The organism is Aeromonas australiensis (assembly GCF_000819725.1).
Classification (GTDB): domain Bacteria; phylum Pseudomonadota; class Gammaproteobacteria; order Enterobacterales; family Aeromonadaceae; genus Aeromonas; species Aeromonas australiensis.
In genome coordinates this window covers 1-57,076 of the sequence record NZ_CDDH01000050.1, presented here as the reverse complement: position 1 = coordinate 57,076, position 57,076 = coordinate 1, and the positions used below count along the sequence as shown (strand labels likewise).

Sequence of the window (57,076 nt, the reverse complement as noted above, 5' to 3'; positions counted from 1 at the left end):
GCAGTCGAGTACCGCACTGGCAAGCTGACTACCCAACTCAACTATCGCTATATCAAGGATGGCAACCTGGACTACCGCAATCCGGCCAACACGGCATTGGCAGAGGATTTGAGCCAGGCTGGTCTGGTGGTAATGGCACCAATTGCCGATCAGTGGCAGATGTATGGCGGTTACTACCGTGACATCCAGCAGGATGTGAACATTGACCGCAAGATCGGTGTCAAATACGACTCCTGCTGCTGGAGCATCAATATGAGTCTGGAGTGGCACAACCAACCAGACAACATCACTCTGAAGCCCACCTCCGAGAAATCGATCGGTCTGCAGTTTGAAATGAAGGGACTTGGCAGCGTGGGGACCGGTGGCCGCAGCGTCACCCTGGATACCGAGCTGTTACCCTATGTTCGCCCGTTTAATCTGAAAGACCAGCAATGATGCTGGTCCAGCCTTGAGAGATGGATATGAAAAAGACCCTTATTGCCCTGCTGACCGCGGGAATGTTTGGTGCCATGAGCCAGGTCGCACTGGCTGCGCCCGAGCTGATGGACAAGGTGCTGGCCGTGGTCAACAAGGATGTGGTGCTCTCCAGCCAACAGGAGGCACTGGTCAACAAGGTCAAACTCTCCGCTCAGGAGAGCGGCCAGTCCCTGCCTGACGATGCCACCCTGCGCAAACAGGCGCTCGACCGTCTGATCCAGGAGAGCCTGCAACTGCAACTGGCGGATCGCCAGGGGCTGAAGATCAGCGATACCCAGCTGGAACAGGCTATTGCGGGCATCGCCGCCGACAACAAGATGACCCTGGATCAGCTGCGCGCCCAGCTCGCCCGTGAAGGGATGAGCTATGCCCAGTATCGGGAAGAGGTCCGCCGCGAGATCCTGATGAACGAGGTGCGCCGCAACCAGGTGCGTCGTCGTATCAACATCTCAGATCAAGAGGTGAAGCAGGTGGTGGAGATCCTGAAGAAACAGGGTCAACAGCAGAACGAGTACCATGTAGGCCACATTCAGATTGCGCTGCCAGATAACCCCACCGCCGCCCAACTGGATGCAGCCAAGAGCAAGATCGAGCGCATCCTGGCTGCCCTCAAGCAGGGAGCCGACTTCCGCAAGCTGGCCATTGCCGAGAGTAACGGCCCCAAGGCGCTGGAAGGGGGAGACTGGGGCTGGATGAGCCCGCAAGAGATGCCGACCCTGATGGCGGAAGCAGTACAGGGCGCCACCAAGGGCGACATCGTCGGCCCGCTGCGCTCCGGCGCCGGCCTGCACATCGTCAAGGTGTTCGACACCAAGGGTCAGCAGCAAGTGATGCAGACCGAGGTAAAAGCTCGCCACATCCTGATCAAGCCCTCCATCATCCTGAGTGAAGAGAAAGCCAAAGGGATGCTTGACGGCATTCTGCACGATCTCAAGAGCGGCAAGGCCAACTTCGCCAGCATGGCGGAGAAGTACTCCGAAGATCCGGGCTCTGCGGTACAGGGTGGCGAACTGGGCTGGTCTGATCCCAACGTCTATGTGCCGGAGTTCCGCGACATGGTCAACCGTCTGCAACCGGGCCAGATCAGCGCGCCGTTTCGCACCAGCCACGGCTGGCACATCGTCCAGCTGGAAGATCGCCGCAGCCAGGATGCTACCGACAAGGCACAAGAGCAGCGCGCCTATCAGCTGATCTACAACCGCCGCTTCGTGGAGGAGTCCCAGGCGTGGCTGGATGAGCTGCGTGATGAGGCTTACATCCGCATCGAAGGATCTGCGAGCTGATGAGCTGCCGTCGCCTTGCCATTACCCCGGGCGAGCCGGCCGGGATCGGCCCGGATCTGGTGCTGCAGATTGCCCGGCAGGATTGGCCCCATCAGCTGGTGGTGATCGCCGATCCGGCGCTGCTGCGCGAGCGAGCGGCCCAACTAGGACTCTCTGTCGAGCTTGAGCCCTATGATGCTGCCGCCCCTGCTCATCCGCAGCGGGCGGGCACCCTGACTGTCTGTCCAGTCACCCTCGGCGCCTCCGTGGTGGCGGGCGAGCTGAACGAAGGCAATGGCGCCTATGTGCTGGCGACCCTGCAGCGAGCCTGCGATGGCAACATGAGTGGCGAATTTGCCGCCGTAGTGACCGGGCCGGTGCACAAGGGGATCATCAATGAGGGCGGTGTCTCGTTCAGTGGTCACACCGAGTTCTTCGCTCAGCAATCCAATACCGCCGATGTGGTGATGATGCTGGCAACCGAGGGGCTGCGGGTCGCACTGGCGACCACCCATATTCCGCTGGCCTATGTCGCGATGGCCATCACCGAGGATCGCCTCGGCAAGGTGATCCGCATTCTCGACGCGGATCTCAAAAGCAAATTCGGCATCGCCAAGCCCCGTATTTACGTCTGCGGCCTCAATCCCCATGCTGGGGAAGGTGGCCATCTCGGACGTGAAGAGATTGACGTGATCGAACCTGCTCTGGCCACCCTGCGCCAGGAAGGAATCGATCTGGTCGGCCCCTTGCCGGCCGACACCCTGTTCCAGGAGAAATACCTCAAGGATGCGGATGCGGTACTCGCCATGTACCACGACCAGGGGCTGCCAGTGCTCAAATACAAGGGCTTTGGCAGTTCGGTCAATATCACCCTAGGGCTTCCTTTCATCCGCACTTCGGTGGATCACGGCACCGCGCTGGATCTGGCAGGCAAGGGCCTGGCGGATCCGGGCAGCCTTGTCACCGCGATTAACCACGCCATCAAGATGGTAGAGAAAAAAAGATATGAGCAGTAAGGTGCACATGGGCCACACGGCCCGTAAGCGTTTCGGTCAGAACTTCTTGCACGACCGGTATGTGATCGATCAGATCGTCGCCGCCATCAACCCGCAGCCGGGCCAAAACCTGGTGGAGATCGGCCCGGGTCTGGCCGCGCTGACCGAGCCGGTCGCCTCTCAGATGGACAAAATGACCGTGGTCGAACTGGACCGGGACCTGGCAGCTCGCCTGCGCGAGCACCCGACCCTCAAGGAGAAGCTGACCGTGATTGAGGCCGATGCCATGCGCTTCGACTTCAGCACCCTGATGGGAGAAGGCAAGGGGCCGCTGCGCATCTTCGGCAACCTGCCCTACAATATCTCCACCCCGCTCATCTTCCACCTGTGCGAGTTCGCCGACCGGGTTGAAGACATGCACTTCATGCTGCAAAAGGAAGTGGTGTTGCGGCTGGCCGCAGGCCCCGGCAGCAAGGCGTATGGCCGTCTGAGTGTGATGACCCAGTACTACTGCCAGGTGGTGCCAGTGCTGGAAGTGGGCCCGGGCGCCTTCAAACCGGCGCCGAAAGTGGACTCTGCCGTAGTTCGCCTGATCCCGCACAAGAACCCGACCATAGTCGCCAAAGACATTCGTTGTTTGAATCGCGTCTGTACCGAGGGCTTTGGCCAGCGTCGCAAGACCATCCGCAACAGCTTCTCCAACTTCATCACCGACGCCCAGCTGACCGAGCTTGGTATCGATGGCAACCTGCGCCCGGAGAATCTCTCCCTCGAGCAGTTTGTCATGATCGCCAACTGGCTGGCGGATCAGCCAAAGGCCTGACCCTGTGACTCTCCCGCACATCGTGATCCGCCCATACCCCGTGTATGTGGCGGATAGCAAAGACCCTTACCAGTTTCACTATCTGATCGAGATTGAGAATCTGGGGCCCGGCACGGTGCAGCTGTTGCATCGGCGCTGGCTCATCACCGATGCCAATGGCAAGATGCTGGAAGTGGCAGGCCCGGGCGTGGTCGGGGAACAACCCGTCATTGCCGAAGGTGAGACCTACCGCTACCAGAGCGGCGTGCCGCTGGCGACCCCGCTTGGGGTGATGGAAGGGAGCTATACCCTGCAAGATGGCTCTGGTCAGCAGTTTGAGGCGCCCGTCGCCCCCTTCACGCTGGCCATCCCCAACATTATCAACTGAGGTTTCATGGCGAACTGTTTTGTTGGCGATATCCAGGGTTGTTACGATGATTTGCGCCGTCTGCTGGATCTTGCCGCGTTCGATCCCGACCAAGACGTGCTCTGGCTCTGCGGCGATCTGGTCGCCCGCGGCCCGGATTCCCTCAATACCCTGCGTTTTGTCAAAGGGCTGGGCAACCGCGCCGTTACCGTGCTCGGTAACCACGACCTGCACCTGCTGGCCGTCGCCGATGGCGTTGCACCGCTCAAGAAGAAAGACAAGCTGCAGAGCCTGATGGATGCCCCGGATCGGGATGAACTGCTGGAGTGGCTGCGCCACCGCCCGCTGTTGGCCGAACATCCGGACCTGCCCATCATGATGGTGCATGCCGGCATCTCCCCCGCATGGGATGTCCGCACCGCCCGCAACTGCGCCCGCGAGGTAGAGAGCCTGCTGCGCGGTGATCAGTACAGCTGGCTGCTGCACAATATGTACGGCGACCAGCCCGATGGCTGGCAAGATGAGCTGATCGGGATCGACCGCTACCGCTACATCATCAACACCTTCACCCGGATGCGCTTCTGTTATCTCGACGGTCGTCTCGACTTCAAATGCAAGAAGGGGCCCCAGGAGTCTACCCTGGGGCTGCGTCCCTGGTTCGAACAGCGCGAACACCGTGTGGATGACCCCATCCTGGTGTTCGGCCACTGGGCAGCCCTGATGGGCAACACCGGAAAGAGCGATATCAAGGCACTCGATACCGGCTGTGTCTGGGGCAACAGCCTGACCCTGTGGCGCTACGAGGATGATGCCCTGATCACCACCCCCTGCCCGGTTCACGCCAGCTAGGGGGTGGGCAGCGATCTGGCGGTCCGCTGCCGTACGGATTGCCACAACCTGTTCCAATAACAAAGCCCGGCAACCTGCCGGGCTGGCTGTTTTAGGCTCCCTGCTTTCCGGCGAATGAAGTTACAACTTGCGCCCCAGCCGCTTCTCGATCTGGCTTCGCTCCCACTCAGGGCCAAATAGTTTGAAGGGTTGGTACACACTGATACCATGGGATGCCAATCCTAACCCCCACCCCAGCGCTGACCACCAAGCCCAAATGTACTCCGGATAGCTCAGGTAGTTGATCACAAATAGCCCGCACATCACCAAAAAATAACTAACAGCATGGTAATAGAAGCCCTTGAGCTCCTCCACATAACGCATGGCTGCCTGCTCTTCCATCGATACCTGTAACACGCTTCCATCTGTCATTTCATTCCCTCTCATCTCGCGCTCCTGTTGCTCTGCCCCATCCAGTTGAGCCACATCGAGTTCAAAGACGGAGGCCAGGGCCTTGAGAGATTCCAGTCCGGGTTGCTGCCCCTGCTCGATCCGCTGGATAGTGCGGACACTCAAACCAGTCAACGCTGCCAACTGATCCTGAGACCAACCCCGTTGCAATCTCAACTTCCTGACGATCATCTCGAACTCCTTGTGGTAATTGACAGGGCCAGCATAGGGCTTACGCCGCGAAAGGTGACACGACAGATGGCCGACATACATCTGACAGTCCTTTAAAATCAGATGGTTAAGATTATAATCTTGTCAGTCAGCCGCTCGTTCCCCTAGATATTGCACAAACCGTAACAGATAACCATCGGGATCCTGCAGCAAAAATTCGCGCTGCCCGGCCAGCATCTCGCCCACTGGATACCAGACCTCAGTGGGCTGCCGGAAAAGTGCAATCTCGGCGGTCTGCAATCGGTCGAGTAGCGGCTGGATCTCGGTCAGCTCCATCTGCAGATTGATCCCCCGACCGAACGGTGGCTCCAGCGCCCCGACCTGCCAACCCGCCGGATGTACCTGCTCCAGCATCAGCTGGACCTGTTGCTGTTCAAGATAAGCAAAAGGAGGGGCATCGCGCCGATAGCGGACCGAGAAGCCCAACAAACCGGTATAGAAAACCAGAGATCGAGCCAAATCGGTAACCAACAGCTCCGGCACCATGGGATTCCAATACGGCCCATCCACCGCGACAGTAGGGTTTGTCATGGCTTACAGGCTCTGCATCAGCTCGGCGGCAATCTCGAAAGAGCGCAGCCGGGCCTGATGATCGACGATAGGGCCGTTAAACATCAGCTCATCGGCGCGGGTTTCCGCCAGCAGCGCCTTGAGGCCATGACGAACCTGCTCCGGGTTGCCCACCAGAGAGCGGGCAAGGGTCTGCTCCATCGCCATCAGCTCCCGGGGTGCCCACTCGTCGCCAAGCTGGACGACCGGCGCGGGCAACTTGCCCGCATCACCGCGATGGAGGCGCAAGAACTGCTGCTGCACGGTAGTGAACTGGAAGCGAGCCTCCCGCTCGCTGTCGGCGGCGATCATATTGATACAGACCACCGCATAAGGCTTGGGCCAACGGGCAGAGGGGCGATACTGGCTGCGGTAGATCTCCAGCGCCTGCAGCAACATGGCGGGCGCGAAATGGGAGGCAAAACCGAACGGCAAGCCCATCGCCGCCGCCAGTTGCGCGCTGTAAAGGCTGGAGCCCAGCAGCCAGATGGGCAGATGCAGCCCTTGGCCGGGCACCGCCTGCACGGCGCCAATCTCGTCGCCAAAGTAGCTCATCAACTCGCGCACATCGGCCGGAAAATCATCCACCTCACCGCTGCGCATACGCCGCAGCGCCCGCATGGTGCGCTGATCGGTCCCGGGGGCGCGGCCAAGGCCAAGGTCGATGCGGTCGGGGTAAAGAGAGCTTAGCGTGCCAAACTGTTCGGCAATCACCAGCGGCGAGTGGTTCGGCAGCATGATGCCACCCGCGCCGATCCGCAGAGTGGCGGTGGCTTCGGCCAGATGGCCGATCAGCACCGAAGTGGCGGCACTGGCAATGCCCGGCATGTTGTGATGTTCGGCCAGCCAGTAGCGCTGGTAACCCCACCCCTCGGCATGGCGGGCAAGATCCCGCGAACGGCGAAATGACTCGGCAGGCTCGGAACCTTCGGCAACCGGCACCAGATCGAGCACGGAATAGGGGATGGCAGACATGGGTCACTCCATTGATTTACAGGCCAGTAACAAGTGGGGCAATGTAGCACGGGATACCTGAATGAATCACTATCTCCTGCTGGCCGCGCAAGCACGGGGGGTCATATTTTCTTACATTTGCGGGCAGACCTGAGCGCCCCGGGTTGGTTATAACGGTGCCCCGATAGCGAAGGGGGAGCAACAGACTCCCCCTCACTCTTTTATCACACCACACTGTTCAGGTTATCTATGTCAAAACATCTCGTTCTGCTGGGCGCGCTGACGCTCTCCGGCTGCGCCCTGTTGTCTCCCCCCGCCCCTACCGTCACCCCGATGCTCCTTGCTGATGCCAGCCAGCGCGGTTTTTACATTGAGTGCAGCAGCATGAATGCCTGCTTCCAACAGGCCAACCAGACCTGCCCGCAAGGTTACAAGGAGACCGACCGCCGCCAGCAGACGCTCTACAGCACCCAGTATCTGGGGGGAAGCTATGACAAGGAGAAGAAAATCTACCAAGCTGCCAAGCCCTATCGCATCGCCAACACAGTCCACTCGTTGACCATCCAGTGCCCCGTCACTACAGACTGAGCCAGCCGAAAGGGCACTCTCTCCCGTTACTGCGAAAAAGAAAACGGTCAACCGAGGTTGACCGTTTTTCACTGCGCTGCGCCATTAGAACAGCAGGTGTGCCACCCCGGCGATAACCGGCAAGGTAACCAGTGTGCGCAGCAGGAAGATAACGAACAGCTCCCACAGCTTGACCGGGATCTTGCTGCCCAGCAGCAGGGCGCCCACTTCCGACATATAGATCAGCTGGGTCACCGACATGGCGGCAATCACGAAGCGGGTCATCTCGCTCTCTATGGTCGAGGCCAGCACCGCCGGAATGAACATGTCGGCAAAACCGACCATGATGGTCTTGGAAGCCGCTTCCGCCTCCGGCAGTTGCAGCAGCTCCAGCAAGGGGACGAACGGCGCGCCAAGCCAGTTGAAGATAGGGGTATGTTCGGCCAGCATCAGGGCACAGGTACCGATCGCCATCACCACCGGCAACACGCCAAACACCATATCCAACGCATTCTTCACCCCTTCGCGCGCAACGGCACCAAGATCGCTGACCCGCTCCGCCTTGGCGAGCGCACGCTCGTAACCGTAGCTCAGTACACTGTGCTGATGGGGTATCGACTCCTGCTTGCGGCACAGGGGAGTACCATCAGCATAAATATCCTTCTTCCAGCAGAGCGGTGGCAGGCGCGGCACCACGATGGCGGCAACCACCCCTGCCAGACAGACGGTCAGGTAGAAGGGGACGAACATGTGCTCCAGTTTCACTTGGGAGATAACCACCAGACAGAAGGTGATGGAAACCGCGGAGAAGGTGGTGCCAATCACCGCTGCTTCACGCTGGGTATAGAACTTCCCTTCGTACTGCTTGCTGGTCAGCAAGATGCCAACACTGCCATCCCCCAGCCAGGAGGCAAAACAGTCCACTGCGGAGCGCCCCGGCAAGCGGAATACCGGGCGCATGATCCGGGTCATCATGGTGCCGACAAACTCCAGCAACCCAAAATCGAGCAGCAACGGCAACAGCAGGCCGGCAAAGATGAAGACCGAGAAGAGTACCGGCAGCAGATCGTTGAGCACCAGGCCACCGGTTGCGCCAGAGTAAAGCGCCTCTGGCCCCACCTGGAAGAAAGTCAGCAGCACAAAGATACCACCCAATACCCGCACGCAGGCCCAGAAAGGGGAGACATTGAACAGGCTGTTAAGGAAGGGGCGGCGCACCAGGATCGCCGGCTTGAACAACCAGGTGACGATAGTCATCAACATGGTCGTGCTAATGACCGCACTGACCATGGCCACCAGATAATCGGCAAAAACGCGCTGAACCAGCTTGGCCAGCACAGCAACAGGGATGGTGACGTTACCGTCATAGACGACCGGCGTCATGAACAGCAAGATCCCGATCAGTGACGGTATTAGAAACATCAACATGTTACGGCGGGTATTAACCGCAGATGCTTCGAGACTCTTTTCCAGCATGATAAGACTGCCCTAATGTTACTTTTATCTAGCCCGGCCAACCTGCGTATTCATGCATTAACCAGAAAAACGGTCGCAAGAATACTCCAAAAAAATGCACAAACAAGCCTTTAAGACAGAAATGCGCGCATAAATATTTCCACAGGTAAACCTTCCATCAAAACAACCGGACACAGTGACGCATATCGATTCAATCGACATCGCCAGACGATTGTTTCATTACTGTTAATTTTGATGGGCAGTATAAACAGTTATCAACGGCAGGCAATAAGTGACATCACAAATATACATAATAAGCCACCATTCGATAGACATAAAAAAACCGGAGCCTGTTCAGGCTCCGGTTTTCAATAAGATTGACAGATACGGGGATCAATCACGGACGTAGATGACTTCCACACCGTCATCATCTTCATCATCCCAGTCATCGTCATCCAGGCTCTCGTCAAAGGCCTTGGACGCAGCCAGCGCATCCGCCTCAGCCTGAGCCAGCTGGTTCTTGTGGTAGTCATCCCACTTGAACTCGACCTTTTCGATCGCCTCTTTGGCATCCTGCGCCAGTTGACGGGGCATGGTCTCCAGCAGATCCAGAATGTCGTAGCAGACCTTCTTGGTACCTTCCTTGCTAATGGCAGTGATGGCATAGACTGGACCTTCGTGGTTCAGGGCCGCCTTGACGCGATCCATCACCTCCTGGGCTTCTTCTTCAAGGATCAGGTCCATCTTGTTGAACACCAGCCAACGTGGCTTGCCTGCCAGTTCCGGGCTGTACTTCTCCAGCTCCTTGACGATGGTCACGGCATTTTCAGCCGGGTCGGAGCCATCAATGGGGCAGATATCCACCAGATGGAGCAGCACACGGCAACGCTCGAGGTGCTTGAGGAAGCGGATACCCAAGCCAGCGCCTTCTGCAGCACCTTCGATCAGACCAGGAATATCGGCAATGACGAAGGAGCGGGAGTTCTCACCACGCACCACGCCGAGGTTCGGCACCAGGGTGGTAAAGGGATAATCAGCGACTTTCGGGCGGGCGGCAGAAACAGCGCGAATAAAGGTAGATTTGCCGGCGTTGGGCAAACCCAGCATACCTACGTCAGCCAGCAGCAGCAGCTCCAGCTTCAGGGTACGCACTTCACCCGGGGTACCATTGCTCTTCTGGCGCGGCGCCCGGTTGACCGAACTCTTGAAGCGGGTATTGCCAAGACCGTGGAAACCACCTTTAGCGACCAGCAGCTTCTGCTCGTGGTGGGTCAGATCCCCCAATAACTCACCGGTATCTTCGTCGGTGGCCCGGGTACCGACCGGCACACGCAGGATCTTGTCCTTGCCACGGCGACCGGTGCAGTTGGCGCTCTGACCATTCTCACCACGCTCGGCAGCATGGAAACGTTCGAAGCGATAATCGATCAGGGTGTTGAGGTTCTCATCGGCAACCAGATAGACATCACCGCCATCACCACCATCACCGCCATCCGGACCACCGTTCGGAATATACTTTTCGCGGCGAAAGCTTACGCAACCGTTACCACCGTCACCGGCATCGACTCGAATCTGGACTTCATCAACAAACTTCATAGGTAACCGTCACCTTAATTCGAAAAACCGATACGCAATTATAGTGGTACAGACCCCTGCGGGCGATACGCATCTTGCCAATCATGCTCCGGCAAACCAGAGTCATCTGCGTTCCGTTTTTTCGTCAAAAACATCAAAAAGAAGTCAGAAAAACAAAAGCCCCGCCTGTTGGCGGGGCTTCGGATCCTTGCGGTCCGTAATTACTCAGCAACGATGCTAACGTACTTACGATTCAGCGGACCTTTAACTTCGAACTGCACCTTGCCATTCGCGGTAGCGAACAGGGTGTGGTCCTTGCCCAGACCAACGTTCTCACCAGCGTGGAACTTGGTGCCGCGCTGACGAACGATGATGCTGCCAGCCAGAACTGTTTCGCCGCCGAAGCGCTTAACGCCCAGGCGTTTAGCTTCAGAATCGCGACCGTTGCGGGATGAACCGCCAGCTTTTTTGTGTGCCATTTATCGGACTCCTCTAATTAAGCGCTGATGCCAGTGATTTTGACTTCAGTGAACCACTGACGGTGGCCCGCTTGCTTACGATGGTGCTTACGACGACGGAACTTGACGATAGTCACTTTCTCGCCACGGCCGTGAGCCACAACTTCAGCTACAACCTTGCCACCTTCAACGAAAGGAGCACCTACTTTAAAAGTGTCGCCTGCAGCAACCATCAGAACTTCGTTGAAGTCGATAGTAGCGCCAGTCTCAACGTTCAGCTTTTCCAGACGAACGATTTGACCTTCGGCCACACGGTGTTGTTTTCCGCCGCTTTGGAATACCGCGTACATTTGATTAACTCCGTAAAGGCATGTCTTTTGCTCAAGGCTAGACATGCGCAAAAACCTATAACAATGGGCGGGCATTCTACGCAAATCGATCTGCTCAGGCAAGGCCAATTTAGCAAAAAGTTTATTTTGTGCGCATATCTGCCGCCGTGGATAAACGCCTAACTGTAACCCATTGTGAAATCGTGTAGAATCCCCGCCATTACTAAAAATCGCAGTTATTGCTGCTGTCACGTTACGAGACTTATGGACCAACAGACTATCCGTGCGCTCTGTGCCGCCGACATGACGGCGGTCAATGAACTGATCCTGGCCCGACTCCAGTCCGACGTTAGTCTGATTAATCAGCTGGGTTTCTATATTGTCAGCGCTGGCGGCAAGCGCATGCGCCCCATGCTGACCGTGATGGCCGCCCGCGCATTGGGCTATGAAGGTGACGACCACCTGAAACTGGCCGCCATCATCGAATTCATTCACACCTCGACCCTACTCCACGACGACGTGGTCGACGAGTCTGACCTGCGCCGTGGCCGGGAGACCGCCAATGCCCTGTTTGGCAATGCCGCCAGTGTGTTGGTGGGGGACTACCTCTACAGCCGCTCCTTCCAGATGATGGCCGAGCTCTCCAACCTGCGGGTGATGGAAATCCTCTCCGATGCCACCAACACCATCGCCGAAGGGGAAGTGTTGCAGCTGATGAACTGCAACGACCCGGATACCACCGAAGAGAGCTACATGACGGTCATCTACTGCAAGACCGCCAAGCTGTTCGAGGCCGCCACTCGCCTTGCCGCCGTGCTGACCCATCAGCCCGAGCCCGTCGAGCAGGCCATGACCGATTACGGCAAGTATCTGGGCACTGCGTTCCAGATCATTGATGACGTGATGGACTACTGCTCCCAGAGCGAAGAGATGGGCAAGAATGTCGGCGACGATCTGGCCGAAGGCAAACCAACCCTGCCGCTGCTGCGTGCCATGGAAGTGGGCACGCCGGAAGAGCGCCAGCTGGTGCGCGATGCCATCGAGCACCGCAACGGCATGGAGCATCTTGAGCAGATCCTCGGCATTCTCGATCGTACCGGCGCGCTGGAGTACTCCCGCATGCGTGCCAGGGAAGAGGCCGGCAAGGCCATTGCCGCTCTCGCCATTCTGCCTGACTCCCAGCACAAGCACGCGCTGGAAACACTGGCCCACATGGCCGTGCAGCGCAGTGCCTGAGTAAACGACATGGATGAAAAAAGAGGCCTTCGGCCTCTTTTTTATTGTCTGCTATCTGCTGGACAGTGCATTGCGCCAGACTCAGCGACTCAGCATCCAGAGGATCACGCTACCCGCAACCACTAGCGAGCCGCCGATACGGCGCAACTGTTCCGGTGGCTGATCGCTCAGCAGCCGCAACATCTGCTGCCATGCCCTTGGCATCAACAGCGGGCCAAGTCCCTCGAACAACAGCAGCAATCCCAACCCCATCAGCATGGATGTCAGCATCAGATCTCCTTCCATTCAACCAGGTCGATTGCTGGCGTTGGTTGGCACCAAAAACAAAAGGGTCTGACAGTGCAGACCCTTTAAACGTACCCTCGTGGGCGCTTACTGCTTGGAGCCGTGAGGAGACTTGAGGTAATGGAAAAACTCACTGTCAGGTTTGAGCACCATCAGATCGTTACCACCGGCAAAGCTCTTGCGATAGGCCTCCATGCTACGCACGAAACTGAAAAACTCAGGGTCTTTCTTGTAGCTTTCGGCATAAATCTTGGCGGCTTCCGCATCCCCTTCACCACGTAACTGACGAGCGTTACTCTCGGCATCAGCGATCATGACGGTCACCTTGCGATCGATATCGGCACGCAGAATCTCGGCCTGCTCACGCCCCTGCGAGCGATGCTCACGCGCGACCGCATTACGCTCCGCACGCATCCGCTGATAGATAGAGTTGGAAACTTCTACCGGCAGGTTGATCTGCTTGATCCGCACGTCGACAACTCGGATACCAAGCTCTGAGGAGCGAGCCATCTTCATCAAGGCATCCTCCATCACGGTACTGCGCTCTCCAGAGACAATATCCTTGATGGTGCGATTACCGATCTCGGAACGCAGACCGTTGTTGATCTTGCGTTTGAGCAGATCTTCAGCCTGCAGTTTGTTGCCACCACCGGTTGCCAGGTAGTACTTGGAAAAGTCCTCGATCTTCCACTTCACGTAGGAGTCGATGATCAGGTCTTTCTTCTCGGAGGTAACAAAACGGTCGGCCTGACTGTCAATGGTCTGGATGCGAGCATCCATCTTGCGAACCTGGTCGATGAGCGGCACCTTGAAGTGCAAGCCGGGCTCATAGAGACGCGCTTCACCGGAGTCAGCCCGTTTCACCTTGCCAAACTGCACCACAATCCCCTTCTGCCCTTCATCAACGATAAAGACAGAGGAGAAACAGACCATGGCAACCGCAGCGATGACACCAATAGCTAGCTTTTTCATCTATCAGTTTCTCCCTGAGCTAAAGCGATCGCCGCTACGAAGCGGAGTCGGAGTAGAGTTGGTGCCATCGCTGGTTACCGTTGGTGCATTGACGGGAGCCACAGCACCGGGAGCGCGTGCCGGAGCAACGGTATTAGCGTGACCAGACAATTTATCAAGCGGCAGATAGATCATGCTGTTGTTGCCAGCCGGCATGTCGACTACCACCTTGTTAGCCTGCTGATAGATCTCTTCCATCGTTTCCAGATAGATACGCTCACGAGTCAGGTCTTGGGCTGCCAGATACTGGGGCAACAGCTCGTTGAAGCGAGCCACTTCACCTTTTGCTTTCAACACAATCTGGGACTTGTAAGCTTCGGCTTCCTGCTCCAGACGCTTGACCGTACCACGTGCTTTTGGCTCGACTTCACGGGCATAGGCTTCTGCTTCGCGGATAAACCGCTGCTCATCTTCCTGTGCTGCAATAGCGTCATCGAAGGCATCTTTCACCTCTTCTGGCGGACGAGCTGGCAAGAAGTTGACGTCAACGATCTGCAAGCCCATCTGGTAAGGCGCAACGATTTTTTCGATACCATCCCATGTTTCGCGACGAACCTGTTCCCGACCGGTGGTCAAGATATCATCCATCTTGGTGTGACCGATGACATAGCGTAATGCGCTATCAGTAGCCTGACCCAGACTCTCTTCGGCGTTGGTTACGCTGAACAGATAACGCTCTGGATTGACTACCCGGTACTGCACGTCCATCTCGACCCGCACTACGTTTTCATCCTGAGTCAACATGAAACCGGAGGCTGGCAGCGAGCGCACAGACTCTACATCAACCGGGATCACCCGATCGATAAAAGTAGGTTTCCAGCGCAGACCTGGATCCACATTGTGAGAATACTCCCCAAAACGTAGCACTACGCCCCGCTCAGCTTCACGAATGGTATAGAAGCCGCTGACAACCCATACCACCACGGCGACAACCAGCGCGATGGAGATGCCAAAGCGACCAATATCGCCACCCGATTTACCGCCACCCAATAAACCACCGAAACGGTGACTCACTTTACGCAGCATTTCATCCAGATCAGGGGGTCCCTGATTCTTGCCGTTATTCCCCCAAGGGTCACGGTCTTTGCCGTTGTTACCAGGCTCATTCCAAGCCATCAGCGTCTCCATTAATACATGCGGATGGATATCATCTCTACCGGGCCATCATACGCTGAGAAGCCTCTAAGGGTTCATCTTCATCAACGAATCAATGCCTGATAAAGCGTTGTAAACTCTCACCTTCCTGTTTTACGAGGCGGTTCCAGTCGGCCACTTGCAAGCGGACTTCCAGGACGAAATCACCCTCCTCGCTAAAACCTTCCTGCTCAATCCCTTTCAGCTGATAAAGCGCACTGCGCAATCGCGCTGCAGAAGGTGGTAATTGCAGGGTGTGGTGCACCATGGAGCCAGCCAGCAATTCGGTCAGCGCCGTAAACAGATGCTCACACCCTTCACCTGTCTGGGCCGATAACCAGACGCGCAACGGGCGCCCCTCGTCATCTCGTTCCAGACCCGATGGACGTTCCGCCAGCTTGTCGATCTTGTTGCAGATCATCAACTGGGGCCTGTCGTCGGCTTCAATCTCGGCCAGCACCTGCTGCACGGAGTCGATGTTCTCCTGCATCTGCTCATCGGCACAGTCAACAACATGAAGCAGCAGGTCCGCTTCGCGAGTCTCCTGCAACGTTGCCTTGAATGCCGCGACCAGATCATGGGGCAAGTGTCGAATAAATCCAACTGTATCGGCCAAAATCACATCGCCCACATCACGGATCACCAGTTTACGCAGGGTAGGATCGAGTGTTGCGAACAACTGATCGGCAGCATACACGCTGGCAGCTGTAAGTTGGTTGAACAAAGTAGACTTTCCAGCGTTGGTATAACCAACCAGCGACACCGTCGGTACTTCATTGCGATTTCTGGCCCGACGGCCCTGCTCCCGCTGCTTGGCCACCTTGTCGAGTCTGCGTAAAATCGCCTTGATGCGTTCCCGCAGCAGACGTCGGTCGGTTTCAAGCTGGGTTTCCCCCGGACCACGTAGACCTATCCCGCCTTTTTGCCGTTCAAGGTGGGTCCAGCCTCGCACCAGACGAGTGGAAAGATGGCGTAACTGAGCCAGTTCGACCTGCAGTTTACCTTCATGGGTACGAGCCCGCTGGGCAAAGATATCGAGGATAAGACCGGTTCGATCTACCACCCTGCACTGGAACAGGCGCTCAAGATTACGCTCCTGAGCGGGGGTCAAGGCATGGTTAAAAATAACCACGTCAGCATCAAGCATCTGGACCTGATATGCGATCTCTTCAGCCTTACCGCTGCCGACAAAGAATTTGGCGCTGGGTGCACTGCGACTGGTGGTGATCACTGCCAGCGCATTGACTCCGGCAGAGCTCACCAACATTTTGAGCTCTTCCAGATCCTCTCTCTCACCCTCATCACTGAAGTTGACGTGCACCAGTACGGCCTGTTCGCCAGCTTCATAACGGTCAAACAAGCGCTTGCTCCTTAACAGGAATCATGATGAATATGAATTGGAGCCTTGACTCTCCTCGGATCATCACGCCTCGGCATCGCCCTGTTCATCAGCGGCACCACCCGGTGCTGGTTGGTGATGGTTGACCGCGCGGGCCGGCACCACTGTCGAGATGGCATGTTTGTAAACCATCTGGCTCACGGTGTTTTTCAGCAGGATCACAAACTGGTCAAAAGATTCGATCTGACCTTGCAGCTTGATGCCGTTCACCAAATAGATAGAAACAGGAATCCGCTCACGGCGCAGCGCATTCAAAAACGGGTCTTGGAGAGATTGCCCCTTAGCCATTTTTCTTTTCCTTATAGTTTGTTGTTTTTAAATATCGAATCTCAATATAACAACCTGATTATACAGGGAGTGTCAAGCTGCACCAGTGCGAGCAAGCACGCGCTCGAGATTGCCAGACTCACCAGATTCCAGCCAGGTCACCTCGGGCCAGCCGCGTAACCAGGTCATCTGTCGTTTTGCCAATTGACGTGTGGCAACAATGCCACGATAACGCATCTCATCATACTCAATCTCGCCGTTCAGGTGGTCCCACATCTGGCGGTAGCCCACGCAGCGAATGGAGGGGAGATCCGGGGTCAGATCGCCGCGCGCCATCAGCGCACGAACCTCCTGTTCAAAGCCACCTTGCAGCATCTTGTCAAAGCGCTGCTCGATCCGCTGATGCAGCACGGCGCGATCGCTCGGGGCGATGGCAAACTGCTGCACCCGATAGGGCAAGCCCTCCCCCTGCACCTGCGTCAGCTCGGTAAGTGTCTTGCCGCTGATGCGGTAGACCTCCAGCGCCCGGGAGAGTCGCTGCGGGTCATTGGGGTGGATCCGCGCCCCGGCCACCGGGTCGATACGCACCAGCTCGTCGTGCAGCGCCTGCCAGCCAAGACGGGCAGCCTCCTCTTCTATTCCGGCCCGAATGACGGGGTCGGCAGAAGGGAGCGGGGAGAGCCCTTCCAGCAACGCCTTGAAATAGAGCATGGTACCGCCCACCAGCAGCGGAATGCGGCCACGGTCGGCAATCTCTTTCATCTCCCGCAGGGCATCCTTGCAAAAATCGGCTGCCGAATAACTCATGGCCGGGTCGAGAATGTCGATCAGCCGGTGCGGGGCCCGCGCCAGTTCATCAGCGGTCGGCTTGGCCGTCCCTATATCCATACCGCGATAGATCAGCGCCGAATCAACGCTGATGATGTCGCAAGGCAGCGCCTGGCACAGTTCAATGGCGAGATCCGTCTTGCCGGAGGCCGTCGGCCCCATCAGAAAAATTGCGGTCGGCAAGTCACTCGCCATGTTCAAACTCCTCCAGCACGGTCGCCAGCGAAAGCGGGCGCACCATGCGAATATCTGTCAGTTGGTCAGCATGTTCGGCCACAAGTTCCGTCAGCAGACGACTGGCAGTTGAAAAATCGTATATCTTATCGCGGCTTATCCCCTGCTCTACCAGCCATTGGCATAATACTTCAGCCTGCTGACCAGCATCACTGTCAGATCCGCTCTCGATAATTTGCAGCAATTCGGGTAACAGCCGTACCAGATCGGTCTGGCGCAGCAGGGCTGGCACCCGCGTCAGGATCATGGTGTCGCGCCCCCCACTTTTCAACTCCAGCCCCATCCGTTTGAGCAGCCTTTCCTGCTCGCTCACCAGCGCAATCAGGTTCTTCGACAATGTGAAAGAGACCGGTAACAACAGCGGCTGGGCCGCCAGCCCCTGTCCCCAGGCATCCAGCAGCCAGTGGCGCAGCAGCACCCGCTCGGCGCGTACCAGCGAGAGCAGTGCCAGCTGATTATCCCGCTCGATCAACAGGTAGGCCTGCTCCACCAGTGTCAGGGCGCGACATCCCCCCTGCTTGGGTGACGGCACGGGATCAGTGGGCTGCGCAGGAGCAGCCTCAGTTGCGATAGGCAGCGTAGTGAGCAGAGCGCCCATGCCGCGCATCGCCTCCCGACTTGGGGGCTCGGGCGGTTGATAATTGCTGGCTCGGCCAGCCCCACCGTTCCCTTCCCGCACCTGTGCAGGTGCTCGGTAGCTGTGCTCGGCACCGTACCATTCGGGACGTGGCGCCTGACCGGGATATTCAATCTGCGGGCTGACCGGCAACTCGACCAGAGTTTCGGCCAGCGGCGCGTCCTGATGAGCGGCGCTGACGCCTTCGCGGCGCAGCGCGGTAAACAGCGCCTGAAAGATAAAGTCGTGGATCAGTCGCGCCTGATGGAAGCGCACCTCATGCTTGGCCGGGTGGACGTTGACATCTACCTGACGGGGATCCAGCTCGATATAGAGCACATAAGCGGCGAAGCGGTCGGGAGGCAACAGCTCGTCATAAGCCTGACGGATGGCGTGGTTGATGAGCTTGTCGCGCATCATCCGGCCGTTTACGTAGGTGTATTGCAGGTCGTTCTGCGGTCTTGCCCCTTCCGGGGTCGCCAGCCAGCCCCACAGCCGCACATCGCTGTGCTCGCTCTCCACCGCCAGCGCATGGTGCATAAACGGAGAACCGCATACCGCAGCAAGACGACGCTCCTGCTCCGGCACGGTATTGGCGGCCTTGTACTGGCGCACCACCTTGCCATTGTGGCGCAGGATCAGGGTGGCATCGAAGCGTGAGAGCGCGATGCGGCGCACCAGCTCGTCGATATGGGCAAACTCGGTCTTTTCGCTGCGCATGAACTTGCGCCGCGCCGGGGTATTGAAGAAAAGATCCACCACCTCCACCGTGGTGCCCACCGGATGGGCCGCCGGCTTGATGGTGACGCTCATTTCGCGCCCTTCCGCCTGGGCTTGCCAGGCTTCGGACTGCTCGGCGGTGCGGGAGGTAAAGGTGAGACGGGAGACCGAGCTGATGGAGGCAAGCGCCTCGCCACGAAAGCCCAGGCTGTTGATCCCTTCCAGATCGTCCAGGGTGGCCACCTTGGAGGTGGCGTGGCGTGACAGCGCCAGCACCAGCTCATCCTTGCTGACACCGCAGCCATTGTCACGGATACGGATCAGCTTGGCGCCCCCCTTATCGATGTCGATCTCGACCCGGTCGGCCCCTGCATCCAGACTGTTTTCCACCAGCTCTTTCACCACAGAAGAGGGCCGCTCCACCACCTCTCCGGCTGCAATCTGGTTGGCCAGAATGGGTGGCAAAATACGGATCGGCATCACTTACTCCTGAGTTTCAATCTTGCGGATAGAGAGCCGCTCCACCACTTCTCCACCAACCGGAATCTGGTTGGCCAGGATAGGGGGCAATATACGGATCGGCATCACTTACTCCTGAATTTCAATCTTGCGGATAGAGAGCCGTTCCACCACCTCTCCACCAACCGGAATCTGGTTGGCCAGAATCGGGGGCAATATACGGATCGGCATCGCTTGCTCCTGAATTTCAATCTTGCTGATGGTATTCGCTAACAGCGGGAGCGGCATAACCCGCTCCCGCGCGTCAGTTTTGCGGAATGTAGAGCACCTGCCCTACCTGAATATTCCGCGACTTGAGCTTGTTGATCTCCACCAGCCGTGCCTGACTCACCCCATGCTGCTCGGCAAGGCGGGAGAGACTCTCCCCCCGCTTGACCACATGGCGGATCATCTGTGACTTGTCATCACTGCGAACAGGGGCGGCAGTGCGGCTCTGCCCTTGCTGGGGAATATAGATGGTCTGACCAATCTGAATATCCCGGCTGCGCAGCTGGTTGATCTCAACCAGTGTCGCCTGGCTCACCCCATGTTTTTCGGCAAGGCGGGAGAGGCTCTCGCCCCGTTTGACCACATGGCGGAGCATCCGCGATTTGTCATAGTCTCCCACACTGCTGACCGGTGCCCCGCTCTCCTGCACCGCCGCCGAGTAAGGCTTGATCACCCCGGCGCCAGAGCCGGTTGCCGTGCCGCTATCGCGGGCAGTAGCGGGCATCTTGTTGGTCACTACCGGCTGCGACTGTGCCTGCCTGGGCTGGCTCACCGTCGGCTGAGCTACCGGCGCAGGACGAGTGGTAACGGCAGGCTTGCTGCCCTGCCCCTTGCCAGCCAGCATGGCCCCCTTGGTCGGGTGGGCACGGTAGTAGTTGCGGATCCCCTCGAAGATGGCACGGGCCAGCTGGTCCTGATAGCTGGCGGTGGCCAGCAGCTTCTCTTCCGCATGGTTGGAGATAAAGCCGGTTTCGACCAGCACGGATGGAATATCCGGCGCTTTCAACACTGCCAGACTGGCATGTTCAGGGGCATTTTTGTGCAACCGGGCGACCTTACCCATTGAGCGTAAAATCTGCCGGCTTACGTCGTAACCTTCGGCACGGGATTTGTCCATGGAGAGGTCGAGGAAGGTTTGCGCAAGATAGGGGTTGGGGTCAGATTCCGCCAATACCTTGCCGACCCCGCCCAGCAGCTCACCCTGCTTCTCCTGCTTCTCCAGCCAGCTGCCCATCTCGCGGTTGGCACGGTTGGTCGACAAGACCCAGACCGAGGCACCACGCGGGGTAGAGTTATGAAAACTATCAGCATGGATAGAGACCAGCAGATCCGCCTTGGCCTTGCGAGCAATCTCGGAGCGTTTGTTAAGATCAACAAAGTAGTCGCCACGGCGGGTCAGAACAGCCTGCATCCCCGGCTCACGGTCAATGAGCGCCGCCAGTTTCTGGGAAACCGCCAAGGTCACCCGTTTTTCATAGGTACGACTGGGGCCTATTGAGCCCGGATCTTCGCCACCGTGCCCAGGGTCGATGGCAATCACCACCCCTTTGCCCTGTCCGCCAACAGGGGTCGCACGAACAGCAGCAGCGGACCGCTTCTCCTCATAGGGCAGGTCAATCACCAGGCGGTGGCCATAAGGGCCTGCCGGTGCCAACGGAAACACCACCGGCTTGATGCTGGAGCTCAAGTCGAGCACCAGTCTCAGCCCCCCCTTTTCCAGCGGGGTGCTCTCACGCACTTTGCGAACCAACTCGCTCTTGTTTTCAATGCGGGCAAGATTGGTGGCGTTGCTCGCCCCTTTCAGGTCGATCACCAATCGGTCAGGGCCAGTCAGAGTGAAATAGTTGAAATTGGGAGCGCTGCTCATATCGAGCACCACCCGGGTATTATCCGGTGACGGCCAGATTCGTACGCTCTTGAGCTGATTCGCCCAAGAGGGTAAGGCCATCAAGGAGAGAGCAATAACAAGGATCAAGCGCACGTAGATGACAACCGTTCCAGAATGGCTTCGCCAATAGCAGTACGGGCCTCTATCAGAACCTCGCGCTGCTCGCCTACATAAGTGAGAGTAATTTCAAGGTCGGGAGCTGGCAACCAGCCCTCTCCCTTCTCGGGCCACTCCACCAGACAGAGCGTGTTGGCAGCAAAATAGTCCCGAATACCCATGAATTCCAGCTCTTCGGGATCAGCGAGGCGATAGAGATCGAAATGGTAGACCTGCCAGCCATCGAGCTCGTAGGGCTCAACCAGGGTATAAGTCGGGCTTTTTACCTTGCCCTGATGGCCAAGGCCCTGCACCCAGCCACGGGTCAAGGTGGTTTTACCGGCGCCAAGCGTGCCATGCAAAAACACGGTTGTCGCTTGCTGGCAAGCCTGTGCCAGACGGCCACCCAGTACTACGGTTGCTGCCTCGTCCGGCAGTGTCATCATCAACTGTTTTGCCATGTTCTTCTTTTTAACTTGTTGTGGTGTCGGGATTAACCAGTCTGCGGATCAGCGGCAGCAGATCTGACGCCAGCATGCCCCGCTCGCCGTCGGCGGCAGCCTGATCTGCGGCCTCGCCATGGATCACGGCGCCCAGCCAACTTGCCATGGTGGCAGACCGGCCCTGGGCCAAAAGGGCGGCGATTATACCAGATAACAGATCGCCCATGCCGCCACTTGCCATGCCGGGATTGCCTTCACAACAGAGAGCGACCCGCTCGCCGTCATAAATAAGTGTCCCCGCTCCTTTTAGCAGCACCACACCGCCATAGCGCCGCTGCAGCGCCTGCACGGCGGCAAAACGGTCGGTTTCAATGTCGGCAATGGTGCATCCCAGCAGGCGCGCTGCTTCGCCGGGATGGGGCGTGAGCACCCAATTATCCTGATGGCGGGGAGATTGCGCCAGCCAATTCAATCCATCGGCATCTAAAACCAGTGGGAGCCGATCGGTGAGATAACGGGCGATTTGCTCCCTTCCCCACTCATCCTGACCAAGACCCGGGCCAATAACCCGCACCGATGCCCACCCCTCGTCATCAACGGTGGTGAGGCTCATCAGTTCAGGTTGATAGAGGCTGACCGGCGGATGTTCCGGATACTGACACACCCTCACCAGCCCGGCCCCTGCCCGCAGGCAGGCGCGAGCCGCCAGCACGATGGCCCCCTGCATACCGCGATTGCCCCCCACCAGCAGTACCTTGCCATAAGAGCCCTTGTGGGAAGCGCGTTGGCGCGGGGTCAGCTGCGTGCTCAGCAGTGGATAATCGATGCGCCAGGCGGCGGGCAGCATTGTGTCATCAGGCGTTACGCCAAGGGGATCCCAGTCGAGCACGCCGACACAATCCCCCCCGTCGCCGGTGAGCATCCCCTGCTTGATACCGATAAAGGTAAGGGTGCGAGTGGCCTGCACCACGGCTCCCATAGCACGGCCAGTATCACCGTTGAGGCCAGAGGGAAGATCCACTGCCAGCACAGGCACAGCCAAGTCATTGATTGTTGCGACGATCTTTGTCAGTAGCGGCGAGAGGGACCTGTTGACGCCGGTGCCAAGCAGGGCATCAACCACCAGATCCGGGGCGGAGTGTTGGGTATCATCAAACCGCTCGGCCAGCCAGACCCGGCCACCGGCCGCCAGCCACTCATCGGCGGCACGTCTGGCATCCCCCTTCAGCTGGTCGGGTGCCCTGGCGGCAATCACCACCACCTCGATGCCAATCTGGCGGGCAAGACGGGCCAGCACATAGCCATCACCGCCGTTATTACCGGGGCCGACGAAAATCCACCAGCAGCGACTGTCGGGCCAATGCAGAGTGGCATAGGTGCGCAGCGCGGCACCGGCTCGCTCCATCAGGGCATAGAGAGGCTGCCCCTCACGCGCGGCCCAGTTGAGCTCCAGTGCGCGGATCTGTTCAGTCTGCCACAGCCCCTGTGGTAAACTGCCCCCCTCTTTTGTGCCCAACGCGCCCCTGATGATCTCTACCATGACGGCTCCCGCCTCTTATCAATCGACCCACGCCCGCAAACGCCAGCCAGGCCAAGCCGCATGAGCGCTCCTGACTTCCACCAGCTGGCCCACGATATCAAGCTCTGGGCACGGGAGCTAGGATTTGACCAGGCGGGCATCACCGACACCGACCTGCGTATCGAAGAGCCGAGATTGCAGGCCTGGCTGGATGCGGGCTATCACGGCAGCATGGATTACATGGCGCGCCACGGCATGATGCGGGCGCGCCCCCACGAGCTGCTGCCGGGCACGGTGCGGGTGTTGTCGGTGCGGATGAACTACCTGCCGTTCGAGGCGGGCTTTGCTGCCACCCTGCGCGATCCGACCCTCGGCTATATCAGCCGCTATGCCCTCGGCCGTGACTACCACAAGGTGCTGCGCAACCGGCTCAAACAGCTGGGTGATCGCATTGAAGCGCGCTGCGCCGAGCTGTTTCAAGGCACTGAAGAGACCTTGGGTGAGTGGCGCCCCTTCGTCGACTCCGCCCCCATCCTCGAGCGGCCACTGGCAGCCAAGGCGGGCCTAGGCTGGGTTGGCAAACACTCACTGCTGCTCAACGAATCGGCTGGCTCCTTCTTCTTTCTCGGTGAGCTGTTGCTCAACCTGCCGCTGCCGCTCGACCAGCAAGTGGAGAAGGAGCTGTGCGGCAAGTGCGTCGCCTGCATCAACATCTGCCCGACCGGCGCTATTGTCGCCCCCTATGTGGTGGATGGCCGCCGCTGCATCTCCTATCTCACCATCGAGAACGACGGTCCTATTCCGGAAGAGTTCAGGCCCCTGATGGGCAACCGCATCTACGGCTGCGACGACTGCCAGCTTATTTGCCCCTGGAATCGCTACGCCGATGCCAGCCCGGAACCCGACTTCAGCCCTCGCCCAAGCCTGCACCGCCCGCCCCTGCTGGCGCTGTGGTGCTGGAGCGAGAACGATTTCCTCAAACAGACCGAGGGAAGCCCGATCCGCCGCATCGGCTATCAACGCTGGCGCCGCAATCTGGCAGTCGCCCTTGGCAATGGTCCAGCGACCCCCGAGGTGATCGCGGCCCTGCAACTGGGGCTGACCACCGCCGATCCCATGGTGGCCGAACATATCGAATGGGCGCTGGCAACTCTTGCCCGGCGTCAGGATGAAGAGAACAAGAAGACCCGTTTGCTGATCCGCTGCATCGAAAAAGGTCTGTCGGATCACGCATAAGTGATCTGCCCCTTGCCGGATTGCAGCACTTTTTTCATGCTCTGCCGACCTGCAGTGCCCATAACAGCGTGGTCACTGCAAACTGCTCGGCACACAACAAGGACAACACAGATGCATATGTTGGGAGTGGATATTGGAGGCTCAGGGATCAAGGGCTGTCTGGTCGATACCAAAACCGGCGAATTGATTGGCGAGCGCCATCGCATTGCCACACCGCAACCGGCCACCCCGGCCGCCATCGCCCATACCCTCAAGGCGCTGGTCGAACACTTCGACTGGAAAGGACCGGTGGGCTGCGGCTTTCCCGCCACTATCCACAACGGGGTTGCCAAGAGTGCCGCCAACATCGACAAGAGCTGGATCGAAACCGATGCCGAGCATCTGTTTGCCGATGTCACCGGCAAGCCCTGCTATGTGCTGAACGATGCCGATGCCGCCGGTCTGGCAGAGATGCGCTTTGGCGCCGGCAAGGATCGCAAGGGGGTCATCATTCTCATCACGGTCGGTACCGGCATCGGCACAGCCATCTTCGTCAACGGCCATCTGCTACCCAACACCGAGCTGGGTCATTTGATGCTGGAAGGGATGGTCGCCGAGCACTACTGCTCCGATGCGGCGCGCAAACGGGAGGATCTCTCCTGGAACCGCTGGGGCAAGCGCTTCAACAGGTATCTGGCGCGTCTCGAGTTTCTGTTCTCCCCCGACCTCTTCATTCTGGGGGGCGGCAGCGCCGCCAAGCTGGAGAAGTTTGTCGATCGCATCACCACTCGAGCGCCGCTCATTCCGGCGGCCAGCCTCAATCAGGCAGGTATTATCGGGGCCGCTCTCTGCGCTGCCGAACGGCATCAGAGCTGATCGACTATCTGCTCCCCCTTGGTAACAGGAGGGCTCGGCAGCCAGGTTAGGCCCTCCTGCTTATCTGTGCATCAATCCTTGCCGCGTCCTACATATCATCAAGCCGATGAACGCCATGCACCAGACGGTGCATGCGTGTCCGTTCCAACGCCGCCAGGTTATCGAGCATGGCAGCCGTTGCCGGTGTCGGGCACTCTCGGGCCAGATGGCTCAGCTCACCGACCAGTTGCTCTTCCCAGCGGCATACCTGAGTAACGATATCCTGGGTCTGAGCCGAAGCTGGTAGCGCGAATCGGGTGATGGCAGGCAGCATATCCTCGCTGAAACTCTGCTCCAGCCAGGTCTCTCTGACCGCCTCTCCCAACTGGGTGGTATACTCGTGCAGATGGGCACTGGCCGCATCCTCACGCCCTTGCAGATAGACCAGCAACATCCGGCTGCGTTCGCTATCCACCTGACTGGTCAAGCGCCCGTAACAGAGTCCGAGCTGGTGATGAACCTGCTCAAGATAGTGCAGCAACTCTTTGATCTGTTGAAATCTCATCGCTCTGCCCTCCATGCTTGTCGACATTGTCAGTATAAAAAACCGGCGCCACCGACCCAATCCCTATCAGCGCTCCCCTTGCGTTGCATCAAGGTTGACGCCGACAAAGTGGCGGTCAGGTGATCCACAAGTGAATAGGGAACGATTTGTGCAGGAATTTGTGCAACCATGGAGGAGCGGCAGGCTCGATAGCCGATATGGACAGAAACGGGCTGACACACTAATAAAACCAGCATATACCCGATATAAACCATCTTTAATTCGGCCATATATCACGCATACGAAACAGGATCTGGACAAGTAACCATTTCCTCCTGCTCGTTATCCGCCAGACAGAAATCCTTATCACTTTTTAGACGTCTAGACGTAAAAACATGCGTTGACACAGCCATCCAGACATCTTAGCATCATCCTCCATGATGACAGAGCAACCCAGTGAAACCTCTGCCCAATTCACCCGCCTGTAGCGCCCTGTGCTTTAAGGCTGTTAGCACGGAAGAATCCATGATTAAGTTGATCGGTCTCAACAAAGTCTACGGTAAAGGCAGTGATGCCGTGCACGCCCTGCGTGATGTCAGCCTGCATGTACCCCAAGGCAAAATAGTCGGGGTGATCGGCGCCTCTGGTGCCGGCAAGAGTACCCTCATTCGTTGTGTCAACCTGCTGGAGCGCCCGACAGAAGGCCAGGTGATTGTCGATGGTCAGGATCTGGTCGCCCTGAGCGAACGGGATCTGACCCTGGCTCGCCGCCAGATCGGGATGATTTTCCAGCACTTTAACCTGCTCTCTTCGCGCACCGTCTCCGCCAACATCGCCTTTCCACTGGAACTGGCGGGCTGGAGCAAAGAGAAGATCCAGCAGCGGGTTGCAGAGTTGCTGGCGTTGGTCGGACTGGAGGCGCGCGCCCATGCCTATCCATCCGAGCTTTCCGGTGGTCAGAAACAGCGCGTCGCCATCGCCCGGGCACTGGCCCCCTCCCCCAAGGTACTCTTGTGTGACGAGGCCACCTCGGCTCTCGACCCGCATACCACCCGCTCGATCCTGACCCTGCTCAAGGAGATCAACGTCAAGCTGGGGCTCACCATCCTGCTCATCACCCACGAGATGGATGTGGTGAAAGGGATCTGTGACGAAGTGGCCATCATCAGCGACGGCCGCCTGATCGAGCAGGGGGAAGTGGCCTGGTTCTTCAGCAACGCCAAGACCCAGCTGGCCCGTGACTTTATCCACTCCACCATCCATCTGGAGGTACCACAGGAGTATCAGGATCGGATGAGTGCGGAGCGGGTGCTTGGCAGCTACCCGCTGGTGAAGCTCGGCTTTACCGGCAGCACGGTTGATACGCCGCTGATCTCCGAGGCGAGCCGCCGTTTCAATATCGACATCAGCATTCTGAGCGCAGATATCGAGTACGCCGGTGGTGTCAAATTCGGTTTCCTGCTGGCCGAGCTGTTCGGGGATGAAGCCCAATGCGAAGCAACCCAACAATTCTTTATCGACAACCATATTCAGCTGGAGGTAATGGGTTATGTCCGAAGCCATGATTAATCTGCTCATCAATGCGCTTGGCGACACCCTGATCATGGTGTTTGCCTCCGCCCTGTTCGGTTGCCTGCTCGGCCTGCCGCTCGGCGTGGCGCTGCATGTGACCAAGGCGGGCCAGATCCTGGCCAACCCCTTGCTCAACAGCACCCTGGGCATGGTGGTCAACGTGGGTCGCTCGGTGCCCTTTATCATCCTGCTGGTCGCCATCATTCCGCTGACCCGGCTGATTGTAGGCACCAGTATCGGCACCATCGCCGCCATCGTGCCGCTGACTGTCGGTTGCATCCCCTTCATCGCCCGTCTGGTGGAAGGGGCCCTGATGGAGGTGCCGGACGGCCTGCTGGAGGCGGCCAAGGCGATGGGCGCCAAGCCGCTGCAAATTATCACCAAGGTGCTGCTGCCCGAGGCCCTGCCCGGCATCCTCAACAGCGTCACCATGACCCTCGTCACGCTGGTGAACTACTCGGCCATGGCCGGGGCCATCGGTGGCGGCGGTCTGGGAGATGTGGGTATTCGTTATGGTTATCAGCGCTTTGACCCGACTGTCATGCTGGTGACCGTGGTTATCCTGGTAGTACTGGTTCAACTTATCCAGAGCGCGGGTGAGCGCCTGGTCAACAAATGTGATCATCGTTAATCGTCGATTTCTGACAGGAGGTTTTATGAAATTAGGCATCAAATCCGTTGCGGCTGCCCTGCTGGCTGGTCTGGTTCTGGCCGGTTGCGGTCAAAAAGAGGAGAGCAAGGTTCTGAAAGTGGGCGCCATTGCTGGCCCTGAGACCGAACTGGTTGAAGTGGCAGCCAAGGTCGCCAAAGAGAAATACGGTCTGGAGGTTCAGATCGTCAACTTCTCCGACTATGTCACCCCGAACGTGGCCTTGAACGATGGCAGCATCGATGTCAACGCCTTCCAGCACAAACCCTATCTGGACGCGCAAGTACGTGATCGCGGCTTCAAGCTGGTGCCGGTTGGCAACACCTTCGTCTACCCGATCGCCGGTTACTCCAAGAAGATCAAGGCGCTGAGCGAGCTGCAAGATGGCGCCCAGATCGCGGTACCGAACGATCCGACCAACCTGGGCCGCTCCCTGATCCTGCTGGCCCATCAAGGCCTGATCACTCTGAAGGATGGTGCAGGTCTGGAAGCCACCGTGCTGGATATCGCCAGCAACCCGCGCAACTTCAAGATTGTCGAGCTGGAAGCGGCCCAGCTACCGCGCTCGCTGGAAGATGTGGATCTGGCTATCATCAACAACACCTTCGCCGGCCAGATTGGTCTGACCCCGACCGAGAACGGCCTGTTTGTTGAAGACAAAGAGTCCCCCTACGTCAACCTGATCGTCGCCCGCGACAACAACAAGGATGACGAGAAGGTCAACCAGTTCGTCCAGTCCTATCAAACTGAAGAGGTCTACCAGAAAGGTCTGGAGCTGTTCAAAGGCGGCTTGGTAAAAGGTTGGTAATTGCTCACTCGGCAAAAAAGGCCACGCGATGCGTGGCCTTTTTTATTGGCGCCGCTATCATATCCGCGAGCACGGCAACACGAACATACTCATAACATGAAAAAATGGTATCTGGCCTACTGCAAGCCAAAAGAAGAGGCCCGCGCCCGCGCCCACCTCGATGCCCAGGGTATCGAATCCTATTATCCCATGGTGGAGATCGAGAAGCTGCGCCGGGGCAAGCGAGTTCCGGTACGGGAACCCATGTTCCCCAACTATCTGTTTATCTTCGTCGATTTGGAAGAGGTAACACCGGTCACCCTGAAGTCGACCCGCGGCATCAGCCGGATCATCCACTTTGGCAGCGAATGGACTCCCATCAGCAGCAAGCTGGTCTATCAGCTGATGAGCCGCGATGACAGCGACGAGGCGAGAGCCTGCTACGCCAGCCTTCCCTGCTCGGGCGACAAAGTGCTGATTGAAGAGGGGCCGTTGGCAGGCTTCGAAGCCATCTATATGGAGCCGGATGGAGAGAAGCGGGCGATTTTGCTGGTCAGCCTGCTCAACCGGGAGACCACCAGCAGTTTTGACAACCACACCTTCAGACGTCTGGACTAAACCCACGGGCCAGACGGCCCGGTGCATACCAATAGCAATGGCGGGATGATCCCGCCATCTCACGCATCAAGATCAAAGCGGGCGATGACCGCCTTCAGCTTGCCGGTATCGCCAGCCAGTCTGGCTACGATCTCCTCCCCCTGCTGACTACGCTGACAAGATTGCCGACTGAGCGCGGCAATGTCATCGACCGTCCCGGATACCTCGGCGGCTACCCGCGACTGCTGCTCGGTTGCCACCGAAATAGCCTCCAGCTGGCCCGACAGAGACTGCACCAGCTGGTTCATGGCACTCAGGGTATCGGTCACCAATCCGACGGCATCCCGCCCTTGCTCCACCAGCCGGGTGCCGCTGCTGACGGTACTCACCGTTTGGCGAGTCTGCCGGGAGATGGCCGCAATGGTCTGGCTGATCTCGGCGGTTGATTGATGGGTGCGGGTCGCCAGCTGACGTACCTCATCGGCCACCACCGCAAAACCGCGCCCCTGCTCGCCTGCCCGCGCCGCCTCGATGGCGGCATTGAGGGCCAGCAGGTTGGTCTGCTCCGCAATGGTGGCGATCACCTCGGTGATCTGCCCCACCTGTTCACTCTGATGCTCCAGCAGCCCCATGGCCTCATTAGCCTGCCCAATCATGGCGGTAATCTGCTGCATGGTATCGCTCATTCGCGCCAGCGCGGCCTCCCCCTGACGGGTCTGCTGCTGCACCTGATGGGCACCATCCGCCACACCTGCAATGTTACCGGCCACCTCACGGGCGCTGACCGACATCTGATCGATAGCCGCCGCTACCGCATCGACCCGCTGATCCTGTTCCGTCAGATCCGCCACTATGGCTCTGGTGGTGCTGCCAACATCGACACAGGCCACCTCGACCTGTCCCACGGCGCCCTGTAACTCGCCCACCAACTGACGCAACTGGGTAGACATCCGGTTGATGGAGCCGGTCAATTCTCCCAACTCATCCTGCCCCGTTATCGCCAAGGGCTCGGCCGCCAGCCGGCCATCAGCAACCTGCCCCGCCCGGGTCACCAGAGAGGCAATGTCACGGGTTAGACGGCGACTAAAGAGCCATGCGACCACCATGCCAAGCACGATGGCACTGCCGGTAGCCAACAGCAGTGTCTGGTTGATGGCCCTCCCGGCTCCGGTCATCTGCGCCGAAATCTGCTCCACCTCGGCGCGGGTTTTCCCCACCAGCTGAACCAGCTGCTCGCTGAGGCTGGACTGCATCGGCTCGATGTCGGTGGCCATCAGGTAGTTGGCCTGATCCCAATCCGGCGCTTGGCGCTTCTCGATCACCTGCCCCACCAGCTCGGAGAAGGGGGTAGCCATCTCTTCAAACAGCTGCCAGAGGCTCTGCTGGGTGTCGGTAAAGAGCGCGGCTTGCTGCTTCACCTCAGCCACCCGCTGCTGGTGAAACTGGTAATAATCCTGATATTTGCTGCGGTATTCAGGATCGCCGGAGATAAGAAAATCCCGCAGGGCAGAGAGGGAATTGGCGAGGCTGTTGTAGGCATCTCCCACCTGCTTGAGCAGCATGCGGCGATCGCCCGCGAGCTGCTCCTGCGGGGTCGCCACCTCCTCATTGGCAAAAGATTGCAACTGATCGAGCGCCGCCTCCGCCAACGGTCCCGCCTCCTGCAGCATCAGGGTGTGAGCGGGCAGATTCTCTTCGCTCTGGGCGATGGTCCACACCTTCTCCTGATGGCTTTTGAAGGTCTCGAGAGACTTGGCGAGCGCCGGACTGAACGCCTGATGGGCGATGGCCTGCCAGGCCGACTCCCACTCCTGCTTGAGACGGGAAGCCTCGGCAGGATCCTTACCGAGAATCAGATAGCCACGCAGGGCAGAAACGGTGGCAACCAGCGCCTTCTGGCTCGCCTCATCCCGCTGCAGAGCGGGCAGCGCCTGCTCCAGCAGAGTGTGTTGGGCCTGATTGATCTGGGTCAGCCGGTAATAGACCAGCGTGGAGGAGAGCAGGATCAGCAGGTTGATAAAACCGAAGCTGAGCAGCAACTTGCTTGAGATTTTCATGAACATCCTTGTTCAAACGGAGGGATCCAGCCAACAGAATCAGATAGGTATCAGTGTTGGTAATCTATCTTGCCAAGTCCGGTGCCACTCTTGCAACTCGCTGCGGGGCATTGGTCTGGCAGAGAAGAATCCCTGGCAAGCATCACAGCCCAACTTTGCCAGTAGCCGCCAGGTCTGCTCATCCTCGACCCCTTCCGCCACCGACTTGAGGCCCAACTTGCGCGCCAGCTCGATGCTGGACTCGATAATGGCCAGACGAGAGGGGTCTTCAAAACAGCGATCGACAAAGGAGCGATCCAGCTTCAGCTCGGTAAAGGGCAACAGCGCCAGTTGCTGCATAGAGGAGTAGCCGGTACCGAAGTCATCGATGGAGAGACCAAAGCCGTGCATCCGCAGCCGGGTCAGCACCTCCAGCGACTTGCCCAGATCCTGCACAAAGGCGCTCTCTGTCACCTCCAGGGTGATGAGCTCGGGGTTGATGCTCCAGCGTTGACACTGATTGATCAGGGTGTTGCACAGATCCCCCTCGATAAGCGAGGTGGTGGAGAGGTTCATCGACAGATTGAGCGAGAGCCCTGTCTCTTCCCATAAGTGACCATCACGGAGGGACTTACCGATGATCACCTCGGTCAACTGATCGATCAAGCCGTTGTGTTCTGCCAGCGGAATAAAACGCCCCGGAGAGATCAGGCCAAACTCGGGGTGTTGCCAGCGGGCCAACGCCTCCATCCCGACCCACTCGCCAGATGCAAAACTCACCTTGGGCTGGTACCAGGGTAGCAGCTGATCATGCTCAAGCGCCCGGCGCAACTCATCCAGCCCGATCCTGTGCCCCTCCTCCTCCCTGGCAGACTCCTCCCGGGGCGACCAGGCATCGATCAGCTGCTTGAGTTGCTGCTGAGTAGAGGGTTTCTCTATGCGGCCGAGCACCTGCAAGCCATAGGCGGCACTCATCCGCAATACAGCTTCGACCACATCCCCCTCAAGGGCGCTGGAGAGGATAATGCCGCCCTGAAAACCACCTAGCGACAGGCGGCGCAACAGCGCCATGCCATCCATTCCGGGCATTCGCAGATCGCAAAACAGGATATCGACCTTGTGTTGCTGGCTAAGCGCCAGCGCCTCGGCACCATCGGCCGCCTCCAGCAGATTCAGGTAACCCAGGCTGCGGATCTGATGCAGCAGCGCCTTGCGCTGAAATCCATGGTCTTCCACGACCATGATGACCAACTCATGTTGTGCTTTTTTCATCGAGCCATAATCCAATGTCGTGGGCGATCGCCGTCATCAATAGCTGCACCTTGCCTGTCAGCTCATCCAGTTCCTCAAGCTGCTTCAATCTGGCAGCCGACTCCAGCCTGGCCGCCTGTGTGGCCAGCTCCTCCAACCCGACCATGCGGGCAGCCCCCTTGATCCGGTGGGCGGTCTCTACCAAAGTGCTGGCATCATGACAAATCAGTGCAGCCATCATGGCCTCGCCATCCTGCCGGTTGGAATCGAGGTATTCCACCGCCATGGCTCGCGCGGTCAGCTCGTCACCAAAAAGCGCCAACCAGCGTTCTGCCTGCATACCTGTAGCCCCATCCACGGGCGTAACCGCGCTTCTGGTTGGCGTCCTCTCTGCCAGCCAGTGGGCCAGCATCTGGCGCAAGGTATCCAACGGGTAGGGCTTCAATAGCATGTCACTCATGCCTGCCTCTACCATACGAGCACTCGCCTCTTCCGACGTATCTGCCGTTACCCCTATGATGGGCGCCGTCACGCCTGCCGCCCGCAGCGCCTTGGTCAGGGCATAACCATCCATCACCGGCATATGGCAATCAGTCAACAGCAGGGAGAATTGCTGTCCCTGCCAGGCCCGCAGAGCCTTCTCGCCATCTTCCACAACCTGAGCCTCGATACCAAGAATGGCCAACTGCCGTGCCAGCAAGGCACGATTGACCGGATGATCATCGGCCACCAATACTTTACCACCCAGCTTCTCTGCAAGCGCAGGGAGGATCGGTGTGGCCCGCTCCTGCAGCAATTCGTGGCAGCTCTCCAGCAGAAGATCCGGATAGAGGGGAGATAGACCCAGGCGCCACCATTTCTGTTCACCAATCCGACCCCGTAACGCCTCATCGGGTGATGCGATGATCCCCTTCAGCGCAGAGTGTTGCAGCCAGCTTTGCCATTCCCCCCCCCAGCGCTTGCTCAAGCCACCGTTGATCGGCCAACAGCAACCCTTCCAGTGAGCGACTGAGCTCATTGGCCCCCAAGTACCTGAGCTTGGCCCCTTGCCGTACCATGGCTGCTTCGAGGTTGGTGTCATCGCTGAAAAACCACCATTCTGTATCAGCTAGAGCAGGGGGATCCCACTGCGGATTGGTAAGCGGCACGGTAAAGCGGAAGCTGGATCCCTCTCCTGCCTTGCTGGTCAGTGTCAGTGCCCCTCCCATTTTGCACACCAGCTGCTCACAGATTGCCAACCCCAGTCCGGTGCCACCAAAACGACGGTTGATATCAGACTCCACCTGCTCAAAAGGCGTGAACAGCAGCGCTTGCTTCTCTTCGGCGATCCCGATACCGGTGTCACTGACACTGATGGTCAGTTGCTCGCTCAGGTAGCTGACCCGGATAGTAATACCCCCTTGTTCGGTAAACTTCACCGCATTGTTGAGCAGGTTGGAGATGACCTGACCAATACGCACCCCATCGATGTCGGCCCAATCCGGCACATGCTGCCCCCACTCCAGCCCCACTTTGAGCCCCTTGCTATGGGCAAGGGCCGCGTGGCCACGGATCGCATCGCAGATCACCGTTTGTAACCGACAGCACTGATAATTCAACTGTAACTGACCCGCTTCTATCTTGGAGAAATCGAGGATGTCATTGACCAAATAGAGCAGGTTGTTGGTCGAATTGACCACATTGCGCACCATAAAACGCTGGTCGTCGTTGAGCTCGCTCATTTGCAGCAATTCGAGCATGCCGTGCATGCCGGAGATGGGGGTGCGTAACTCGTGGCTCATGGTGGCCAGAAAGCGGCTGCGCGCCTGCATCGCCTGCTCGGCATAGGCGCGAGCCTTGCGCAGCTCATACTCCTGCTGCTTGAGAGACGTGATGTCCTGAATAACCCCATTGAGGATCAGCGCCTGCTGCTTCTGACGGACAAAATTACCGCGCACTTGGAGGTAGCGATCCCCGTCTGGGCGCTCCAGCTTTACCTCCAGATCAAGTGGGACCAAGGTCTCGGCATGGTTGGCCACCTTGCTGACAAACTCCTGGAGCGCCTGTTCGGTAACGCCAAACACCTCGCCGGCCGATTCGGCGCTAAACAACTCCTGATGGGTCACCCCCAAGATCTCATTGGCCCCCTGAGAAGCGTAGAGAAAGCGCCCCTTGCCCGGCCCCTGCCATAGATACTGGTAAACAACGCCAGGCATGCTGTCGGTAATCTGGGTAAGGCGGGTTTCAGCCTGACGGGCACGCTCCTCAGCATCCTTGATCCGGCTGACATCGGTCAGTACCGTCAACACCCCCCGCATATTTCCATCGGGATCCCGATAAGGTCGTTTGGCATAGATAACATGGCAGGGCGTACCATCAGCTCGCAGGTTGCTTCCTGCCCCCTCCAGATCCTGTCCGGTCTGCCACACCCGGCGCTCTTCTTCCAACACACTGTTTCTGAGTGTCTCGGGCATGTTTTGCAGCTCCTCACTGCAACTGCCAGCACCGAGAAAAGCATCGCGATAGGCCTGATTGCACAAGGTGATCCGCTGCTCGCTATCACGTAACGCCACCATGGTCGGCAGTGAGTTGAGCAAGGTTTGCACAAATAACAACTGCTCGTTCAGCTTGTCCTCTGCGATTTTCCGCTGCGCAATCTGACGACGCAAACTGCGAGCCCAAAGCATTACCAGCAAACCGCTGACGAGCAGAGCGGCCCCTCCTATGGCCAACCACTTGTAAATCAGGGTGTAATCAGACTCGATATTGACCGACACATTGAGCCAGCGTCGCTCCAGCCGTTGCCACTCCTCATCCGTGATGGTCAGCAGCAACTTGTCCATGATTCGGAGCAACTCGGGCTGAGCATTGTCGACAGCCATACTGATAGGTACGGAAAATTCGGGAGAGCTCAGCACCACCTGATACTTATCATTGAACCCCTTCATTGCCTGCTGTCCCAGATTGGTCATGGTCAACAGCACATATTCGGCTCGCCCAGTGTCGAGCAAGGTCAGTAAATCGGCATCCTTGCCCACTTCGATAATATTGGCGCCCAGCGCGTGAATGAGAGAGGCTTCGTAAGAGCCCGTCACACCACCAATCAGACGCCCTTTCAGCTCGACCAGCGACTTCAGCGGGCGAGCACCGTGCCTGGCTACGACATAGCTGTCGAACTTCAGATAGGAGGAGGTAAAAGAGGCAAAGGACTGACGATCCTTGAGGGGTGTCATCAAGGGAATAAGGTCCACTTTGTGCTCTTTCAGCAGTTTAAGTGACTCCTGCCAGGTATTTGTCGACACCAGCTCAAAGCGGATCCCGGAGCGCAGACTCAATAACTTCATCAGGTCTGCCGTATAGCCATGCAATTCACCTTCGCCATCGATTTCGCTGATGCCGGCAAATCCGGGGGCAACGGCGAACTTGATCACTTTGTTCTTCTGCTGCAGCCAAGAAGCCTCATCGGGTTCCAACAACAGACCCGCATTAACGCGCTCATCCTCCTGATGCAACCGTAATCGTGAGTCTGCAACAGGTATCCGTTGATATGCCTGCCAAAGCTGCTCGCTCAGCTCTGGCTGGCGGGAACTGGTCACCATCGTCAACATGCTGCCAGAAAGCCACTTCGGGATAACAACCCCCATCGATGATGGCATTCGCGCCATCTTGTGGGTAACAATTGGACTCATCTCAAGATATGCATCGACAGCCCCCAGCTTGACCATATAGCTCGCCTCCGAACGGCTATCCAGCTCAGTTACATCAGAGATCCCCAAACGAGCCAATTCATTACAACTGCCAAAACCACGAATACAGACCCAGCGTAACTTGCGCGCCTGCTCCAGGGTCAATCGCTGATCCGGGGTATGCATTAAAATGGAGCGTGCATATGAACCGATACTGCCGATATGGTTTATCCCCTTCAGCTCAAGAGCATTACGTTCAACTCCGATTAATGCATCGATCTGGCCGCTTTGGAGAGCAATCTGGGCATCTACGTAGGAGTTATACGGGATATAGCGCAAGGACACGCCCATTTCGGCTGCAATACGCGAGGCCAGCTCCTTGAGCGGACCAGCATAACGCTGGCTGGGCAATTCGTAGAGGAACGGAGGATAGCCACCACGGGGTACCCCGACCAGCAGCTCTTTTTGTGCAGAAATTTCGTTACTTGTGCTCTCATCTTGCGGCTGGGGAGCTGCAACAGCCAACACGCCTGAAAACAACAGCAAAATGGGAAGAAAAAGCTGACGAAGGAGTGGCATAAGGTCTTGTCCTGATGAGTAAAACAGATAGGGCTGCCACCTCTAATCTTGCAGATCCTGACGACGCAAGGCGAGAAAACAATCACAGCTGTTACAAAGAGGGCAGAGAGGATAATACTGAGTCACCAACATGTGAACCTGGAATCAACCGTAAGATGGAAAAATGGCAGGCATGCCGCCTGCCATTTCACTAGCGAGGGGGATCTTATTCTCCCCTTCGCTATCAGGTTATTCGATTCCCGAGGCGGAAGCCGGTTTGATACTCCCGCTCGCGAACGAGGGCGATTTGACCCTGATACCCTTCCAGCCCGATATCCCTGAGCAGGGCGGGCGACAGATTGACCCGCACGAGACGACGCTCGACCCTGGCAATCCTTCTCTGGACCAGGGATTCAACACTGCGCAGTAAAACCAGTTCGATAGACATGACATTCTCCAGTTGAACATGCGGTTCTCCCGGAGAAAGTGGATATCACCCTGCGGGACGAACCGCGGATGATAAAAAGACAGGGGTTACCTGTTTACGCCACGCGGTAAAAGAGCACGAGATTTCACGCCGCACGCAGTGCCGCGAGAGAATGCAATATTGAGCATAAGATGTTGCATTTTCGTCTCCTTACCGAATAAAAGTTGAACAGGCCACGGAATTCTAAAAAATATCCGAATTTAAAACAAGCCTCTTGCGACTCCTTTTTAAACGTTTTTACGGCATTTTATGCTGCCCGAAAAGTAGCTTGGGGCATCAGATCCCCGAGAGTAGCCGGTACTCCTCCAGCACATAGGTATCCGTCATGCCGCTGACATAATCGAGCAGCAGCCGCACCCGGTAATACCACTCCTGCTCGTTCTGGCAGGCAAATCGTGGATCCGGGGTGGCGATCGCCAATCGATAGGCCTTGAGATGGCGGGCCGAGAGGCGATGATAGAGGCGGCGCGCAAAGAACAGCGCCTGACTCCCCTCCCCGGCCAGCAGCCGGGCAAACTGTGGCGCTGGCAGCGCCAAAAGACAGGCATAACTGGTCAGCACCCCGCGCAGCGCCGCATACCCCTCCAGTTCGAGTGCTTCCACCTCGGGGCGCATAAAGACCAGCTCACGGGCCACCCGCTTGAGGATATCGAGCACCCGTGCCGCCGGCGCCTGACTGTGCAGCAGCGCTTGCGGGTAGGATCCCTGCAAAATGGCTTGATGTTCGCTGACATAGGTTGCCGCAGCCAACGCCACCAGATCCCGGGTCAGTTGCTGGCGAAAATGAGGAAAAAAGCCCCGTTCAGAGGTCAGCGCCTCATCCAGCAACGCAGCCATGTAGTCGCTCTGATCGGCGGTCCGCAGCGCCGCCAGCAGCTCGCCTTGGGTCAGGATCCGCCGATCCACCGCATCTTCCAGATCGGCGATGCAGTAGGAGATGTCATCGGCCGCCTCCATGATGTAGACCAGTGGATGACGGCAGCCGGGGACCAACCCAAGACCCTGGCCGAGGGCGCGGTAGAGCGGCTGCTCGCTAAAGAAGATACCCCGCTTGCTGCTCCAGCCATGATGTTGGCCATAGCTCACCCCGGGTTGCGGCTGCTGCGGGTATTTGCAGAGTGCAGCCAGTTGTCCAAGGGTCAGATTGAGCTCGTGCAGACTGTGCACCAGCCGCAGACTCTGGGCGTTGCCATCAAACAGTTGCAGATCCTGACGCAATTCAGCCCAGTGGGCCGAGGGGGGCTGCGCCAGCGCCTGCTGATAGAGGGGATCGAGCATCTCGCCAAGCCACTGGCTCATCACCTGCTCGCCAAAGTGGCCAAACGGCGGGTTGCCCACGTCATGAAGCAGGCAGGACATCTCCACCAGATTGATAAAAGCCCCCTCGCAGACCATGCCGGCTGGCAAGGCGGCCAGAATGCGGCGGCTGATCTGGCGACCGGTCTCCTGCACCTCCAGCGAGTGGGTGAGGCGGCTGCGCACCGAGGCCTTCACATCAAGTGGAAAGACCTGGGTCTTCTGCTGCAACCTGCGCACCGGTGCGGCCTGCACGATACGGGCGCGATCCTGCTCGGTCGCCTCCAGCAGCGCCTCATCCCCCCAGGAGTGGATGCGCGCGGGGGTAATCAAACGGCTATACATCTCGCAGCTCCTTGCCAGCAACTTCCATCAGACTCACGACAACCTCCAGCCTCAAGACAGCAACCAGCGCCGCAGACGGGCGATATCGCCGGGATATTCCCGGCGCAGCGTCTCAATCCAGTCTTCCACGTTTTCCCACCAGGCGGGATGATCCGGGCTCTGAATGAGTTGCGCCGTCTGCTGCAGTCGGCGCAGGCCAATGGAGCCTGCCGCCCCTTTTATCTTGTGGGCCTCTTCCACTACCCCTGCTTGATCCTTGGCAATCATGTTGGAGTCGAGCACAGCCATGTAGTCCGGCATCATCTTCTCGAACAGATCGACGCTGGAGAGCAGTACCGGCTTGCCCACAGTATCGGCGTAGTCAGTGAGGAAGGGGATATCCAGCAGGGCATCCTGATTGCCCGCATCCGCCAGCTCGTCCGCCTCATCCTCGGCCAGATCGGCAAACAGGTGGCCAATCACCTCCCGTACGGCTTTGGAGCCAAGCGGCTTGTTAATGACATCCTGCATGCCGTGATCCCGGTAGTACTGGCGATCGCCGGTAGCGTTGGCGGTGAGCGCCACCATGGGTGGCAGGCTGTCGCCATAACGCTCCAGCAGGGTTTTCGCCACATCGAAGCCGGTCATATCCGGTAGCTGGATATCGAGCAAAATGAGGTCGAAATCATCCGGGTTGGCCATCGCCAGCGCCTGTGCGCCATCGCGGGCCACCTGCACCTGATGACCCAGCTTGCCCAGCAGGGCGCAGGCCACCGTCACGTTAAGCTCCACATCCTCCACCAGCAGGATATCGAGGGAGGGCATCTCCTCCTCCTGCTCTGGCAACACAGGCTCGGCGCAAGCTACCTCCAGCTCGGCGGTAAAGCAGGAGCCTTCGCCCGGATCGCTGTCCACATAGAGCTGCCCGCCCATCGCCTGTACCAGCTGACGGGAGACCGCGAGGCCAATGCCGGTGCCGGTGGCGTGCTTCTTGCCCTGCACCTGATAGTACATGGCGAAGATCTTCTCCTGCTGAGCGCGCGGGATGCCGATGCCGGTATCCTCCACCTCGAAGTGCAGGGCCAGCTTGCCCGGCTCATCGGCGGGATGGGATAAGCAACGCACGGTGACGCCCCCCTCATCGGTAAACTTGACCGCGTTGCCCACCAGATTCCACAGCACCTGACGCAGGCGGGTACCGTCAGCCATCACAAATTGCGGCATGTCGCCATCGCGATCGAAATGGAGATAGAGCCCCTTCTGCTCCGCCTGAATGCGCGACAGGGTCTCCAGCTCGTCGAGGAAGGCGGGCAGGTCGATACGGGTTGGCGCAATTTCGAGGCGACGGCGATCCAGTTTGTCCAAGTCGATGATGTCGTTGAAGATATTGCCAAGGGTCACCGCACTCAGGTGAATGGTCTTAAGCTGCTGTTGCTGCTTGGGATCGAGGGGAGTATCCATCAGCATCCGACTTAAGCCCACGATGCCGTTGAGCGGGGTGCGCAACTCGTGGCTGATGGTGGAGATAAAGGTGGTCTTGTCGCGACTCGCCTTCTCCAGCTTGTCCTGATACTGCTTGCGCTCGGTGATATCGCGGCCAAAACCGAGCAGGCCGAGTCGCTTGCCGAAGCGGTCGAAGAAGGGCACCTTGCGCAGCTCGAAGTAAGCCTTGCGGCCATCGGGATACTCCAGCCACTGCTCGTAGGTGAGCGGCTCGTTGCTGGCAAAAACCTGCTTGTCGGTCTCCACCACCTTGTTGGCGATCTCCTGCTTGTAGACATCGAACGGGGTCAGACCGATCAGCTCGGCCTCCACCTTGCCGGTCAGCTCCTCCATGGCGCGGTTGCAACCGGAAAACTGCTCATCCTCGTTGCGGTAGTAGACCAGATCGGGGGAGCAGTCGATAAAGGAGCGCAGCAGGGCAGTACGCTCCCCCAGATGAAGCTGGGCTTTCTCTCGCTGGAACACCTCATTCTCGAGATCCTCGATGGCCTGCAGACGCAGGCTCTCGGCCCGATTGGTTTCGGCAATCTGGGCATTGAGACGGCTGATGTTCTCCTGCAGCTGGGTATTGAGCTCCAGATCCCGCTCCCGCATATCCTGCAGCTTGCGCACCATCCGGCTCAGTCGCTGACGGGAATCCTCCAGCTGATCCACCACGATGGAGAGAAAATAGACCGCCCAGGGGGTCACCAGCAGGCCGAAGAAGACCGAGCGAACGAAGTCGATCACATCGATATTGCCACGCAGGAACAGGGTCACCCCCATCTGGATGGCGACCGCCAGCACGATAATGCCCGCCGCCAGGAACATACTGAAGCGCACCAGCCCGAGCTTGGTCATCAGGTCGACATAGTATTGCGCCCAGGATTTAATCTGTTTCATCTTGTTGTTTTCCCCCGATATTCGCGGTACAGAATACCAGTACAACTGGGTGAACTGTGGTTTATCTCATGGGGTTGCATCGCAATTCTGTGAGCTGGCTGACGAATATCGGCAGCATAGGCTTGTTCATTTCCCCCCGAATCACTGGACCAGGAGCACTCTTCGATGCGTCATTTATCACTGTTTAGTCTTGCGCTGCTCGTCGCCAACAGCGCTCATGCCGATTTGGGTAGTATCCCCAAAGAGTCTGGCTGGTCCGGTTTTCTGCTGGGCGGCATCAATGTCGTCAACTACAAGTCCAACTTCTACAGTGGTGATGATGACAACAACACCCTCGCCACGCTGGGTAGCCCGCCCAGCAGCTCAGCCCTTGCCCCGCTGATCAACGCCGACATCCGCTATACCTTTGCCGATACCCGCACCCAGCTCTTTCTCGGTAACCTGATCCAGGATGCCATACGCTTCGACTTTACCCAGCAGTTGGGGGTTCGCCAGGAGCTTGGGGACAAGGGGATTGTGGGCGGCTCTTTTGTATTCAGTGCCATGCCGACCAAACAGTGGAGCGATCCGTTTGCTGTGGGAGTAGCCCGAAGCTCGACCGACATCAAGTCTGCCGGCGCCAGGGTCAGCTGGGACAAGGTCTGGGGCAGCAATTTCAACGCCAGCTTGACCAGCCGCAATATCGATGTGGATGAAGAGCGCAGCGGCCAGCAATACGATGCAGCCCATAGCACCAGCTATGCCCCGCTCCTCGATCGCAACGGCAAGATCAACGCGCTCGAACTCTCCTATCAGTGGCGCTTTGCCCCCGGCCAGGTTCTGGAGCCGGCACTGGTTTATCGTGATGCGGATCTCGACGGGCGCGCCCAGCGCTACAAACAGAGCGGTATGCAGCTGACTTATGGCAAACGGGGTGCCCAGTGGTCATTAGTCAGCAACCTCTACCTGGGACAGAGCAGCTATGACGAGGCCAACCCCCTGTTTGGCCAGTACGCCGATGCCAACGAGTTTGCGGTGAACGCCATCTTCTTCTGGCACAAGCTGTTCGGGGTACGCGCCCTTTCCGCAACTGCCAGCGCAGCCTACGCCCAATCAAGCTCTGATATCAGTTTTTACGACTCACAAGCCACCCGCTTCAGCACGGGTCTGCTCTACAACTTCTAACCCGCGATCCACAGAAAAAATAAAGGCCACCGGAGTGGCCTTGTTGCTGTCTTGCTTGCCGCCCGTTAGATCCCGAGAGAATCGAGCAGATCATCGTGCGCACCGCTGGCAGGAGCTGCGGCTACCGGGGCTGGCTTGGTCGCCTCCTGTTTGGCCTGGGCAATCAAGGCATCGGGATCCAGCTCCTCTTCATCAATACCTTCATTGTGGATACGGATGAACTCGGTCTTGTCCATCGCCAACTCCAGATAGAAGATGTTGTTGCGGGCGGTGAAGAAGGTGACGCGGCGGGACTCCGGGCTATCGAGATTGGTATCGACGCTCAGCATCACCTGCTTGTTGAGGGCCAGCATCTTCGGCTGATTCTGGGTGATGTGGGTCTGCAGATCCCGGCCCACCTTGACGGTAAAGCTGCCCACAATCTGATTCATCAGCTCGCCCATCACATTGCTCACCTCGTCAGAGGTGTGAGAGATAGCGAGATCCTCCTTGGAGAGCCCCATGCTGAGCATGTAGCTCTCGTACAGCTCCATGGCGGCGGCGGCGGAGAAGTTGATCACCACCAGACCGGAAAAACCGCCATCGAACAGCACGAAGCAGCCGATATCCGGCTTGAGGCAGGTCTTGCTGATCCGCTGCACCATGCCGGAAAACCGCACCTGACTCATGGTCGCGGCACTCAAAACGTCCGTCACCGAGTTGCACAGGCTAAGCAGCACATCCTCAGTGGTCAATACGGCTTCCTCATCAGCTCTCGTCACTATCATGGGACCTTCCTAAACATCGAAATGGACTTATCTATACCATAACTCTAACAGATAGCGCGGCATGGAGACTGAAATAGCGATGAGCCTCTCAGTTAACTCCATTATCAGCAGCCACAGGGGTGAAGCCGCTCAGCGTGGCGAGCCTGGCACGCCATGTATCGGCCTGCAGCGCCAAAACTTGCGGCTCGTAAGGCACGACCGGATGAGCTCCCCAGATGGGGCCAGGCCAGGCGCGATCCGTCGCAAAGCGGGCAACGTGATGAAGGTGGAGTTGCGGCACCAGATTGCCCAGCGCCCCTATGTTGATCTTGTCAGGGCCGAGGGCCTGCTCCATCAGGGCGGCGACGGCGCAGGACTCCTGCATCAGCTGTTGCTGCTGCTCCGGTGCCAGATGGTGAATTTCTCGCAGGTTAGCTACTCGCGGTACCAGGATCAGCCAGGGATACTGGCTGTCTTTGGCCAGCAAGACACGGCAGAGGGGCAGATCCCCGAGCCACCGGGTATCTGCCTGCAGGCGTGAATGCAATTCAAACATGAAAACCTCGTTGAGTACGATGAACAGAGCGCCTGAAAAAGGAGTGTCCACGTTACTGCAACGGGCTGAAAACTTAAAGCTGTGGCACGGCCCAACCGATAAAGCGCTTGCGCAGGGCCGGGTCGGCCTGCAGAAACAGCTGCTGCAACTGCCCTTCCAGCTCGCTGGTTGCCACAACGGGTTGAGCCCCACCAGCGGCCGTGGCCGCAGGCTGCGTAGCAACGGCGCCAGCCGTCAGCGCCGCCTTGCCGCCGCTGCGGTTGTATTCGGCCAGTTTGCCGTTCCAATCCACCCCAAGCAGCATACCGCTGGTCACCAGTGCATCCTGCTGGATGACAAGCGCGCGGCCATTCTCCTGCAACGCTACCACAGGAGCCTTGGCATAGGCCTGCATCCCCCGCTCGTCTCCCGGTACGCTCGCCGTTAGCTGCAAATGTTGATTGCTGCCCTGATAGCGCACCACCTGCGGCTCGGAGCGTACCTGCCGATCATTCTCGCTGCTGCTGCGACTGGGGATCACCCCCTCGAAGCGCACCAGCAGTTGCTGCTCGCCATCCGCCAGGGTGGCATGCTGCTCATCCTGCAAGGTACCATTGCTCACCGCGAGGATGCGGAAATTCTCCGGCACCTTCACTTCCACCATGGCCTGTACACTGCCGGCCCCCAACACTGCACAGAGCAGTACAAAACCGGTCAACCCTCTATTACTCTTCATTCCCGCTGATCTTCCTGATGCCGATGATGGGCGCAGGGTAGCAGCCGAAGATGACAGAAAAATAACGCCGCTCAGAGCAGGTAGTGGGGTCGCTCGGCAAACCACTGGGCCAGCAGCTGCTTGAACAGCCGGATCTTGCGCGGCACCCGCCGCTGCTGGGCGTGCAGCACATGGAGCTGATGCAGGCCGCTCTGCCACTCGTCGAGCACGGTCACCAGCTCTCCTGCCGTCAGCTGCGATTCCACCAGCATCAGCGGGCACTTGGCATAGCCCATACCGGCACGCGCCAGTTGCAGCACTGTGCTGTAGTGGTTGGCCCGCACCTTGCCCTGCACCAGAATGTGGGCCTCTTCCCCCTCACGGATAAAGTGCCACTGCTCCCAGGCTGGATTGTGCCCCTGCAACAGGCAGCTGCGCCCGCTCAGCTCATAGGGAGTGGCTGGACGCCCCTCTCTCGCTACAAGTGCGGGGCTCGCCACCACCACATCCTTGAGCCGCCCCAGCGGCAGGGCCACCAGATTGTCCGGCACCTCGTTCATGGCGCGCAGGGCGATGTCGTTCTCCCCCTGACTCATGTCGATCATCTGGTTGGTGAAGTTGAGCTCCACCTCCACTCCCGGGCAGAGCGCGGCAAAGCTGGCCAGCAACTCGCTTACCATGCGATCGCCGGTGCTGACCGGGCAGGTAAAGCGCAGCCGACCGCCATCCTCTTCGGTCAGCGCCTGAATATCCTGCTCCGCCTGCCGAGCCAGCGCGAAGATCTCCCCCGCCTGCTGGTAGAGGGTTTTGCCCGCCTCGGTCAGACTGAGGCGGCGGGTGGTGCGCTGCAACAGTTGCGCATTGAGGGAGGACTCCAGCGCGCTGACGTGGCGGCTCAACATCCCCTTGCTGACTCCCAGCGTATCGGCAGCGGCCGAGAAACTGCCGCGCAGCACCACCTCGTAAAAGCTGGCCAGATGGGCGATATCCATAATTAGCTCCAATATGGAAACAATGAGTTTATTTTACGCGCTTTTTCGCATTTTCTGTTGCGCTAGAATCGACACATCCCAACCAGGAGTGATGCAGATGAAAATTGTGATTGTGGGTGCCTCCGGCACCGTCGGCTCCGCAGTCAGTGAACTGCTTGCCAAAGATCATCAGGTGATCCGGGTCGGCCACAGTCGTGGCGATGCCACGGTCGACATGGGCGATCCCGCCTCCATCAAGGGGCTGCTTGCCAAGCTGGGTCAGTTTGATGCGCTGGTTGTCGCCAGCGGCAGCGTGACCTTCAACGGCCTGACCGAGATGACCGATGAGCAGTGGCAGGTGGGACTTCAGAGCAAGCTGATGGGCCAGATCAACCTGACCCGCGCCGCCATCCCCTATCTGACTGACAAGGGCTCCATCACCCTGATCAGCGGCATCCTGAGCGAAGAGCCGATCAGCGGGGGCGTGAGTGCCAGCACCGTCAATGGCGCTATCGAGCACTTTGTGAAAGCGGCCGCCTGCGAGCTGCCCCGGGGCCTTCGCATCAACGTGGTGAGCCCCACCGTGCTGGCGGAGTCGATGGACAAATACGCCGACTTCTTCCCGGGCTTCGTGCCGGTGCCCGCCGCCAAGGTAGCGCAGGCTTACAAGAAGTCGGTGTTGGGCATCCAGACCGGTCAGGTGTTCAGGGTCAACGGCTAATCGCCGCTCGCTTGCCGCCAGACCAGCAATAAAAACGGGCCCCGCTGAGGGGCCCATCTGTTTATTTGCCTCTATCTTTCGCCAGCGGCAAACGTTTGTTTCCAGGCGACAAAAAAAGAGCGCAACTCTTAGTCAATCAGACCGTACTGATCGCGCAGCACCTCGATGATCTCCTGCTTGGGATTGGCAGAGCGCACCAGCTTGTGGCCGATGATCTTCTCGGCGATCCCGACATAGGTGTTGGAGATATCCATCATCACTTCGGTCGGCAGCTTGTTGTCGCGGGCCAGGGCAAAACGTTCCGGCATGCGGTTCTTGTTGAGCAGGATGTCCGGATCCGGGAAGTGGTTGAGCAGCCACTGACGGAAACCCTCTTTGGACTTCTCGACAATCTGGCCATCGCGCAGGGCGGCGCCATCCCAGATCCGGGAGCTGTCGGGGGTTCCCACTTCGTCCATGTAGATCAGCTTCTCGTTGCCTGCCGCATCGTGGACATAACCAAACTCGAACTTGGTATCGACGAAGATCTGATCCAGCTCGGCCAGCGCGTCGCTGATAACGTTGAAGCCTTCCTTGAGCAGCACTTCGTAACCGTCGATGTCAGCGGGGTTGCGAAAGCCAAAGGCCTGATGGTGGCGCGCGATATCGGCACGGGAGACGTTGACGTCATCGGCTTCCGGCACGCCATCCAGCCCTTTCAGTACGCCCTTGGTGGACGGGGTGATGAGGATTTCCGGCAGCTTCTGATCCTTCTTGAGCCCTTCCGGCAGGGTGATGCCGCAGAACTCGCGCTCGCCATCCTGGTAGGCACGCCACATGGAGCCGGTGATGTACTGGCGGGCAATCGCCTCGATCATCACCGGGCGGGCTTTTTGCACGATCCAGACGAAGGGGTGCGGAATATCCAGAATGTGGCTGTCAGCCAGCCCCTTCTCCTTGAACAGCCTGAACCAGTGGCTGGAGATGGCATTGAGCGCAGCCCCTTTGCCCGGCACACCGTTGAGCCCGCCCACCCCCTGCCAGATACAATCGAAGGCGGAGATGCGATCGCTGATCACCATGAGGGCGAGGGGCGTATCTGCGGGCACATCGTACCCTTTCTCTTTTATGAGCCGGGCACTGTCTTCGGGGGTCAACCAGTAGACGCTGCGCACTTTGCCGGAATGGACAGGTTTATCGGTACGGATCGGCAAATCGTCATTCACCGCCAATACTTGATCTGCAAGACTCATGGCTAATAACACTTCCTGTTTGTGGGGGTAAACATCGCGAGTCCCTCACCTGCACGCCCTGTTTGCAACGGGCTGGCAAGGGGGCTCGCATCATCGAAAAACACTCGGAATCCCCGCGTTTTCAGGGGGATTCTGATAACAAAACAGGGGCACAAGGCCCCTGTATTTATTCTGCTTTTGCTGCTGCCTGATCGGCCAGCCCCTTGGCGAACGCCTCGGACAGGCTGATATACATCTGGGAGATAACCCCGGACGATACCGGCTTCTTGTCCTTGTCGAACAGGGTGATGGAGGTCTTGCCTCCCGCCATTTCGCCAAGCTGGAAGCGGTATTTTTCTTCTTCCAGCTTGAACGGCTCACTCCCTTTCGCCTTCCAGAACTCGGCACCCGGCTCGTCATACTCGACATCGATCCAGCCCAGTGACTGCTGGGTATTCTTGATGATGAAACCATAAGCGGGCAGTACCTGATTGAGGCGACGCCACACCTGATCAAAGGAGCCTTCGGCAATCCAGGCGCTCAGCTCGTTGTTGTCCAGACCCAGTTGCAGACCCATACCATCGTTGGACTTGTGCTGCTCACGGGCTTTCAGCTGGCTGTCGTAATAGAGAGAGAACTGGTTCAGCACCCGGGCGGCATAACGCTGGGCATCGGCCGGGGTCAGCTTGTTGCTGGTCTCGCCGTCGATGGTCTCTTCGTGATCCAGCACCCGGACCGACATATTGACGGCGTGGCGCTGGACATCGTTACGCACGGTAAATTGGTAACGCTGACGGATCTTGAAATCGTCATCATCTGCCCCCCAGCCATCGAGGGCAACCGTGTTGTCAAACCAGCCGGTCTGCAATACGCCATCCTGCTGATCCAGCTTCTCGGTGGTGACCTTGTATTTGGCCAGGAAGTTCATCAGGAACGACCAGGTATCGCGCTCCACGCTCTGGCTGGTGCTCAGGGCATAGAAGGCAACGGTCGGTTCGGTTGCGGCCTGCACGACCTGACTGCCCGGTACCACGGTCAACAACTGGGCGGGCGGGCGCACGTCAACCTGGGCACCGAGGGCTCCTTCTCGGCTGCTCTCGGGTAGCGGCGGGATATCGTACTGGCTGTTAAAGGTGGGGGCGCTCAATCCTGCGGGGATCAAGAACGCACGGCCCTCGAGGCGGGCATCTTCATAACCGAAGTCGCGGTTGGCCATTTTGCGATCCTGGGGGGAGCTGCAACCAGCCAGTACGGCTACAGTCGCAACGCTCAGCACCAGACGGGCTCTATTTCCCTTTCCATTAGATTTAAACACTCGCCATCAACTCCGCTGTGGTCAGTGCTCGCGCCATCAGCTGTTCGCCCTCAGGGGTGAGGTCAACCAGTGGCAGGCGCAAGGTGGCTGTTGCAATCAGCCCCAGTTGGGCACAAGCCCATTTCACCGGGGTGGGACTCGGTTCGCAGAACAGAGTCTGGTGCAACGGCATCAAGAGATTGTTGATGTCATGGGCCTGTCCGGCATCACCGGCCAGCGCAGCACGACACATGTCGGCCATCTGGGCCGCTGCAATATTGGTGGTGACCGAAATCACGCCGTCGCCACCTTGCAGCATAAAATCACAACCAGTGGCATCGTCGCCACTGTAGAGAGCAAACTCCGGCCCGCACAACTCGCGCAGCAGCGGGGTGCGGCTCAAATCGCCGGTTGCCTCTTTCAAACCGATAATGCCGGGAACCTTGGCCAGACGAGCCACGGTCTCCGGTTTGAGATCGCAACAGGTGCGACCGGGCACATTATAAAGAATTTGGGGCAGACCACTAGCCTCGGCGATCGCACAATAGTGACGATAGAGACCTTCCTGAGTAGGTTTGTTGTAGTAAGGGGTCACCGAGAGACCCGCCACCACGCCTGTTTTGGCCAAGCGTCTGGCCAATTCAATGGCGTGGGCGGTATTGTTGGAGCCGCAACCGGCGATGACGGGAATGCGTCCGGCGGCATACTCAACTGTCTTTTCAACGACTGCGATATGCTCCTGCTCGCTCAGGGTCACCGATTCCCCTGTGGTCCCCACCGCAACAATGGCGCTGGTCCCGGCGCTGACATGATAGTCGACCAGTTTGGCCAGACTGGCCCAATCGACTTCACCTGAAGCCAGCATGGGGGTAACAAGCGCAACAATACTACCGCGTAACATGGACTTTTCTCCCGATTTTCAGGGGCGTAATGGTAAAGCTGACCCCTTTGAAAAACAAGGGAGAGAGGGGGCAAGCCGTGATACCATCCGGAACAAAAAGTAATGGACGAAAGTCGGCAGCGCCCCTCAGGGAGTGGTCATCGGAGCCGCAGGGTTGGCTTGCCAGCGCAGCTTTCGCAACGAAATAAAGGACGAGAGAAGATTTATGACTCACTACCTGGTCGTAACGGCCATCGGCACGGACAGGCCTGGCATCGTCAATGAAGTGACCCGTCACGTCAGTGGCTGTGGTTGCAACATTGTGGACAGCCGCCTTGGCATCTTCGGTAATGAATTTACCTTTATCATGCTGCTCTCGGGTGACTGGAACAGCATGATGCAACTCGAAATCAGCCTGCCCCTGCGTAGCCAGGAGTGGGATCTCATCACCATGATGAAACGCACCGAACGCCACCACTCCCTGCAGTATGACATCCGCGCCAGTGCCGACCTGTTGATCCGCGACGAGCCCGGTATCGTAAGCCAGTGCACCCAGTTCTTCAGCGAACATGGCTGGAACATTCAGGCGATGCAATCCATGACCCTGGAGCAGCAGCCGTTCAACCTGCTGAAGATCAGTTTTCAGCTCAATCTGGCCAGAGAGGGTGAAGTGGAAGGTTCGCAAACCGCCTTCGCCGAATTCTGTCGTCAACTGGGTGCCGAATCGTTCGAGTTTATCGTCAATCGCAAACACGCCTGAAGGCGTTTTACCCGAGGAGACCCCATGCAACCACTACAAGCTGGCAGCCCCGCCCCCGCTTTCTCCCTGCCCGACCAGAATGGCAATCAGGTCAGCCTCGCTGGCCTGCGCGGCAAGAAGGTGCTGGTCTATTTCTACCCCAAGGCAATGACCCCCGGCTGCACCACCCAGGCCTGCAGCCTGCGCGATGTGAACGCCGAGTTGGCCGCCCTCAATGTGGTGGTGCTTGGCATCAGCCCGGATCCGGCCAAACGGCTGAAAAAGTTCGAAGAGCGGGACCAGCTCAACTTCACCCTGCTGGCCGATGAAGACCACGCCGTCGCCGATGCCTTTGGAGTCTGGGGCCCGAAGAAGTTCATGGGCAAGGAGTATGACGGCATTCACCGCCAGAGCTTCCTGATCGACGAAGAGGGCAAGATTGCCCACCACTTCGACAAGTTCAAAACCAGCGATCACCATCAGGTAGTACTGGATTTCCTCAAGGGATAACCTCCCCGCGGTAATGGTCAGGCCAGCCACGCAAGTAATGCCTGTCGGCGAAGACGCCATGAAACAGCCTGCCCCATGTATAAAAATCCGAAACCTGTCGATTTGGTTTCGGATTTTTGTGCCTGTCGACTTGGATCTCGGCCCTCTTCACGCCCGCCATTCCCCCGCATTGAGCCACTAGCCGACCTCATTACCCCAGGCCCATCACTACCCAGCCCACCGCTGGCAAGGTCGCGCGCCTGCGCCATCGGCCCATAACCATGATTCGACTGGTCAAGGCCATCAGCGCCCCTACCAAAGAGCACCGAGCAGCAGTGTCAGGACACCGCCGGAAAATATCCCGCAGCAGGTGGCTGTGCAGGGTTGTTTGTACTGCCGACATCGAGCAAGAAATGCCCCTCACGGCGTGAAAGTAAGGCCATAGAAGTTCAGGCTCAGTGTAAAAATCCCAATAAAAAACAATGCCAGTCAGGCTGAGCTGACTGGCATTAAGGGCTGTTGACCTCCCTTTGTACCTATGACCTATTGTATTTAATCAGAGATTTTCCTCGGCGAACGAAGCCAGTCGGCTGCGTACCACGCCGTTGAGGAAGATGTTGGCACTGCCGTCAAAATCCTTAAAACGCTCGACGATGTAGGTCAGACCCGAGGTTACCGGACTCAGGTAGTTGGAGTCGATCTGTGCCAGGTTACCGGAGCAGACGATCTTGGTCCCCTCGCCGCAGCGGGTAATGATGGTCTTGATCTGGGAGGCGGTCAGGTTCTGGCACTCATCCAGCAGCACGAAGGTGTTCTGGATACTGCGCCCGCGCATAAAGTTGACCGATTTAAACTGGATGTTGGCCTTCTCCATGATGTAGCTGAGCGAGCCGCTCATGTTCTCGTCCTGCTTGTGCAGCACCTCCAGAGTGTCGGTCACCGCCGCCAGCCAGGGCATCATCTTCTCCTCTTCGGTGCCGGGCAGGAAGCCGATGCTTTCGGCAATTTCCGGGGTATTGCGGGTCACGATCACCTTCTCGTAAACCCCCTTTTCAATCACCAGCTCCAGCGCCGCCGCCATCGCCAGCAAAGTCTTGCCGCAACCGGCCGGGCCGGTCAGGATCACCAGATCGATGTGCGGATCGAGCAGGGCATCGAGGGCCATCCCCTGATAGACGTTCTTGGGATGCACCCCCCACGCCTTGCGGGACATCAGCCTGTCACGGCCCAGATCCTTGATGCGGATCTTGTTACCATCCTGGCTGAGCACCCGAGCGGCGAAGAAGTTCTCCTCATCGATCAGGTACTGGTTGACGTGAACTCCCTCCAGCAGGTTGGCATCGATCAGATGGATGGTGTCGCGACCATGGGTCTCACTCTCGCACTCGCCAACCCGCTCCCAGAAACTGCCGGGCACTACCTGAAAGCCTTTGGCCAGCAGGCGGATATCGTCGATCAGCTGGTCACTGCGGTAATCTTCAACGTGAGCAAGCCCGGCTCCTTTGGCCTTGAGGCGCATGTTGATGTCTTTGGTGACCAGCACCACCTGACGCTTCAACTCATGCTTTTGCAGATAGAGGGCCGCATTGATGATGCGGTTGTCAGCCTCCTTGTCGGTAAAGATCTCGGCATCCTGCGGTAGATGGTGATCGCTGAAGATGCAGATATTGCCGCTCGCTTCGCCAGCCAGCGGTACCCCTTGAGTGATCTGATCCGGGGTTGCATCGCGGAACACATCTTCCAGAGCACGAATGGCCACCCGCGCATCGCGGCTGACATCCTTGTTGCGATCCTTGATGTTATCGAGCTCTTCCAGCACCGTCATGGGGATGAGCACATCGTGCTCTTTGAAGGAGTAGATAGCGAGGGGTTCGTGAAGCAGAACGTTGGTATCCAGGATAAACAGCTTTCGGTCCGTATTGTCCATAAGCATCCTCCTTGGCACTGAAGGGCCACGTGTGTGAATCTCAGATGTCATTGAAACCACACGGCCGTGACAGTTTTATTACTCTCAACGCTACGCCCGATTTTACTATTGCGCAACAAATCACTGGGCCGATTGATTTGATTGCACATAAAAACAGCAATCAAAATACCCGCGCTGCGACCGATTTTTCTGCTGTCGTTCAACGACTTGAGCCAGCCTGTCAGCCGCACTTGGAGTCGCCACAGTTGAGGCAGGTCATGCAGCCATCCTTCTGCACCAGCGCCTTGGTGTGGCACTTGTAGCAGAGCGCGGCATTGGCCGGGAAGCCACTGCCCGCATGTTGCTCTTCAGCTTCTTGCGCCGCCTGCAACTCGGCCCGCTTCTCGGTCAGAAATGCCTGCTGATGCTCGTCCAGCCCGGTTACCTTGAGCATGCCAATCTCGGTGAAGTGGCTCTCGATCACGTTGCCAATTTCGGCGATAAGCGACGGCACATACTTGCCCTTGTTCCAGTAGCCACCCTTGGGATCAAACACCGAGCGCAGCTCATCCACCAGGAAGGTGACATCACCACCCTTGCGAAAAACGGCGGAGATGATGCGGGTCAGCGCCACGATCCACTGGTAGTGTTCCAGACTCTTGGAGTTGATGAAGATCTCGAACGGACGGCGGGTTTCGTGCACCGTGCCCTCGTTGAGAATGATGTCGTTGATGGTGATGAACAGCGAGTGCTCGGAAACATGTTCCGGCGTCTTCAGCTTGTAGGTGGTGCCCATCAGCCGCTCCGGGCGCAACACGGTTTCGTGCATGTGCACCACGTCATCCTGCGCAGAGAGATCTTCTTGCGGCCCATCCTTGGTACGCACCTTGTAGGCGACGATTTTCTTGTCGATCTTCTTGACCATAATGTCGTTCTCAGAATTTACCGTAATAGCCTTCTTTCAAGGCGTCGTAGAGGTTGGCGGCAGTGTGCAGCTCGCCATCGTATTCGATCTCTTCGTTCCCCTTGACGGAGATGACGGAGCCATCCTCCAGGGTGAACTCATAGAGGGTGTTCTCCAGATCCTTCTCCTTCACCAGCACGCCCTGGAAGGCCTCCGGATTGAAGCGGAAGGTGGTGCACCCCTTGAGGCCGGAGTCCGAGGCATACATGTAGATGTCCTTGAACTGCTCGAACGGGAAATCGGTCGGCACATTGGCGGTTTTGGAGATGGAGGAGTCGATCCAGCGCTGGGCCGCCGCCTGAATGTCCACATGCTGGGCCGGGGTGATGTCATCAGCAGTAATGAAATAGTCCGGCAGACGACTCTCCTCATCATCGGCATAGGGCATGGCGGCCGGATTCACCAGCTCGCGATAGGCCAGCAGTTCGAAGGAGTAGACGTCGACGCTCTCCTTGCTCTTCTTGCCGGGTTTGATGACATTGCGGCTGTAGTGATGGGCAAAGCTTGGCTCGATGCCGTTGCTGGCGTTATTGGCCAGTGACAGGGAGATAGTGCCGGTGGGGGCGATACTGCTGTGGTGAGTGAAACGCCCACCCACTTCCGCCAGCTCGGCGACCAGCGCAGGATCCACCTCGGCAACCTGCTGCATATAGCGGCTATAGCGTGCGTGCAGCACCTTGCCCTTCACCTTGTCGCCCACCTTGATGCCATCAGCCGCCATCTCGGGGCGCAGACGCAGCATCTTGCCAGTCACTTCAAACTCCTGCTCCATGATGGGGGCCGGGCCCTTCTCCTTGGCCAGACGCAAGGACTCTTGCCAGCCGATCATCGCCAGCTCCAGAGATACCTGCTTGGTAAAGGCCACGGATGCCGCAGAGCCGTACTTGATCTGCAGCATGGTGAGGGTCGAACCAAGCCCCAGGAAACCCATGCCATGCCGGCGCTTGGCTATGATCTCCTCGCGCTGTTTGGCCAGCGGCAGCTGGTTGATCTCCACCACGTTATCGAGCATGCGGGTGAAGATGGCCACTACCTTGCGAAACGCCTGCCAATCGAACGCCGCGTTTTCAGTAAAAGGGTCGCGCACAAACTTGGTCAGATTGACCGAGCCCAGCAGACAGGCACCGTAGGGTGGCAACGGCTGCTCGCCACAGGGGTTGGTCGCGCGGATCTCTTCACAGAACCAGTTGTTGTTCATCTGGTTGACCTTGTCGATCAGGATGAAGCCGGGCTCTGCATAGTCATAGGTGGAGGTCATGATGACATTCCACAGCTTGCGGGCGGGCATGGTCTTGTAGACCTTGCAGGCGACCTGCCCCAACTCGTTGAACACGACCCCTTCCTTGTTGGGCCAGTCTGCCCAAAGCACCTGAGCAGGATCGTCCAGTGCAATGGCATCCTGCTCCACCTCTTTGGCGGTGTAGGGGAAGAGCAGCGACCAGGGCGCACCCTCTTTCACCGCCTTGACGAAATCTTCCGTGATGAGCAGGGAGAGGTTGAACTGACGCAGGCGGCCATCTTCACGCTTGGCCTGAATAAACTCGATCACATCGGGATGGCGGATATCCATAGTGCCCATCTGGGCGCCGCGACGGCCACCGGCTGACGAGACGGTGAAACACATCTTGTCATAGATATCCATGAAGGAGAGTGGGCCTGAGGTGTAGGCACCGGCACCGGAGACAAAGGCACCGCGCGGGCGCAGGGTCGAAAAGTCATAGCCGATACCGCACCCAGCTTTCAGGGTCAGGCCGGCCTCGTGCACCTTACCGAGGATATGGTCCATCGAATCTTCGATGGTGCCGGAAACAGTGCAATTGATGGTTGAAGTGGCCGGCTTGTGCTCAAAAGCCCCCGCATTGGAGGTGATGCGGCCCGCCGGAATGGCCCCATTGCGCAGCGCCCACAGGAACGGCTCATACCAGGCCTCCGGCTCCAGCTCCTGCTCTGCTAACGCACGGGCAACCCGCTGGTAGGTCTCATCGATAGAGCTGTCGATGGGAGTGCCATCCTTGTTCTTGAGGCGATACTTGCTATCCCAGATCTCGAGGGACGTTTCTTGCAGGGGAATAAGGCGGGGGCCACGATTACTCTCCATCACTGGGTTCGATTTAGCCATCTCCAATCAACCTTATGTGAATGCATCAACATCATGATAACAGCACAAAACACAACATATGGCACCACTATTGAGCAAATGGCACAACATACAGCACCCCGATACCATGAAGGCCAATTGAAACCCAAAAAAAAGCCCCGGCCAGCAGGTTTCTGGGCCAGGGCACTTAACTGATTAATTTGCCGAGATATTTAACACTCAGAGATAGATCAGGGTTTCTTGATGTAAACGCTCGGCGTTTCACCCGCCATATTCAGATAAAACTCGTATACGCCATCAACTTCCGGTGAGAACTTCATGTCTTCATACTTGGAGCAGGGGTTAGCAGGAACAGCCTCACCACCCAATACAACAATACCATCACTGGGGCTCTTGTAGCCAAAGTTGGTACCGCAGCTCCAGCCTGAATCAGCAAACTTGAACTTGTACGGGGCCCACTCTTTCTTGAGGGTGCCTTTAGCCATATAGAGCTTGTCAGCCACCTTGACCACCTTGCTTTCATCAGTCGCCATCCAGTCATTCATCTCCCCGCGCAGGTAGATGGACTTGCCACCGAAGTCGCTGTTGTCTGCTGCAGACTGCTCTGCACCACCATTGGATGCACAACCACCTAATACCAGGGTTCCCGCCGCCAGCATCATCGTTACTGTTCTTTTGAACATGGGTCTATTCCTTAAATTATTGTGATTCCTTGGTCCATCAATATGGACTGAAGAATTAAACCAGAGGAGGCATCACAAGAAAGGTAGAGGCATCACATTCTGTGTTTTTTATATCCAACCCATTGAACCAATGAGCAAATATCAAACAGAAAAGAGCGGTTATTATGGTGCTTTATGGGAGAATTCATTGAACTACGGGAAGAGGGGAGGCCAATTTTCAGGCGATTTGCTGATTTTCAGGCAATAAAAAACCCCGC

General features: G+C 58.1%; 54 protein-coding genes and 1 pseudogene (1 of these 55 cut by a window edge). 18 read left to right on the top strand and 37 right to left on the bottom strand.

Translation table 11 applies throughout. The annotated features are described in order from the left end of the window. The 6 genes in view from lptD to BN1117_RS07425 are tightly spaced (at most 26 nt apart) and all read left to right on the top strand, a layout consistent with a single transcriptional unit that may run on beyond the window. Positions 1–435, top strand: the 3' end of a protein-coding gene (gene lptD / locus BN1117_RS07450) for an LPS assembly protein LptD (RefSeq protein ID WP_040096174.1). Its footprint begins 2,031 nt before the window's first position; 435 of the gene's 2,466 nt are visible here — the last part of the coding sequence; its start codon lies beyond the left edge, outside the window; its stop codon occupies positions 433–435. Positions 436–461: 26 nt separating this feature from the next. Then, positions 462–1,760, top strand: coding sequence for a peptidylprolyl isomerase SurA (gene surA / locus BN1117_RS07445; RefSeq protein WP_040096200.1), 1,299 nt, complete (start codon positions 462–464; stop codon positions 1,758–1,760). After that, positions 1,760–2,755, top strand: coding sequence for a 4-hydroxythreonine-4-phosphate dehydrogenase PdxA (pdxA, locus tag BN1117_RS07440; RefSeq protein WP_040096172.1), 996 nt, complete (start codon positions 1,760–1,762; stop codon positions 2,753–2,755). Before surA ends, pdxA begins: the two co-directional genes overlap by 1 nt. Further along, positions 2,745–3,557, top strand: a complete 813-nt coding sequence (rsmA, locus tag BN1117_RS07435) for a 16S rRNA (adenine(1518)-N(6)/adenine(1519)-N(6))-dimethyltransferase RsmA (RefSeq protein ID WP_040096170.1) — start codon at positions 2,745–2,747, stop codon at positions 3,555–3,557. The genes pdxA and rsmA overlap by 11 nt, the downstream gene beginning before the upstream one ends. A gap of 4 nt (positions 3,558–3,561) precedes the next feature. After that, the gene (apaG, locus tag BN1117_RS07430; protein ID WP_040096168.1) at positions 3,562–3,924 is read left to right on the top strand and encodes a Co2+/Mg2+ efflux protein ApaG; all 363 of its coding nucleotides are present in this window, start codon (positions 3,562–3,564) and stop codon (positions 3,922–3,924) included. A gap of 6 nt (positions 3,925–3,930) precedes the next feature. Then, on the top strand, positions 3,931–4,752 hold the full coding sequence (locus BN1117_RS07425) for a symmetrical bis(5'-nucleosyl)-tetraphosphatase (protein WP_040096166.1): 822 nt from the start codon (positions 3,931–3,933) through the stop codon (positions 4,750–4,752). A 120-nt stretch (positions 4,753–4,872) separates the two neighbouring features. Here BN1117_RS07425 and BN1117_RS07420 read toward each other — a convergent pair whose 3' ends face one another. The 3 genes from BN1117_RS07420 to BN1117_RS07410 all read right to left on the bottom strand — a co-directional run bounded on the left by BN1117_RS07420 (position 4,873) and on the right by BN1117_RS07410 (position 6,936). Continuing rightward, positions 4,873–5,373, bottom strand: coding sequence for a 2TM domain-containing protein (locus tag BN1117_RS07420; protein ID WP_040096165.1), 501 nt, complete (start codon positions 5,371–5,373; stop codon positions 4,873–4,875). A 123-nt stretch (positions 5,374–5,496) separates the two neighbouring features. Beyond that, positions 5,497–5,943, bottom strand: a complete 447-nt coding sequence (locus tag BN1117_RS07415; protein ID WP_082032560.1) for a bleomycin resistance protein — start codon at positions 5,941–5,943, stop codon at positions 5,497–5,499. Positions 5,944–5,946: 3 nt separating this feature from the next. Then, positions 5,947–6,936, bottom strand: coding sequence for a luciferase-like monooxygenase (locus tag BN1117_RS07410; protein ID WP_040096163.1), 990 nt, complete (start codon positions 6,934–6,936; stop codon positions 5,947–5,949). A gap of 228 nt (positions 6,937–7,164) precedes the next feature. Here BN1117_RS07410 and BN1117_RS07405 point away from each other — a divergent pair, with 228 nt between their 5' ends. Continuing rightward, complete coding sequence (locus BN1117_RS07405; protein ID WP_040096161.1) at positions 7,165–7,503, top strand: hypothetical protein; 339 nt, start codon at positions 7,165–7,167, stop codon at positions 7,501–7,503. 84 nt (positions 7,504–7,587) lie between these two features. Here BN1117_RS07405 and BN1117_RS07400 read toward each other — a convergent pair whose 3' ends face one another. The 4 genes from BN1117_RS07400 to rplU all read right to left on the bottom strand — a co-directional run bounded on the left by BN1117_RS07400 (position 7,588) and on the right by rplU (position 11,320). Then, on the bottom strand, positions 7,588–8,958 hold the full coding sequence (locus tag BN1117_RS07400) for a YjiH family protein (RefSeq protein WP_040096159.1): 1,371 nt from the start codon (positions 8,956–8,958) through the stop codon (positions 7,588–7,590). A 372-nt stretch (positions 8,959–9,330) separates the two neighbouring features. Further along, positions 9,331–10,533, bottom strand: a complete 1,203-nt coding sequence (cgtA, locus tag BN1117_RS07395; protein ID WP_040096157.1) for an Obg family GTPase CgtA — start codon at positions 10,531–10,533, stop codon at positions 9,331–9,333. Between the two features lie 200 nt (positions 10,534–10,733). Next, positions 10,734–10,991, bottom strand: a complete 258-nt coding sequence (rpmA, locus tag BN1117_RS07390) for a 50S ribosomal protein L27 (RefSeq protein ID WP_005304202.1) — start codon at positions 10,989–10,991, stop codon at positions 10,734–10,736. Positions 10,992–11,008: 17 nt separating this feature from the next. Further along, complete coding sequence (rplU, locus tag BN1117_RS07385) at positions 11,009–11,320, bottom strand: 50S ribosomal protein L21 (RefSeq protein ID WP_005304210.1); 312 nt, start codon at positions 11,318–11,320, stop codon at positions 11,009–11,011. 243 nt (positions 11,321–11,563) lie between these two features. Between rplU and ispB the strand changes: the two genes are divergently transcribed. Beyond that, entirely contained in the window at positions 11,564–12,535 is a 972-nt protein-coding gene (ispB, locus tag BN1117_RS07380; RefSeq protein ID WP_040096155.1) for an octaprenyl diphosphate synthase, read from the top strand. Positions 12,536–12,616: 81 nt separating this feature from the next. Here the strand turns inward: ispB and BN1117_RS07375 are convergent, their stop codons facing one another. From BN1117_RS07375 to BN1117_RS07330, 11 genes are all read right to left on the bottom strand, one after another. Then, entirely contained in the window at positions 12,617–12,805 is a 189-nt protein-coding gene (locus BN1117_RS07375) for a DUF2065 domain-containing protein (protein WP_005339036.1), read from the bottom strand. 102 nt (positions 12,806–12,907) lie between these two features. Beyond that, positions 12,908–13,792: a protease modulator HflC gene (hflC, locus tag BN1117_RS07370; protein WP_040096154.1), complete on the bottom strand. Its 885-nt coding sequence runs from the start codon at positions 13,790–13,792 to the stop codon at positions 12,908–12,910. A gap of 3 nt (positions 13,793–13,795) precedes the next feature. Beyond that, positions 13,796–14,947 (bottom strand): FtsH protease activity modulator HflK, encoded by a 1,152-nt coding sequence (gene hflK, locus BN1117_RS07365; protein WP_040096152.1) that lies wholly within the window; start codon positions 14,945–14,947, stop codon positions 13,796–13,798. Positions 14,948–15,038: 91 nt separating this feature from the next. After that, on the bottom strand, positions 15,039–16,325 hold the full coding sequence (gene hflX, locus BN1117_RS07360; protein ID WP_040096150.1) for a ribosome rescue GTPase HflX: 1,287 nt from the start codon (positions 16,323–16,325) through the stop codon (positions 15,039–15,041). A gap of 63 nt (positions 16,326–16,388) precedes the next feature. Beyond that, positions 16,389–16,652, bottom strand: a complete 264-nt coding sequence (gene hfq / locus BN1117_RS07355) for an RNA chaperone Hfq (RefSeq protein WP_040096149.1) — start codon at positions 16,650–16,652, stop codon at positions 16,389–16,391. A gap of 72 nt (positions 16,653–16,724) precedes the next feature. After that, the gene (miaA, locus tag BN1117_RS07350; protein ID WP_040096147.1) at positions 16,725–17,654 is read right to left on the bottom strand and encodes a tRNA (adenosine(37)-N6)-dimethylallyltransferase MiaA; all 930 of its coding nucleotides are present in this window, start codon (positions 17,652–17,654) and stop codon (positions 16,725–16,727) included. Further along, on the bottom strand, positions 17,644–19,509 hold the full coding sequence (gene mutL, locus BN1117_RS07345; RefSeq protein WP_040096146.1) for a DNA mismatch repair endonuclease MutL: 1,866 nt from the start codon (positions 19,507–19,509) through the stop codon (positions 17,644–17,646). The genes miaA and mutL overlap by 11 nt, the downstream gene beginning before the upstream one ends. 108 nt (positions 19,510–19,617) lie before the next feature. Continuing rightward, positions 19,618–19,776, bottom strand: coding sequence for a hypothetical protein (locus BN1117_RS19645; RefSeq protein ID WP_167334818.1), 159 nt, complete (start codon positions 19,774–19,776; stop codon positions 19,618–19,620). Positions 19,777–19,792: 16 nt separating this feature from the next. Further along, positions 19,793–21,517 carry an N-acetylmuramoyl-L-alanine amidase gene (locus BN1117_RS07340; protein WP_082032559.1) on the bottom strand — a complete coding sequence of 575 codons (1,725 nt, stop codon included), beginning with the start codon at positions 21,515–21,517 and terminating at the stop codon, positions 19,793–19,795. Then, on the bottom strand, positions 21,508–21,981 hold the full coding sequence (gene tsaE / locus BN1117_RS07335; RefSeq protein ID WP_040096144.1) for a tRNA (adenosine(37)-N6)-threonylcarbamoyltransferase complex ATPase subunit type 1 TsaE: 474 nt from the start codon (positions 21,979–21,981) through the stop codon (positions 21,508–21,510). Before tsaE ends, BN1117_RS07340 begins: the two co-directional genes overlap by 10 nt. A 10-nt stretch (positions 21,982–21,991) precedes the next feature. After that, entirely contained in the window at positions 21,992–23,503 is a 1,512-nt protein-coding gene (locus tag BN1117_RS07330) for a bifunctional ADP-dependent NAD(P)H-hydrate dehydratase/NAD(P)H-hydrate epimerase (RefSeq protein ID WP_040096142.1), read from the bottom strand. A 60-nt stretch (positions 23,504–23,563) separates the two neighbouring features. Between BN1117_RS07330 and queG the strand changes: the two genes are divergently transcribed. Both queG and ppgK read left to right on the top strand, forming a co-directional pair. Beyond that, a complete protein-coding gene (gene queG / locus BN1117_RS07325; RefSeq protein ID WP_040096141.1) occupies positions 23,564–24,718 on the top strand; it encodes a tRNA epoxyqueuosine(34) reductase QueG in 1,155 nt (384 codons plus the stop codon). A gap of 111 nt (positions 24,719–24,829) precedes the next feature. Next, on the top strand, positions 24,830–25,573 hold the full coding sequence (gene ppgK / locus BN1117_RS07320; protein ID WP_040096139.1) for a polyphosphate--glucose phosphotransferase: 744 nt from the start codon (positions 24,830–24,832) through the stop codon (positions 25,571–25,573). An 88-nt stretch (positions 25,574–25,661) separates the two neighbouring features. Here ppgK and BN1117_RS07315 read toward each other — a convergent pair whose 3' ends face one another. Both BN1117_RS07315 and BN1117_RS19395 read right to left on the bottom strand, forming a co-directional pair. After that, a complete protein-coding gene (locus tag BN1117_RS07315) occupies positions 25,662–26,117 on the bottom strand; it encodes a hypothetical protein (protein ID WP_040096138.1) in 456 nt (151 codons plus the stop codon). A 29-nt stretch (positions 26,118–26,146) separates the two neighbouring features. Continuing rightward, entirely contained in the window at positions 26,147–26,386 is a 240-nt protein-coding gene (locus tag BN1117_RS19395) for a hypothetical protein (protein ID WP_156129913.1), read from the bottom strand. Between the two features lie 235 nt (positions 26,387–26,621). Between BN1117_RS19395 and metN the strand changes: the two genes are divergently transcribed. From metN to rfaH, 4 genes are all read left to right on the top strand, one after another. Further along, a complete protein-coding gene (metN, locus tag BN1117_RS07310; protein ID WP_040096136.1) occupies positions 26,622–27,665 on the top strand; it encodes a methionine ABC transporter ATP-binding protein MetN in 1,044 nt (347 codons plus the stop codon). After that, a complete protein-coding gene (locus BN1117_RS07305; RefSeq protein ID WP_040096134.1) occupies positions 27,646–28,299 on the top strand; it encodes a methionine ABC transporter permease in 654 nt (217 codons plus the stop codon). Before metN ends, BN1117_RS07305 begins: the two co-directional genes overlap by 20 nt. Before the next feature lie 25 nt (positions 28,300–28,324). Beyond that, positions 28,325–29,125: a methionine ABC transporter substrate-binding lipoprotein MetQ gene (metQ, locus tag BN1117_RS07300; protein ID WP_040096132.1), complete on the top strand. Its 801-nt coding sequence runs from the start codon at positions 28,325–28,327 to the stop codon at positions 29,123–29,125. A 96-nt stretch (positions 29,126–29,221) separates the two neighbouring features. Beyond that, entirely contained in the window at positions 29,222–29,722 is a 501-nt protein-coding gene (rfaH, locus tag BN1117_RS07295; RefSeq protein ID WP_040096130.1) for a transcription/translation regulatory transformer protein RfaH, read from the top strand. Between the two features lie 59 nt (positions 29,723–29,781). Here the strand turns inward: rfaH and BN1117_RS07290 are convergent, their stop codons facing one another. The 6 genes and pseudogenes from BN1117_RS07290 to arcB form a co-directional block, all read right to left on the bottom strand. Then, entirely contained in the window at positions 29,782–31,758 is a 1,977-nt protein-coding gene (locus BN1117_RS07290; RefSeq protein WP_040096128.1) for a HAMP domain-containing methyl-accepting chemotaxis protein, read from the bottom strand. Between the two features lie 39 nt (positions 31,759–31,797). Continuing rightward, a complete protein-coding gene (locus BN1117_RS07285) occupies positions 31,798–33,009 on the bottom strand; it encodes an EAL domain-containing response regulator (RefSeq protein WP_040096126.1) in 1,212 nt (403 codons plus the stop codon). Beyond that, positions 32,990–37,232: pseudogene (locus BN1117_RS07280) on the bottom strand (ATP-binding protein). Before BN1117_RS07280 ends, BN1117_RS07285 begins: the two are co-directional and overlap by 20 nt. Before the next feature lie 223 nt (positions 37,233–37,455). Further along, positions 37,456–37,659, bottom strand: coding sequence for a hypothetical protein (locus BN1117_RS07275; protein WP_040096124.1), 204 nt, complete (start codon positions 37,657–37,659; stop codon positions 37,456–37,458). A 315-nt stretch (positions 37,660–37,974) separates the two neighbouring features. Then, on the bottom strand, positions 37,975–39,339 hold the full coding sequence (gene dgt, locus BN1117_RS07270; protein ID WP_040096119.1) for a dGTPase: 1,365 nt from the start codon (positions 39,337–39,339) through the stop codon (positions 37,975–37,977). 51 nt (positions 39,340–39,390) lie between these two features. Next, on the bottom strand, positions 39,391–41,703 hold the full coding sequence (gene arcB / locus BN1117_RS07265) for an aerobic respiration two-component sensor histidine kinase ArcB (protein ID WP_040096117.1): 2,313 nt from the start codon (positions 41,701–41,703) through the stop codon (positions 39,391–39,393). A 165-nt stretch (positions 41,704–41,868) separates the two neighbouring features. On the opposite strand from arcB, the gene BN1117_RS07260 reads away from it, so the two are divergent. After that, positions 41,869–42,867, top strand: a complete 999-nt coding sequence (locus BN1117_RS07260) for a DUF2860 family protein (RefSeq protein ID WP_040096115.1) — start codon at positions 41,869–41,871, stop codon at positions 42,865–42,867. Between the two features lie 65 nt (positions 42,868–42,932). On the opposite strand, the gene BN1117_RS07255 is transcribed toward BN1117_RS07260, so the two are convergent. From BN1117_RS07255 to BN1117_RS07240, 4 genes are all read right to left on the bottom strand, one after another. Then, positions 42,933–43,634 (bottom strand): DUF3334 family protein, encoded by a 702-nt coding sequence (locus tag BN1117_RS07255; RefSeq protein ID WP_040096114.1) that lies wholly within the window; start codon positions 43,632–43,634, stop codon positions 42,933–42,935. 88 nt (positions 43,635–43,722) lie between these two features. Then, the gene (locus BN1117_RS07250) at positions 43,723–44,169 is read right to left on the bottom strand and encodes an HIT domain-containing protein (protein WP_040096112.1); all 447 of its coding nucleotides are present in this window, start codon (positions 44,167–44,169) and stop codon (positions 43,723–43,725) included. A 73-nt stretch (positions 44,170–44,242) separates the two neighbouring features. Further along, positions 44,243–44,884, bottom strand: coding sequence for a DUF2057 domain-containing protein (locus BN1117_RS07245; RefSeq protein WP_040096110.1), 642 nt, complete (start codon positions 44,882–44,884; stop codon positions 44,243–44,245). 71 nt (positions 44,885–44,955) lie between these two features. Further along, positions 44,956–45,855: a LysR family transcriptional regulator gene (locus BN1117_RS07240; RefSeq protein ID WP_040096109.1), complete on the bottom strand. Its 900-nt coding sequence runs from the start codon at positions 45,853–45,855 to the stop codon at positions 44,956–44,958. Between the two features lie 97 nt (positions 45,856–45,952). On the opposite strand from BN1117_RS07240, the gene BN1117_RS07235 reads away from it, so the two are divergent. Continuing rightward, positions 45,953–46,555: a short chain dehydrogenase gene (locus tag BN1117_RS07235; RefSeq protein WP_040096107.1), complete on the top strand. Its 603-nt coding sequence runs from the start codon at positions 45,953–45,955 to the stop codon at positions 46,553–46,555. Between the two features lie 128 nt (positions 46,556–46,683). Here the strand turns inward: BN1117_RS07235 and BN1117_RS07230 are convergent, their stop codons facing one another. The 3 genes from BN1117_RS07230 to dapA form a co-directional block, all read right to left on the bottom strand. Continuing rightward, positions 46,684–47,787, bottom strand: coding sequence for a phosphoribosylaminoimidazolesuccinocarboxamide synthase (locus tag BN1117_RS07230; protein WP_040096106.1), 1,104 nt, complete (start codon positions 47,785–47,787; stop codon positions 46,684–46,686). A 166-nt stretch (positions 47,788–47,953) separates the two neighbouring features. Beyond that, the gene (gene bamC / locus BN1117_RS07225; RefSeq protein ID WP_040096104.1) at positions 47,954–49,081 is read right to left on the bottom strand and encodes an outer membrane protein assembly factor BamC; all 1,128 of its coding nucleotides are present in this window, start codon (positions 49,079–49,081) and stop codon (positions 47,954–47,956) included. After that, positions 49,074–49,961, bottom strand: coding sequence for a 4-hydroxy-tetrahydrodipicolinate synthase (dapA, locus tag BN1117_RS07220; protein WP_040096102.1), 888 nt, complete (start codon positions 49,959–49,961; stop codon positions 49,074–49,076). The genes bamC and dapA overlap by 8 nt, the downstream gene beginning before the upstream one ends. A 205-nt stretch (positions 49,962–50,166) precedes the next feature. On the opposite strand from dapA, the gene BN1117_RS07215 reads away from it, so the two are divergent. After that, a complete protein-coding gene (locus tag BN1117_RS07215) occupies positions 50,167–50,700 on the top strand; it encodes a glycine cleavage system transcriptional repressor (protein WP_040096101.1) in 534 nt (177 codons plus the stop codon). A 24-nt stretch (positions 50,701–50,724) separates the two neighbouring features. Beyond that, complete coding sequence (gene bcp, locus BN1117_RS07210) at positions 50,725–51,189, top strand: thioredoxin-dependent thiol peroxidase (protein WP_040096099.1); 465 nt, start codon at positions 50,725–50,727, stop codon at positions 51,187–51,189. A gap of 535 nt (positions 51,190–51,724) precedes the next feature. Here bcp and BN1117_RS07205 read toward each other — a convergent pair. The 4 genes from BN1117_RS07205 to BN1117_RS07190 form a co-directional block, all read right to left on the bottom strand. Continuing rightward, the gene (locus BN1117_RS07205) at positions 51,725–53,095 is read right to left on the bottom strand and encodes a PhoH family protein (protein ID WP_040096098.1); all 1,371 of its coding nucleotides are present in this window, start codon (positions 53,093–53,095) and stop codon (positions 51,725–51,727) included. Between the two features lie 220 nt (positions 53,096–53,315). Beyond that, positions 53,316–53,999: a TSCPD domain-containing protein gene (locus BN1117_RS07200; protein WP_040096096.1), complete on the bottom strand. Its 684-nt coding sequence runs from the start codon at positions 53,997–53,999 to the stop codon at positions 53,316–53,318. Between the two features lie 10 nt (positions 54,000–54,009). After that, the gene (locus BN1117_RS07195; protein WP_040096094.1) at positions 54,010–56,157 is read right to left on the bottom strand and encodes an adenosylcobalamin-dependent ribonucleoside-diphosphate reductase; all 2,148 of its coding nucleotides are present in this window, start codon (positions 56,155–56,157) and stop codon (positions 54,010–54,012) included. A gap of 209 nt (positions 56,158–56,366) precedes the next feature. Continuing rightward, complete coding sequence (locus tag BN1117_RS07190; RefSeq protein ID WP_040096092.1) at positions 56,367–56,819, bottom strand: early set domain-containing protein; 453 nt, start codon at positions 56,817–56,819, stop codon at positions 56,367–56,369. Positions 56,820–57,076: the final 257 nt, after the last annotated feature.

Bases quoted from the DNA above. Each gene is read 5' to 3' on its own strand.
- surA (WP_040096200.1), top strand. From the start codon at position 462: ATGAAAAAGACCCTTATTGCCCTGCTGACCGCGGGAATGTTTGGTGCC.
- pdxA (WP_040096172.1), top strand. From the start codon at position 1,760: ATGAGCTGCCGTCGCCTTGCCATTACCCCGGGCGAGCCGGCCGGGATC.
- rsmA (WP_040096170.1), top strand. From the start codon at position 2,745: ATGAGCAGTAAGGTGCACATGGGCCACACGGCCCGTAAGCGTTTCGGT.
- BN1117_RS07425 (WP_040096166.1), top strand. From the start codon at position 3,931: ATGGCGAACTGTTTTGTTGGCGATATCCAGGGTTGTTACGATGATTTG.
- BN1117_RS07420 (WP_040096165.1), bottom strand. From the start codon at position 5,373: ATGATCGTCAGGAAGTTGAGATTGCAACGGGGTTGGTCTCAGGATCAG.
- BN1117_RS07415 (WP_082032560.1), bottom strand. From the start codon at position 5,943: ATGACAAACCCTACTGTCGCGGTGGATGGGCCGTATTGGAATCCCATG.
- BN1117_RS07410 (WP_040096163.1), bottom strand. From the start codon at position 6,936: ATGTCTGCCATCCCCTATTCCGTGCTCGATCTGGTGCCGGTTGCCGAA.
- BN1117_RS07405 (WP_040096161.1), top strand. From the start codon at position 7,165: ATGTCAAAACATCTCGTTCTGCTGGGCGCGCTGACGCTCTCCGGCTGC.
- BN1117_RS07400 (WP_040096159.1), bottom strand. From the start codon at position 8,958: ATGCTGGAAAAGAGTCTCGAAGCATCTGCGGTTAATACCCGCCGTAAC.
- cgtA (WP_040096157.1), bottom strand. From the start codon at position 10,533: ATGAAGTTTGTTGATGAAGTCCAGATTCGAGTCGATGCCGGTGACGGT.
- rpmA (WP_005304202.1), bottom strand. From the start codon at position 10,991: ATGGCACACAAAAAAGCTGGCGGTTCATCCCGCAACGGTCGCGATTCT.
- rplU (WP_005304210.1), bottom strand. From the start codon at position 11,320: ATGTACGCGGTATTCCAAAGCGGCGGAAAACAACACCGTGTGGCCGAA.
- ispB (WP_040096155.1), top strand. From the start codon at position 11,564: ATGGACCAACAGACTATCCGTGCGCTCTGTGCCGCCGACATGACGGCG.
- BN1117_RS07375 (WP_005339036.1), bottom strand. From the start codon at position 12,805: ATGCTGACATCCATGCTGATGGGGTTGGGATTGCTGCTGTTGTTCGAG.
- hflC (WP_040096154.1), bottom strand. From the start codon at position 13,792: ATGAAAAAGCTAGCTATTGGTGTCATCGCTGCGGTTGCCATGGTCTGT.
- hflK (WP_040096152.1), bottom strand. From the start codon at position 14,947: ATGGCTTGGAATGAGCCTGGTAACAACGGCAAAGACCGTGACCCTTGG.
- hfq (WP_040096149.1), bottom strand. From the start codon at position 16,652: ATGGCTAAGGGGCAATCTCTCCAAGACCCGTTTTTGAATGCGCTGCGC.
- miaA (WP_040096147.1), bottom strand. From the start codon at position 17,654: ATGGCGAGTGACTTGCCGACCGCAATTTTTCTGATGGGGCCGACGGCC.
- mutL (WP_040096146.1), bottom strand. From the start codon at position 19,509: ATGCCGATCCGTATTTTGCCACCCATTCTGGCCAACCAGATTGCAGCC.
- BN1117_RS19645 (WP_167334818.1), bottom strand. From the start codon at position 19,776: ATGCCGCTCCCGCTGTTAGCGAATACCATCAGCAAGATTGAAATTCAG.
- tsaE (WP_040096144.1), bottom strand. From the start codon at position 21,981: ATGGCAAAACAGTTGATGATGACACTGCCGGACGAGGCAGCAACCGTA.
- BN1117_RS07330 (WP_040096142.1), bottom strand. From the start codon at position 23,503: ATGGTAGAGATCATCAGGGGCGCGTTGGGCACAAAAGAGGGGGGCAGT.
- queG (WP_040096141.1), top strand. From the start codon at position 23,564: ATGAGCGCTCCTGACTTCCACCAGCTGGCCCACGATATCAAGCTCTGG.
- ppgK (WP_040096139.1), top strand. From the start codon at position 24,830: ATGCATATGTTGGGAGTGGATATTGGAGGCTCAGGGATCAAGGGCTGT.
- BN1117_RS07315 (WP_040096138.1), bottom strand. From the start codon at position 26,117: ATGAGATTTCAACAGATCAAAGAGTTGCTGCACTATCTTGAGCAGGTT.
- BN1117_RS19395 (WP_156129913.1), bottom strand. From the start codon at position 26,386: ATGGCCGAATTAAAGATGGTTTATATCGGGTATATGCTGGTTTTATTA.
- metN (WP_040096136.1), top strand. From the start codon at position 26,622: ATGATTAAGTTGATCGGTCTCAACAAAGTCTACGGTAAAGGCAGTGAT.
- BN1117_RS07305 (WP_040096134.1), top strand. From the start codon at position 27,646: ATGTCCGAAGCCATGATTAATCTGCTCATCAATGCGCTTGGCGACACC.
- metQ (WP_040096132.1), top strand. From the start codon at position 28,325: ATGAAATTAGGCATCAAATCCGTTGCGGCTGCCCTGCTGGCTGGTCTG.
- rfaH (WP_040096130.1), top strand. From the start codon at position 29,222: ATGAAAAAATGGTATCTGGCCTACTGCAAGCCAAAAGAAGAGGCCCGC.
- BN1117_RS07290 (WP_040096128.1), bottom strand. From the start codon at position 31,758: ATGAAAATCTCAAGCAAGTTGCTGCTCAGCTTCGGTTTTATCAACCTG.
- BN1117_RS07285 (WP_040096126.1), bottom strand. From the start codon at position 33,009: ATGAAAAAAGCACAACATGAGTTGGTCATCATGGTCGTGGAAGACCAT.
- BN1117_RS07275 (WP_040096124.1), bottom strand. From the start codon at position 37,659: ATGTCTATCGAACTGGTTTTACTGCGCAGTGTTGAATCCCTGGTCCAG.
- dgt (WP_040096119.1), bottom strand. From the start codon at position 39,339: ATGTATAGCCGTTTGATTACCCCCGCGCGCATCCACTCCTGGGGGGAT.
- arcB (WP_040096117.1), bottom strand. From the start codon at position 41,703: ATGAAACAGATTAAATCCTGGGCGCAATACTATGTCGACCTGATGACC.
- BN1117_RS07260 (WP_040096115.1), top strand. From the start codon at position 41,869: ATGCGTCATTTATCACTGTTTAGTCTTGCGCTGCTCGTCGCCAACAGC.
- BN1117_RS07255 (WP_040096114.1), bottom strand. From the start codon at position 43,634: ATGATAGTGACGAGAGCTGATGAGGAAGCCGTATTGACCACTGAGGAT.
- BN1117_RS07250 (WP_040096112.1), bottom strand. From the start codon at position 44,169: ATGTTTGAATTGCATTCACGCCTGCAGGCAGATACCCGGTGGCTCGGG.
- BN1117_RS07245 (WP_040096110.1), bottom strand. From the start codon at position 44,884: ATGAAGAGTAATAGAGGGTTGACCGGTTTTGTACTGCTCTGTGCAGTG.
- BN1117_RS07240 (WP_040096109.1), bottom strand. From the start codon at position 45,855: ATGGATATCGCCCATCTGGCCAGCTTTTACGAGGTGGTGCTGCGCGGC.
- BN1117_RS07235 (WP_040096107.1), top strand. From the start codon at position 45,953: ATGAAAATTGTGATTGTGGGTGCCTCCGGCACCGTCGGCTCCGCAGTC.
- BN1117_RS07230 (WP_040096106.1), bottom strand. From the start codon at position 47,787: ATGAGTCTTGCAGATCAAGTATTGGCGGTGAATGACGATTTGCCGATC.
- dapA (WP_040096102.1), bottom strand. From the start codon at position 49,961: ATGTTACGCGGTAGTATTGTTGCGCTTGTTACCCCCATGCTGGCTTCA.
- BN1117_RS07215 (WP_040096101.1), top strand. From the start codon at position 50,167: ATGACTCACTACCTGGTCGTAACGGCCATCGGCACGGACAGGCCTGGC.
- bcp (WP_040096099.1), top strand. From the start codon at position 50,725: ATGCAACCACTACAAGCTGGCAGCCCCGCCCCCGCTTTCTCCCTGCCC.
- BN1117_RS07205 (WP_040096098.1), bottom strand. From the start codon at position 53,095: ATGGACAATACGGACCGAAAGCTGTTTATCCTGGATACCAACGTTCTG.
- BN1117_RS07200 (WP_040096096.1), bottom strand. From the start codon at position 53,999: ATGGTCAAGAAGATCGACAAGAAAATCGTCGCCTACAAGGTGCGTACC.
- BN1117_RS07195 (WP_040096094.1), bottom strand. From the start codon at position 56,157: ATGGCTAAATCGAACCCAGTGATGGAGAGTAATCGTGGCCCCCGCCTT.
- BN1117_RS07190 (WP_040096092.1), bottom strand. From the start codon at position 56,819: ATGTTCAAAAGAACAGTAACGATGATGCTGGCGGCGGGAACCCTGGTA.